A 57,671-nucleotide genomic window follows, 5' to 3' on the forward strand; every position below is an offset into this window, starting at 1 on the left:
ACTGCACGGATGGCAGCATTCATACCAGGGGCGTCTCCACCACTGGTCAAAACAGCAATACGTTTCATTTGGTTTTTGCTCCTTTTCCTTTTAACATTCTTACTGATTATACCACATTTAAATCGAAAATTCTTCTATTTTTCGTATTTTTAGCGATAAATCGTTTTCATGGTGATTTCCTTTAATTTCTCCTGTAAAGCTGGCTCTTTTTTTACAAAATGCCGTGTAGAAACAACTGTTTTTTGCTCCTCTTCATACCTGATAATGACAGGAATTGGACCTTTGTATTGTTCTAGGATATTTGAAATCTCTTTATCGTATTCATGATTTTTAACTTGAATCCAGAATCGTTCCGCTACTGCTTCTTTCAAATCTTGTGCAATCATTTGCAGACGACCATCTCGAGATTGAACTTTGCCATTGATGTAGTAAAATTTCCCTTCGGATAGGATGGGGGCGAATTTTCTATATTGATCTGAAAATACAGTCACATCCATCCGAGACTTACTATCATGAACCTGTAGAAAGGCCATGTTCTCGCCCTTCTTGGTTCGAATCACTTTTAGTTTTTGCACTTCAACTAGGAGAGTAGCTTGAGCTCCTTCAGTAAGATTAGCAATCGGCGTCGTTGGGTAAATGGCTTGTTTGGCAAGAGTTTGGAGAGGATGGGCACTGATACCTACCCCAATCAGTTCCTGCTCCTTGTAAAATCTCTCTGCCTCAGTAAAATCATCAGCTTCAGTCCAACTATAATTTGTATCCGCAAAGAGTCCACCTAACTCCTCAACAAAAACAAATAAGTTTGGTAGGTTCACTAAGATTTTCTGACGATTCTTGTCAAATTCATCAAAAAGCCCTAGTTCAACCAAAGGTGTCAAAAGCGAAAGTTTCTTGTAATTCTTGGGAAGACGTGTGACGAAATCTTCCACACTTGAAAAAGGACGATTTTCGATGATCCAGTAAGAAAAATCTCTTGGCATGCCCTTAATGGCTTTTAGACCAAGATATATTTTCTTCTGAGCAATTTTATCGTGATAGGGAATGCTATTGATTGCTAACGGGGCTACTTCAAAGCCCATCTGCAATGCATCCACAATGTAATCACTGCTAGAATAATTCAACATGACTTGGAAGAAAATAGCAGGATAGTGTATCTTGAAATAAGCAAGCTGGAAAGCCAGCGCTGAGTAGGCATAAGCGTGGGATCTGTTAAATCCATAGCCTGCAAACTTTTCCATCACTGCAAAAACTTGGTTGGCCTTTTCTTCTGTATGCCCAAGTTTCATAGCTCCTGTGATAAAATCTTCCTTCATCAAATGCATCTCTTTAGCATTTTTCTTCCCCATGGCTCGTCTGAGAATATCGGCTTTACCAAGACTGAAGCCTCCAAAGCGCTGAGCTACCTGCATGACCTGCTCTTGATAGAGCATGATACCGTAGGTTGATGAGAGAATATCCTCCAAGACAGGATCCAGCACCGTCACCTTTTCTTTACCGTGCTTACGAGCAACAAAATTATCAATATAATCACTAGCACCTGGTCTGTTGAGGGAGGTCGTGGCTACTACCTCTTCAAAGACTTGCGGCTGAACTCGTTTCAAGAGTCGAATGGCGCCAGGTTGTTCAAATTGGAAAATCCCCTTGGTATTTCCAGAAGCAAAGAGAGCCAGAGTTTCTTTGTCTTCCAGATCAATATCCTCTATTCTCAGATGAACACCTTCTGACTCAGCCAGTAATTCCTGCATTTTTTGGACAAAAGTTAAGTTACGCAGACCTAGGAAATCCATTTTTAGAAGTCCATTAGCTTCAACACCATGAGCATCATATTGGGTAATGAGCATATCCTCACCGTATTTGAGTGGAATATAGTCTGTCAGGTCTTGGTCACTCATGACGACTCCTGCAGCATGAATAGAGGTCTGACGAGGATACCCTTCAATCTTTCGAGCAATCTCAAAAGCTTTTTGGTATTCCATTTTGCTATTTATGACCTGCCTAAACTGTAAATTCTTTTCATAGGCCGTCGTTAGCGTATCTCGGAAACTGATTTTTTTCGTAATATTTGTTAATTCATACTCAGGAACACCATAGCGTTTGAAAACATCACGAATTGCCTGTTTTGCTCCAAAGGTCGAATAAGTGACAATCTGTGCCACATGTTGACTACCATAGCGATCACGAACATAGCGAATGAACTCTGGTCTATAAAGGTCAGGGATGTCAATATCGATATCAGGCATGGTGTAGCGCTCACGATTTAAAAAGCGTTCGAAAATCAAGTTCTTCTCAACCGGGTCAATTCCTGTAATATCCAGTGAGTAAGCTACTAGACTACCAACCGCAGAACCACGCCCCATTCCCATATAATATCCTTGGGAACGTCCAAAACGGAGCAAATCCCAAACTACAAGAAAATAGTCGTCAAAGCCCATATCATGAATCACAGCCAATTCCTCATTCAGTCGCTCATGATAAATAACTGAGGTTAGCCCCTTGTCACTCAAGCCTTGCTCAGCCCTCTCTCGAAGTTCTTCTACTGCAGGTCTTTCAGGATTAAAGCGAGGAAGTTTTAAACTTGGGTCGATTTGATAGCTTACATTCTCTATCAACCCCTGAAGACTGACAAGCGCCTGAGGGAAGCGATTCATAAAACGTGCTTCCAAGTCTGAGGCAGGTAAAAAAATCCCTTGTTGTGAATGTACATCCACTTCTCTTAGGCTGACATTGTCCTTGACTGCCGACAAGATTTGCAAAACTTGTATATCTTCTTTTTCAAAAGAGTTGACTTGATAGAGTGGAAGAATCGGTCTGGTAAAGACTTCTTGAGGAGTATCTGGACTGACACCGATAAAATAATCATGCCCCAAATCCAGTTGTTCGACCCCATTAAAATAGGGCACAATAATGGCCACATCTTCGAGGTGGGAGGTGAAGTCAGACCAATTTTTCCGTCCAGTCATTTTTAAAGTGGATAACTTCATCAACTCTTGATAGCCTTTAGTGGATAGGGCTAGAAAACGAAGAGAAATATTCTCCTCATCTTTGATCAAGGTCATTTCAAGACCAATTAAAGGTTGGATGCCATACTTACGAGTCACTTCTAGAAAATGATAGGCTCCATAGAGATTATCCACATCCATAATAGCAAGGTGAGAATAGCCATACTCTTTAGCCGTTTGAACGTATTTTTCAATCGAAACCACACTTTCCATAAAACTATAAACAGTCTTGGTGTCGAGCTGCGCAATCATTTCTTCTCCTCCTTGCTTTCGTTTTACTACTATTATACCATTTTAAGCTGGATATTGAAGAAACTCGGATGCTTTCTTTTTAACATCAGCATTTACAACCTCTCCGTCTTTCTTCCCTTTAATTTTTAATATTATAAGATGGATTTGAATGTCATTTTAGACATTTTTATACTAAGTAAAGTATAATAAAGCCGAACTCTATATGCAATTTCACATATAAAAAATTCTAAGAAAGGGCTTTTTATTATAGTATTTATTCATCATTTTATAATAACTTACTAAATAGGTATTCCGCTTCACGAAATTTCTTGCATTAAAGTTTATTTATTCCATTTTTCCTTATTTTTTGATATAATAAATTCAGTCTGTTTTCAAAGGAGAGAACCATGCGTTTTAATCAATTTAGCTATCTTCCGACCACTAGTTCTCAACAATTAGATGAATTAGCAAGTCTTGGTCTGAAATTGTCACCTCATCTGCCCTTAAAAAAGCAATTTGAAGACTTCATCCGTTGGAGTTTTTTCACTTATTCTAACACGGATTATGTCTTATCCACTTTGGCTGCGGATAACGAAACAGATCTATTAACTTTTTTCCAATCAGAGCGTGATTTAACTGCTGATGTTTTCTACACGGTAGTTTTTCAACTTTTAGGGTTTAACTATTTTGTTGACTTTGAGGACGCCGAACAATTCCGTAAAGAAACTGGATTTCCTATTGTTTATGGAGATCTCATCGAAAATCTTTATCAGTTACTCAATACGCGAACAAAAAAAGGAAATACGCTCATCGACCAACTTGTTAGTGACGGACTCATTTCAGAAGACAATCACTACCACTACTTTAACGGTAAGAGCTTGGCAACCTTCTCTAGTCATGATGTCATTCGTGAAGTTGTGTATGTCGAGAGTCGTGTGGATACTGATAAAGACAGTCTCCCTGACTTAGTCAAGGTCAGCATTATTCGCCCGCGTTATGATGGACAAATTCCTTCAGTTATGACTGCCAGCCCTTATCACCAAGGAACCAACGTCAAAGCTAGCGATAAAGCTCTCTACAAAATGGAAGGGGAACTTGAGGTCAAACCTGCCCACACCATTGAGCATGAGGAGCCTAAGCTGAATTTAGTCGAACCTCTCGGTCAAGCTGAACTCGTCTCTGAAGTTGAAGAAAAGTTAGCTCATATCAATAGCTCATACACTCTCAACGACTACTTCCTCCCACGAGGATTTGCCAATCTCTATGTATCGGGTGTTGGTACCAGGGATTCCCAAGGTCTCATGACCAATGGGGACTACCAGCAAATTGAAGCATATAAAAACGTGATTGATTGGCTCAATGGTCGTTGTCGTGCTTTCACGGATCACACGCGCAAACGTCAAGTCAAGGCTGATTGGTCAAACGGCAAAGTCGCAACAACAGGACTTTCTTATCTGGGTACCATGTCCAATGGGCTTGCGACCACTGGTGTTGATGGCTTAGAGGTCATTATCGCTGAAGCAGGTATTTCCTCTTGGTACAACTACTATCGAGAAAATGGTCTGGTGACTAGCCCAGGTGGTTATCCAGGTGAGGATTTTGACTCACTTGCTGAATTGACCTACTCCCGTAATCTCCTAGCTGGTGATTATATTCGTGGTAATGGAGCTCATCAGGCAGACCTAGAGAAGGTAAAAGAACAATTAGATCGCAAGACTGGTGACTACAATCAGTTTTGGCATGACCGCAACTATCTACTCAATGCTCACAAGGTTCAAGCTGAGGTCGTCTTTACGCATGGTTCTCAGGATTGGAATGTCAAACCTCTTCATGTTTACCAGATGTTTCATGCCCTTCCAACTCATATCAACAAGCACCTCTTTTTCCATCATGGTGCCCATGTCTATATGAACAACTGGCAGTCAATTGACTTCCGCGAGTCCATGAATGCCTTGTTAAGTAAAAAATTGTTAGGACTTGACTCAAACTATCAACTTCCTACTGTCATCTGGCAGGACAATACTGCACCGCAAACTTGGCAGAGCCTTGATAACTTTGGCAAACAGAATAAACTGCATACTTTCTCACTTGGAACTGAAGAAAAAGTGATTCAAAACCAGTATGATCAGAAAGACTTTGAGCGGTATGGCAAGACTTACCAGACCTTCAACACCGAACTTTACCAAGGAAAAGCCAATCAAATCACCATTGACCTTCCAGTAAGTCAAGGCATTCACTTAAATGGGCGAGTGGAGCTGGAACTTCGTGTCAAATCAAGTACAAACAAGGGCTTATTGTCTGCCCAAGTCCTCCAACTAGGACAACAGAAGTACCTTCAACCCTATCCAGCGGTTCAATCAGTCCGAACCATTGATAATGGTCGTTACCACATGTTAGAAAATCTCTGTGAACTGCCATTAAACCCAAGTGCCCAACGTGTCATCACCAAAGGCTACCTCAATCTTCAAAATCGAGATGATCTCTTGACAATCGAAGAAATTCAACCAAATGAATGGATGGACTTCAAGCTAGAGCTCCAACCAACTATCTACAAACTTAAAGAAGGAGACACTCTCCGCTTGGTTCTCTACACAACAGACTTTGAGATTACAATTCGAGATAATACAGACTATCAGTTGACTGTTGATTTAGCACAGTCTACTATCACTATTCCCTCATAAAAGGAGCTATTAACACTTATGAACAAATCTGAACACAGACACCAACTTATTCGTGCCCTCGTTTCAAAAAATAAAATCCATACCCAAGCGGAATTGCAAGCCTTGTTAGCCGAAAACGATATCCAGGTTACACAGGCTACCTTATCACGCGATATCAAAACCATGAACCTTTCAAAAGTACGAGAAGAAGACAATTCTTACTACGTGTTAAATACAGGCTCTATCTCCAAGTGGGAAAAACGTCTCGAAAATTATATGGAAGATGCTCTTGTTATGTTGCGTCCTGTCCAACACCAAGTTATTTTGAAAACCTTACCTGGTTTAGCCCAATCATTTGGATCTGTAATTGATTCCTTGGACTTTCCAGATGTCATTGCAACGCTTTGTGGAGATGATGTCTGCATGATTATCTGTGAAGATGCTACAAAAGCGCAAGCTTGTTTTGAAAGCCTTAAAAAATACGCACCACCATTTTTCTTTGGCGAATAACACAAATCCCGTGACCAAAAGATCACGGGAATTTTTTATTTCTTTGACTGTGTTTCTTCTTTCTTTGTACGTGCCAATCGAAGAGCACGTTTAGGATTGAGACGATTAAACAATTCTTCTAGTTTCTTTTCATTCCACACATCTGCTGCAGAAACAAAATTTCCATCTGCATCTCGGAATGATATCGGTTTATCTCCCATATCAATCTCCTAGTCTACAAATTCAAACTCAAATTTACCGATGCGGACCAAGTCGCCATCTTTGGCACCACGTGCACGAAGAGCTTCGTCAACTCCCATACCACGAAGCTGACGGGCAAACTTCATGACCGATTCGTCACGGTCAAAGTTGGTCATGTTAAAGAGTTTCATGAGTTTTTCACCAGAAAGTACCCATGTCGCATCATCATCACGACTAATCTCAAAGGCTTTTTCTTCCTCGTCAAAGCCGTAGTACGCCTCTTCTTCCATATCGGATTCATCATAAATCGGAAATTCTGGAGTCTTGTCCAACAATTCAGCTGTCGCATCCAAAAGAGTTGCCAAACCTTGCTTGGTCAATCCAGAAATAGGGAAGATGGCTGGAAGTTCCTCAAACTCGTCGTAGTTTGCTGCCAACTTTTCCCTGAAAGTTTTAAGATTTTCCTGACTTTCAGGCATATCCATCTTGTTGGCCACGATGATCTGCGGACGTTCCATGAGACGAAGGTTGTAGGATTCCAATTCTTTATTGATAGCAAGGTAATCCTCATAAGAATCACGACCTTCGCTAGCAGACATATCGATGACATGGAGGATGACTCGTGTACGTTCGATATGTCGAAGGAACTGGGTTCCAAGCCCAACACCTTGACTGGCACCTTCAATCAAACCTGGAAGGTCTGCTACTGCAAAAGATTCACCTGACTGCGTACGAACCATGCCCAAATTAGGGACAATCGTCGTAAAGTGGTAGGCACCGATTTTTGGTTTGGCTGAAGTGATGACACTGAGCAAAGTTGACTTTCCGACAGATGGGAAACCGACTAGACCAACATCTGCTAGAATCTTCAATTCCAGTTGTAACTCACGTTCTTGACCTGGTTCTCCATTCTCAGAGATTTCAGGCGCAGGATTTTTTGGTGTTGCAAAACGGATATTCCCACGACCGCCTCGACCGCCATGAGCCACGATAAATTCTTGACCATGTGCAATCAAGTCTGTAATGACTTTACCTGTTTCTGCATCACGTACAGTAGTTCCCTGTGGCACACGAACACGAAGGTCTTCTGCACCACGTCCATGCATTCCTTTGGTCATTCCTTTTTCACCGGAATCAGCCTTGAAATGACGGTTATAGCGGAAATCCATCAAGGTACGTAAGCCTTCGTCTACCACGAAAACAACGTTACCTCCACGTCCACCATCACCGCCCCAAGGACCGCCATTAGGGACATATTTTTCACGGCGAAAAGCAACCATGCCATCGCCACCATTACCAGCCTTGACCTTGATCTTAGCTGTATCTAAAAACATACTCATATTTTCTTCTCACTTTAAAAAGGCTGGGGAGAACCCAGTCATTAGTTATTGTTTCTATCCTCGTAGCTTGCTTAGAATCTACTAAAAGCTCCAAGCGCAGTTGCAAAGATACCAGCAAGGGTTACAAACAACATGATGAGCACGACAACAAGTGTCACTTTCTCAAACAATGTTTTTTTACGTTTTCCATTATCTCCAAAAGCCATAACTTCTCCTTTTCACTTTATAATTCTAAATTAATAGTCTGTCGAAACCGGTGCAACCACCCATAAAATGATGTAAGCAAGGATTCCTGCTCCATAACAAAATGCAAGAACACCCCAAACAACACGAACAATTGTTGGGTCAATATCAAAATAATGGGCAACTCCTGCACAGACTCCACCAATTATTTGGTTTTTTCCACTTCGCATTAATTTTTTCATAATATTTTCCTCTTATTCTATTATTTGAATTCATCTTTCCAATAATCTCTGATGCTGGATAATTGCTTCCGAGAAGCCCGTAAAATACGCTTAGACTCTTTTACTGGACTTGTAACAGCCTGTTGGGGTAGATATAAAATCGTTTTCAAAAAGCGCTGACTGGCAGGTTTCCCATCATGTAATTCATGTTCAAAGTTATTTGAGATAATGGCATCAAGGTAAAACTCATGTACTCGTTTTCCAAAGTTCTCAGCCGAAATTTCGTACAACTTATCCGCCAACTTTTGTTCAGACATATCAGGAGTAGCAATCAATGCTTCAAGGATAGCTCCTGCAAGCTCTCGTTCTCCATAATAGAGGGTTCCAAACATTTTGTCACTGATCAGGTTATCAAGATAGGGGTTGCCATGAGCGATAACAGGCGTTCCACTGGCTAGACTCTCTAGATAAGTCAATCCTTGGGTTTCACTAGTGGAAGCAGAAATAAAGAAATCTGCAGCCTTATAGTATAGGGCTGTCTCGCTTGGAGCAATCATACCTGTAAAAACCACATGTTTTTGCAGGTTTAATTTCACTGCTTGCTCTTTCAGACTGTCCAGATAAGGACCGTCTCCAGCAACGACCAGCTTCACTTTATCTTCTTCTTTCAATACTTCAGCAAAAGCATCTAGGACTGCTTGGATATTCTTCTCAAAGGAAATACGCGAAAGGCTCAGTAGCATTTTCTCGTCTTCCTGAATACCTAACTTCGAACGAAGTTCTTGCAAGTTTTCCTCTTTAATCTCAGGTCGTTCAAACTTAGCTAGCTCAATTCCGGTTGGAATGACACGTTTTTCAACCTTCACTTTGTATTTAGATAAAAGGTCCCGAACAATCTCGCTAGGGCAGATTACTCCATCTACATCACGAAGGAAACCACGTACCAGATATTTTACCATACTCGGACGAATTAGCATGCCCTTAGCAATATAATGCACATAGTCTTCGTACTGGGTATGGTAGGTATGGATAACAGGAATTCTCAATTCTCGTGCAATCCAAATTCCTAATAATCCAAGTGAGAATTCTGTCTGAGTGTGAATGATATCTAGCTGATACTGCTTGGCGATTTCAAGTGCCTTTGTAAAACCTCTATAGGCAAATCGTCGATCTTTAAATGCAAAGAAAGGAACACTCGGAATTCGAATAATTTGCCAATCCTCGTAGCGGTTCACATCTTTATCTGTTGTTGTAAAGATAAAAACTGCATGGCCTTGCTTCTCAAGCTCTATCTTCAAGGTTCGAATACTGGTCGCAACCCCGGAAACCTGAGGAAAATAGGTGTCTGTAAATAAACCAATTCGCATAGATTACCTCACTTTTTACCTAGAGCAGCCTGTTCCCGATAAAATTTTAACCAAATTCCCAGTAAACGCTCTTCTGAATACTGCTTGGATATCCTTTTCGCTTTTTCTTTCAATTCTTTCAACGCTTCAGGATTTTCTTTATATTCTAGGATTGCTTCTCTCATCTCAGAGACATCACTTGTAGCACGATAATCTCCCTCAAGAATGACCTTATACAGGTTCAAATCCCTTAACATAATAGGAGCCTCGCAACTAGCTGCCTCTAAGATGGTCATAGGGAATAGTTCATTATAGCTAGGTAGTAAGAACAAATCAGCTAAAGCATACAGTTCCCGCATCCTCTCCGGTGACACAATACCTGGGAAAATTAGATTTTTAGGTGGATTGTCCATAATCTTCTTATAGCGTTCATAACCATCTGTTATTCCACCAAATGAAAAACCACCCGCCCAGATAAAGGTAATTTCTGACAATTCTTCAGCAAGACGGATAAAATCATCAATCCCTTTTCGTTTCTGAACCTGGCCCGCACCGACCACGACAAACTGATCTTTTGCGAGATCCATTTCTTCACGAAGTTGTGCAACTTGTTCAGCTGGTAATGGATGCCATTTTTCTTTATTTACAAAATTGGGAATATAAGTTATTTTTTCTCGTGGAATACCCGCAGCAACTAGATCCTCGATAAACATGGGATTAACCACCACCAAGTGCTCCATCCGATTGTAAAAGGAAAAAACATAGCGTTTGACAATTCCTTTTAAGAAAAATGGAATTTTCAAACTCCCCTCGAGTGTCTCAGGCAAGAAATGCACATAGCCAACCTTTCTCCCAGAGCGTTTCTTTTGAAATGTGGATAAATAATAGGGGAAATCAATGGTATGAAAGTGAGTTACATCCGCTTCTACAGGGAGATTCTCTGTAACAATCAACTGGTCTTTTGCATCACGGTGAAGGAGACTCACCAATTCACGGTAGGCTCCTGACACTCCTTGACCAGCCACTTTTTCACTTGAACTTAGCATATTAATACGCAATTTTTTGTTTTCCATACTACTCATTATACCATTTTATTTCAAGAAAATCAGTAAAAGAAAGAAGAGACCAGAGGAAAATGGAGGAGCCCCTCTCTTTTCCAATCGTCTCTCGCAATTTTCCAATTGATTACTTAATTCCTAGGGCGATACGCGCATAGCGACTCATTTTTTCAACCGTCCAGGCTGGATACCAGACCAATTTGACTTCGATATTGGTTACCTCAGGCACCTCTGTCATCGCATCGTGTATCTGGTCTGTTAAGAGGTCAGCCAGTGGGCACCCCATAGTTGTCAAGGTCATATCAATTTCCGTGTGACCTGTTTCACCATCAAAACGAATCTCATAAATCAAACCTAAGTTGACAATATCAATTCCCAACTCAGGGTCGATGACCTCTTCCAAGGCAGTCAAAATACGAGTTTTAATCGTTTCAATTTGCTCTTCTGTATAAGCCATGTTATTCCTCACTCTTAGTCTTCAATAAAATCACGAAGGGGTTTGCTACGACTTGGTTGGCGCAATTTTCTCAAAGCCTTAGCCTCAATCTGACGGATACGCTCGCGAGTCACGTTAAAGACTTTACCAACATCTTCAAGAGTACGCATTTTCCCATCGTCCAAACCGAAGCGCAAGCGCAAGACGTTTTCTTCACGATCTGTAAGTGTATCCAAGACTTCATCCAACTGCTCACGCAAAACGATACGAGTTGTGTAGTCTACTGGATTTTCAATCACTTCGTCTTCGATAAAGTCCCCAAGATGGCTATCGTCCTCTTCACCAATCGGTGTTTCAAGTGATACTGGCTCTTGGGCGATTTTCAAGATTTCACGCACCTTGTCAGGTGTCATATCCATACGTTCAGCGATTTGTTCAGGAGTTGGATCTTGACCCAATTCTTGAAGGAGATTCCGCTGTTCACGGACAAGCTTGTTAATGGTTTCAACCATGTGAACAGGGATACGAATGGTACGGGCCTGATCAGCGATGGCACGGGTAATCGCCTGACGAATCCACCAGGTTGCATAAGTAGAAAACTTGAATCCTTTTGAGTAGTCAAACTTGTCCACGGCCTTCATCAAGCCCATGTTTCCTTCTTGAATCAAATCGAGAAACTGCATGCCACGACCTACGTAGCGCTTAGCGATAGAAACTACCAAACGAAGGTTGGCCTCTGCAAGACGTTGTTTGGCTTCGATATCACCAGCCTCAACTGCTAGTGCCAATTCTTTTTCCTCTTCGTTGGTCAAGAGAGGAACGACCCCGATTTCCTTCAAATACATACGGACTGGATCATTAACCTTGGCAGAAGTTGAGCCAATCAAGTCCTCATCACTGAGTTCTGGTTCTTCTTCTGTACTAAGGACACGTGCACTTGGATTCCCTTCGTTATCCGTGATAGAAATTCCAGCATCCTGAATCCGTTGCAAAAGGTCTTCAATGCCGTCTGCATCTAAAGTAAAAGGAATCACCAAACTTGAGTTGATTTCATCGTCTGTTGCTGTTCCCGTTTTTTTGTGGTTACGGATAAAGTCTGCTACTTGCACATCAAATGTGGTTACTTCTTTTTGTTTTGTTGCCATTATTACTCCATTCTTCTCTTTTGGGAAATCAATCGTTGCAATTCTTCCAAGGCTGTGTCTGTATCTCCTAGATGACTAGCTTCCTGCACTTTCTTTTTAATTCGTAAGTTGTCCTTGCTGAGGAGAGCACGGTTTCGAGTCGCTTCTACTTCTACTAGCTCCTGAGGAGACATCTCAGCTGGCAAATCTAAACCAAGAACATGGTACCAGGCATTTTCAACCTCAGGAGTCTGATGAGAAAGTTCCTCTGATCCAATTTCTCCCTCTACATTTAATAATTCGTAAAGAATCTGAAATTCTGGGGTATCAAATAAAAAATCTTCCCTTAATCGGTAGTCATTTAAAACAACTGGATTCTCTGCCATCCTATAAAGGAGATGAGCCTCTGCTCTCATAACTGCTGTCAGTTGACGCGTCACAGGTAAACTAATCGCTACTGGTGTAGGTTGCTCCTTGACCCTCTCCTGCCTTTGAACAATGCGACTTTCATTTACAATCTGTTCTACCTGCTGGTAATCAAAGGAAGGTAGATTATCCGCCAGAATGTGGATGTAAGAATTCTGGGCAGTGATCGACTTTTCTTTGGCGATTAAGGGCGCAATCTTTTCAATGAACTCGATTTGTGCTTGCAAATTATCACTATTCTCAGGTTTGAGTTGGTGAATATAGAACTCTATGGGACTGATACGTGTCTTGGTTAAGAGGTAGGCCAAATCTTCAGGAGAATTCTTTTGCAAATACTCATCTGGGTCCATGGCATCAGGTACTCGAACAACCTCCACTGAGAAATCTTTTAATTCTTCCAGAGCTTTGGCTGTCGCTGCCTGTCCTGCCTTGTCACCATCATAGCTGAGAACTATCTTTTTGGTGAAGCGTTTGAGGTGATCAACATGCTCCTTGCTTAAGGCTGTTCCCATGGAAGCTACAGCATTTTCTATACCAGCACGATAGGCTGCGATCACATCCATGAAGCCTTCCATCAGATAGAGCTCTGTAATCTTACCTGTTCCCTTTTTTGCCTTGTCCAAATGATACAATTCGTAACTCTTGTTAAAAATTGCAGTCGAGCGACTATTTTTATATTTGGCAGTCTGACTATCCATTTCTTGCCAAATACGACCTGAAAAGGCAATAACCTGCCCCTTGTCATTGGTCAAAGGAAAGATGATCCGTCCAAAAAAAGTATCATAAAATTGATTACCATCTGACAAATAAAACAAGCCCGAATCCAGTAAATCCTTTTCCTCAAACTTGCCAGATAAACGTTGGTAAAGATAGTTTCTCTCGGCTGGAGCTAGTCCAATCTGGAAGTGCTTCAGAACATCATCCGTCAATCCACGTTTGTAGAGATAAGCCCTTGCTTCTTCTCCCATTTTGGTCGTCATGAGGATTGCATGGTAAAAGCGTGCAGCTTCTTCATGCATTTCATATAGTGCTTGATAAGGCGAAGCTTGTTGAGGACGAGACTGGACAGGAATAGCTAGTTGAATACCGACGCGCTCACCTAAGAGCTGAACGGCTTCTATAAAGGACACACCTTGATATTCTTCGATGAACTTAAAGACATCTCCTGAGCGCCCACAGCCGAAGCAATGGTAAAACTGCTTGTCTTCCACAACGTTGAAAGAGGGGGTCTTTTCACCATGAAAAGGACAGAGCCCTAAATAGTTCCGTCCAGCCTTTTGTAAAGAAATCACGTCACCTATGACTTCCACAATGTTGGCATTGTTTTTGATTTCTTCAATGACTTGCTTGTCAATCATACACAATACCTCCATCTTATCATAGTTTCACGTAAACTAGTATAGCTTATTTCTGAAAAAAAGTAAACCATTTCATACGCTTTCCGTAATTCTCTTTGCCTTATTTTTCTAGATAGAAAGAGGAGATAAAAAACTCAGAAACACTTCCGTACTTCTAAGTTTTTCTTTACCATTTTTTATGAACAATTCTCTACTTTACTCAAATAATTGATAGTAGTCTGAGATTTTCATCTTAGCTTTTTCTTCTTTATTGAGGTCTTGGATGATACGGCCTTCCTTCATAACAATCAGACGATTTCCATACTTCAGCGCATCTTCCATATGGTGGGTAATCATCAAGGCTGTCAGATGATCTTTTCTGACAAAGTCATCTGTTAACTCCATCAATGCAACACTGGTCTTTGGGTCGAGAGCTGCTGTATGTTCATCCAACAAGAGCAACTCTGGTCGCTTTAAGGTTGCCATCAAGAGACTCAAGGCCTGACGTTGACCACCTGATAGAAATTCAATCGGAGTGTCCAGATGTTTTTCAAGGCCATTTCCCACTTTTTCAATGGTAGCCTGAAACTCATCCCTATGACTTGATAGTCTTCTAGGCAGGAGCCCTCTCTTCTCACCACGAAACTTGGCAATCAAAAGGTTTTCTGCAACGGTCATACGTGGAGCCGTACCCATTTTAGGATCCTGAAAGACACGAGACAAGTACTTAGCCCTCTTTTCAGGTGAAAAATGCGTCACGTCCTCGCCCATGATGCGGATACTTCCGCTTGTTAAAGGTAAGGTCCCTGCAATAGTGTTAAAAAGAGTTGACTTCCCAGCTCCATTTCCACCTAGGATGGTAATGAAATCATGTTCAAAAATTTCAAGAGAAACATCATTTAGAATGATTTTTTCCTCGTCAAAGCCATTCGTGATGACTTTGGTAGCATTTTTTAATTCTACAATTGCTGTCATTTGCTAAACTTGACTCCTTTCAGGTATTTGCTTTTGAAGGTTGGAATCATAAGGCAAACTGCCAAAATCAAGGCGCTATATAGTCGTAAATAGCTCGTGTTAAATCCAAGAGCAATCACTCCCCAAATGAGGAACTGATAAGCGATAGAGCCTACAACGATGGTCATGAGTCGCTCTGCCAAGGTCAAACTCTTGAACAAAACCTCACCAATAATCAAGCTAGCAAGCCCTACGACAATCACTCCAATTCCTCGAGAAACATCTGCATATCCTTCTTGTTGAGCAATTAAGGCTCCTGCAAGCGCGATAATTCCATTTGAAAGAACCAAACCCATGAGTTCCATACGACCAGTATGGATTCCAAAACTACGAGCCATATCGGGATTGTCACCTGTAGCGATGTAGGCCTGACCTAGTTTGGTATCAAGGAAAAAGAGCATAAGGCCAATAACAATAGCTACAAAGATTAATCCAGTCAGGAGTTGGTTAAGGTCTGAATCAAAAGGCAAGACATCCTGAATTTGCTTGGTTCCAAGAAGCCCCAGATTGGCACGTCCCATAATCATGAGCATGATGGAATGGCAAGAAGTCATTACTAAAATTCCTGATAAGAGGGTTGGAATGTTTCCTTTGGTATATAAGAGTCCCGTCGCCATTCCAGCTAGACAGCCCGCACCTACTGCAGCTAAGGTCGCCAAAAACGGATTGACTCCCTGCGTTATCAAGGTTACAGCTACTGCTCCTCCTAGAGGAAAAGAGCCTTCAGTAGTCATATCTGGAAAATTCAAAATTCGAAAAGTCATAAAGATTCCCAAACCTAGAATCGCCCAGACCATCCCCTGAGAAATAATGGATACTATCATAATCTTTCACTCATTTCTTTCTTTAGTAAAAATGGGAGGAGATGTCTCCAACTCCTCCTTTATCTTTATTCAATCACTTGTCCTGCTTCTTTTAGAACGGACTCAGGAATGGTGATACCAAGTTCCTGCGCTAGTTTTTTGTTAATCACTGACTTACCAGTTGAGAAGACATTAACTGGCGTATCAGCTGGTTTTTCGCCTTTCAAAACTTTGGCAATCATTTTACCAGTAGCCACTCCAAGATCGTGTTGGTCAACTACTACAGATGCTAATCCACCTGCTTCTACCATGGCAGTGGCACTTGGGTAGATTGGCTTTTTAGCTGTTTGGTTGCTTGAAACAACTGTTGAGAATGCGGATGCAATGGTGTTGTCAATTGGAACCCAAATCGCATCGACCTTGCTTGTCATGACATTAACTGTTGAAGCAATTTCGTTAGTCGATGGAACAGCAAATGTTTCGACTGTCAAACCTGCTTTTTCAGCATAAGCCTTGAATTCTTCTACCTGTGTTTTTGAGTTATCTTCGCTACTTGAGTAGAGAGCGCCGATTGTTTTGACATTTGGTGTGAGGGTTTTAATCAACTCTACTTGTTGTTCAGCTGGGTTGTGATCTGACACCCCTGTGATGTTGCCACCCGGTTTTTTCAAATCTTTAACCAAGTTAGCACCGATTGGGTCTGTAATAGCAGCCATGATAACTGGTAGATCTTTAGTAGCACTAGCGAGTCCTTGAGCTGCTGGTGTTGCAATCCCAACAACAACATCGTTTCCATTTGCCACCAATTGTTTACTCATGGTTGCAACCTTGCTCTGATCGCCTTCAGAGTTCATAAAGTCGATTTTTACCTGGTCGTCCTTATATCCTTCTTCAGCTAGTCCATCTTGAATCCCCTGATAAATCAAGTCCAAAGATGGGTGACTAACAAATTGAAGGACCCCAACCTTAGCAACCTTTTGATCTTCCTTAGCTGCAGGCTTGTTCATTGATGAATAAATCAAACTAGCCACCACCAATACTGCTAATCCAGCGATAATTCCAATCAAACGTTTATTTTTCATATTCTTTCTCCTTTTAAATCACTTGTATAATGCTCTTTTCAACAAAACAAGCGACGCCATCGTTTAAATTTCATAATCTTTCCTCCCATAGAAAAAGTCCTCACACAAAAAACTTGTGTGAGGACGTCGATGCGCGGTGCCACCTCAATTATAGGGAATATCCCTATCGCTCTTTCTCGCATTCACGAGTTGCACTGTAAGGTGTGCTCACCGAATTTTTATGATTTCAAATTCTTTATAACATTCAGCCCAATTTTCATCACTTTCATCTATCTGCTTTCACCAACCACAGACTCTCTTAAAAATGAGCATGATTACTTTCTGAATGTTTAAATTATATCATTTTTCATTTATTTGTCAAGACTATTTTTAGAATTTTTTAAACAATTCAAAAACTTCCCCTTGAAAAAAGAGGAAGTTTGTAGAATATCAGCCTGAATTACGCAAACCAGTTGCAATTCCGTTAATAGTTGTATGGATCAGTTTTTCTTCGTCAACTGACAATTCGCCGCGACGTTGACGTTTGATCAACTCCAACTGGATGTAGTTAAGGATGTTAAAGTAAGGCATACGATAGTTCAGGCTGTCTTTTAGGTAAGAGTTTTCTGCCAACAGTTCGTCATAGCCTTCGATAGCTAGAATAACGTCCTTAGTCAATTGCCATTCATCTAAAATAGTGTAGTAGATAGCCTGCACTTCTTCATCTTCACAGAGCTTAGCATATTCAAAAGCAATGTTCATGTTAGACTTAGATAAGACCATATCTACATTGGAAAGCAAAGATTGGAAGAAAGGCCAGTTTTGGTACATGTCTCGAAGAAACTCGATATTCTTTGGATCTTGATCTATAAACTCTTTAAAGCTGGATCCCACACCATACCATCCAGGGAACATGACACGACTTTGTGACCATGAGAAGACCCAAGGAATGGCACGTAGACCACCGATTTCAGTGATGGTCTTACGAGCTGCTGGACGCGAACCAATATTGAAACTTGAAATAGCCTTGATTGGGCTTGACTCGAAGAAATAGTCATAGAAATGTTCATTCCCAAAGACCAAATCACGGTAGATATCGTAGCTACGGTCCACCACTTGATCCATAACAGCTTCATAACGATTTGACGTGTTGGTATCGCTCTTCTTCTTGGTAATCATACGGTTAATGGCTGCAGAAACCAACATTTCAAGATTATAGTAGGCAGCGTCTTTGTTTCCGTATTTGTTTCCAATGACTTCTCCTTGCTCAGTCAGACGGATACGGTCCTTGATAGACTTGAGCGGTTGAGATGTGATGGCTTCATAAGTTGGACCACCACCACGACCTACAGTACCACCACGTCCATGGAAGAAGGTAACTTTAACGCCAAATTCATCCCCGATAGCAGTAAGTTGTTGTTGTGCTTTATAGAGAGTCCAACATGATGATAAATAACCACCGTCTTTATTACTATCGGAGTAGCCAAGCATGATTTCTTGGTAGTTGTCTTTTGAAGCAATCCATTTTTTAGCCAATGGAAGAGAGAAATATCTTCTCATGGTTTCTTCCGAGTGATCCAAATCTTCAATCGTTTCAAAGAGGGGAACAATCTGAACGCGCGCTTTTTGAGCATCTACCAAGCCGACTTCCTTGAGCATGATGGCTAATTCTAGCATATCAGATACACTTGTCGCGTGAGAGATGATGGTTTGGCGAATGACATTTTCACCCAGTTTATCCTTCAACTTACGAGCAGTTTTGAAGATAGACAATTCTTTCTCAAGCAGTTCTGACTTTTCAGCATGAGTAGCTGAGAGGATACGAGGATCTTCTTCCAACTCTTTTAAGAGGAGGGCGCATTTTTCATCTTCAGAGAGATCGCTATAATGGTCGTTGATGCCAGCAGATGCTAACAATTCAGCCACACAGGCTTCATGAACACTAGAGTCTTGGCGCATATCGATAGAAGCAAGGTAGAAGCCAAAGATTTCAACGGCTTGCATCAGTTCAACAAATTCTCCTGAAATCAGGTATTCTCCTTTGTTCTCAAGGAGAGAATCTCGAATGGCCAACAAGTCTTGATAGAATTCATCTGCAGTAGCATATCTAGGCTGAAGATCCTTATCTTCAATGAGATAAGCTTTAGTTGCCTGCATCTTAGCTTGGATATCAAAAAGAGCACGACGATAGAGTTCTTTTTCGCGATAAATGGAGTTATCTTGTGACTTAAGCGCCATCTCACGAACTTTATCACTGACATTCACGATACTGGTTGACAGTGAAAATTCACGATAAAGATTATAAATCTTTTCATCGTAGTAGTTCATGATGACTTCGCACTGAGTCAAGGCTGATTTATTGAGGGTTTCCGCTGTTACGAAAGGATTTCCATCACGGTCTCCTCCAATCCACATCCCCATAGTAATTGGTTTTGGATGTTGGAGCTCAATTCCTTGTTCTTTAGCTAGTTTCTTATATTCAGCCGTCAAACGCGGAACAGCATTCAGGAATGAACTTTGATAGTACTCCATCACGTTGGTGATTTCGTTAGTTACTTTCAACTTCTTCTCACGAATCATGTCTGTTTGCATGATAATTTCAATGTAACGACGGAGATCCATGTTCCATTTTTCTTTATTAATCAAGCCTAGTTTGACATCACGGTACTTACGCAAGAGCGTATGGATATGGTTGGTCAAGTCCAGCATACTCTTGCGTTGTACTTGCGTTGGATGGGCGGTCAAGACAGGAACGACATTTAACTTTTCTAAAATTTCAGCTGCATTTTCTTTTTCAGCTACCATCTTTATGGTTGTAGACAATTTCCCTAGATAGTCTTGGTCCACATTGTTCTGGTGGTTAATTTTATAGGCTAAGTCCACATCCTCAGATATATTAATCAAGAGTGGAAGGATAGAGAAATAACGAGAAATGTAAATCATTTCTTCATTGGAAAGGCTAGTCACCAGTTCATTGAGCCCTTGATAGTTTTCATTTGTTGATAATTCCTTCAACTGCATGATTTTTTCAAAGGTCTCTGGCGCTAGCATATTTTTTGTAATATCTTCTAGTAGCTCTGTCAAAATCAAGACTTCTTCTTGGATGACGGCTTTATTACTATAGTTTTCTAATTTCTGAAGAGACATATATTTTTCCTTTCCATATAATCCTTACAGACCTTCAACAGTTTGAGATTCGTATTCTCTAATGAGTTTAGCACGTTTCTCGCTGGCATCGATATTTAATACAAGGGCAATGGCTACGGATAATACCAGGAGACTGTTCCCACCTTGTGAAAGGAAGGGGAAGGTCACCCCTGTAGAAGGAATCAAACCAGAAATCCCACCGATATTGACAAAGATCTGAACAAGAATCATCCCTCCGACACCGATAGCAACCATGGAGTTAAAGGGATCCTTAGCTCGAATACCAACCAAGATGATTCGCAAAATTAAGAAGAAGAGTAAAGCCAAAATCATACTCGCTCCTACGAATCCAAACTCTTCGATAACAATCGAAAACACGAAATCCGTATGGGCTTCTGGCAGATAGCCACGTTTCTCGATCGAATTTCCCAATCCCAGTCCGAACCAGCCACCATTTACCATGGCATAGTAGGAATTTGCAAGCTGGTGTCCTGCACCTGCCAAGTCATTAAAGGGATTAAAGAAGGCACTAAAACGTTTAGCAACGTAACCAAATACCGGTATCTGAGAAAATTTTTCAACCCCAACGAGACGAATGACAGACAATACTAAAATTGAACTCCCTGCCAAGAGAGCTAGAATGGTCGAGAACCAACGATAGGCAATTCCACTAACGGTGTACATAATGAGCGCTACCAAAACCAAGATGGTCGCATTTCCCAAGTCGGGGAAAATCCCCAAGCTACCAATCAGAACCAGCAGAACAAAACGCCAATCGTTAAAAGCTCGAGGTAGCCATTGATTTTGGGTCAACACCTGGAAATCATAAACCGCAATCTCATCTTGCTGTTTTGAAAAACGATGTGCCAAGTACCAGATGATGATAATCTTAAGGTATTCAGCCGGCTGAATCGTTACAGGTCCTACAGAAATCCATCCGTATGCTCCATTGACAGGTGTTCCGACCAGACGCGCTAGGGCTAAAAGAACCATCTCCACAATCATCACGATAAAAATGAGACGTCCATTTCTCAGGAAACCTAATTTTAATTTATAGATTAAGGCAATCAAAACCAAACTAGCTACCCAGAAAATCCCCTGGTTACGTACCAATTGAAAAGCGCTTTTTCCTTCCTCAATTAGGGTTGCACTCGTTGTCGAGTAAACTACAATCAATCCCAAAATCGACAGAAGAAAATAAGGAATCAAAATGGAATAGTTTAGTAGGTGCCTTTTACTAATTTTCATATTTCACCACTCTAATAGGAACAGAGGTGGTTGTCCCTAATTCCGTTTTATTTTCTAGTTTTGATTGTTATTATACCACTTTTTCAGAAAGAAAAAAACTATTATCCTTTAATCCTTCGAATTTTACTTGTTTTTTGTCTTCAAGCATAAAAAATACAAACCTCAAATGAGATTTGTATTTTCATTGCTTAGTTAGATGAAGAGCTACTGCTTGAGCTTGAGTCACCACCACCGATGTATTGGGTGAAGATGTTTTGGAAGGCTTGATCTTTGACCTTGATGTTTGCTGCTTGCAATTCTTTACCAATTACTCCTTGAACAAAGGCAGAATCATTTTGTTTTTGAGTCAAAATGATGGTCTTCAATTTTTCTTTGTAGTCATCTAGGTTTGATGATTTTTCTGTCTTCTTCGTTACTTTAACGATGTAGAATTGATTGCTATAGGCTTGTGTTCCAGTAGCCGTAATCACATCAGAAACACCGTTCACATCCAAGGCAAAGGCTGCTTTTTTGACTTGTTCTGGAAGTTCTGTTGAAGCAGAGTCAAAAGTGATTTCTCCACCATTTTCTTTTGTCTTATCATCGTTAGAATTGTCTTTTGCCAACTGAGCAAAATCTGCACCTTCTGCTTTCGCTTTTTCAAGCACTTCTTTCGCCTTGTCTTCATTATCCATACGGATGATTTGAGCTGTTACATCTGGTGTATAAGACTCAAAAGCCTTTTGGTAAGCCTCATCTGTCAATTCACTCTCTGCAGCTTTCTTAACTGCCAATTCAACCAATTTGCTAGTACGAATTTGAGCTTTGCGAGTTTCAGCAGTCATACCTGCCCGTTGAAGTACACTGTTGTAGCTATCGCCGTATTTCTTTTGTTCCTCAGCAACGGCGTCATCCACATCTTTGTCAGTCACTTCTGACCCATATTGTTTTTCAAATACTTTTTGGATGGTCATATTAAGCAAGACTTGTTGCGCAGTTGAATTATTCTTTACTTCTTCAAAGAATTGATGCTCCGTAATCACATCACCCTTCATGCTGATCAAATCTTTTCCTTCAGAACTATTTGAACAAGCTGCAAGTGTTGCTACTGATAAAAGTGTGATGGCTCCTGCCATAATTTTTTTCTTCATGTTTACTCCTTTTACGGTAAGTGTTACTTTATCTATTTTACTATAATTTCTTAAATTTTTCTGAAAATCATTTATCATCAGGTAGCTGTATATCTGCTACGTTCTTTCGTAGCATGAGAATGCCATCACCAAGAGGAACTAGAGTTGCTGTTAGACCTGGATTATCCAAAGTTGCGTCGAAAAGTTTTTGCAAACCACGATAAATCGTTCGCTGCCCTCGTCGAACTTCCATGATGTCCTTGGCAACATCACCTCCTTGAAAAATATCATCCAAGACAACCACTCCACCAACTTCAAGTCGTTTAAGGATTTCAGGCAGAAAGACGATGTACTTGGACTTAGCCGAATCCATAAAGACAAAGTCATAAGTTTCTGTCAAGCTAGACAAAACATCGACGGCATCTCCCTCTAAGAGGGTGATTTGCTTACGACTGTCAAACTGGGCAAAGTTTTCCTTGGCAAAGCCTATCATCTCAGGATTACGGTCAATGGTTGTAATCTTAGCATCTGGCGCATGCTCTGCCATCAAGAGTGCTGAAAAACCGATAGCTGTCCCAATTTCCAAAATGTTCTTGGGCTGTATGGTCTCCATGAGAAATCGAAAGTAGGTAACTGTTTCATGAGGAATGATTGGGATATTTTCCTTGCGAGCGAAGGTCTCCAATTCTTTCAAGGAGCCTGTCACCTGTTTTTGACGCTGGCGCATGAGTTCTACGATTTCTTCCTTGACAACAGGGCGACGCATGTTATGGTTGGCATTTTTACTATACGATTCAACCATCTTATGCCAATCCCAATTTTTCAACAAGGGCTTCAAACTCGTTCAAGCGACGTTCAAAGACTGCAAAGGCGTCGTTGAGATAGTCTTCTTTTTCCATATCAACACCCGCTTTTCTCATAACATTGAGCGGATAGTCAGACTTACCTGCTTTGAGATAGTCGATATAGCGGTCACGATCTTCTGGACTACCATGGACAATCTTTTCAGCCAAGGCTGAAGCAGCTGCAAAACCAGTTGAATATTGATAAACATAGTAATTATAGTAGAAGTGTGGGATTCGCGCCCACTCGTATTGGATCTGAGGATTGTCTTCCTTGCTGAGTCCATAGTACTCTTGGTTCAAGTCAGCATAGAGCTTATTGAGGAAATCACTTGTCAAGACTTCTCCATTTTGGTCTGCTTGGTGGATAGCATGTTCAAACTCAGCGAATTGAGTTTGACGGAAGACTGTTCCACGGAATCCGTCCAAGAAGTTATTAAGGATAGCAAAGCGTGTTGCGTCGTCTTCTACTTCTTCCAACAATTTCTCCGTCAAGATATTTTCGTTGGTCGTTGAGGCAATCTCAGCCAAGAAGATAGAGTAATCTCCGTAAACATAAGGTTGGGTTTCACGAGTATAGCTAGAGTGCATACTGTGACCTGTTTCATGGACAAGGGTAAAGAGATTGTCTAGATTGTCCTGCCAGTTTAGAAGCATAAAGGCATTTGTATCATAAGAACCACCAGAGTAGGCACCAGAACGCTTGCCTTGGTTTTCATAGACATCAATCCAACGCTCACTGAAGGCACGTTTAACACGTCTCAAGTAGTCGTCACCCAAGACCGCCAAGGCTTCTTCTGCCTTTTTCAAGGCTTCTTCGTAGGTAAAGCTGTATTCTACTGACGAAAGCGGTGTGTAAACATCGTACATCTTGAGATTAGAAATCCCCAAGATTTTAGAACGAAGTTCTAGGTAACGATGCAAGAGTGGCAAATGCTTGCGAACTGCTGCAACTAGATTGTCATAGACACTTTCTGGAACAAAGTTGGCAGCGAGGGCTGCATGACGAGCACTCTTATAGTTACGAACTTTTGCTCGGTAGTTTTGCACCTTAACATTTGTCTGCAAAGTCTTAGCGTAAGTGTGTTGGAATTGCTCATAAGTCGCATAGAGGGCTTCATAGGCACCTCGACGCACTTCACGGTTTTTAGACTCCATCAAACGAATGTAAGTACCGTGTGAGAGTTGCACTTCCTTGCCTTCGTCATCAAGCACGTATGGGAAGCTAATATCCGCATTGTCCAAAATAGCGAAGGTTTCACTAGCAGCGCCAAAGATTTCTCCTGCTCCAGCAAGCAATTCTTCCTCACGTTGCGAAAGAACGTGGTCTTTCTTCTGTAAGAGCTTATCAAAAAAGTGTTTGTATACTTGGAGTTTTGGTTGAGCTTCTAGGAAGGCCACATACTGCTCTTCGCTAATCTCCATAAACTCAGGTTCATAGAATGAAAAGGCTTGTTCTAACTGACTGTATAGGGTCATTGCCTTAGCATAGTACTCTTGATACTTGGCTTCACGCGTGTCCTGATCGTTTTTCATATGTGCATAGACATAAAGCTTTTCAACTTGGCGTTCCAAGTCAAGTGAGAATTCTGTGATCTCAAGCAAACTGTCTGCGCTGTCCAAGAGATGTCCCTCATACTGGGCTGCTGTTTGTACTTTTTCAGTTAAATCTTTCAAGGCTTCTTCCCAAGCCTGGTCTGTTGGGTAGATTGTCGAAAGATCCCATGTATCTTTTTCATTTATTTCATGTCGTTGTAATACCATAAGATTCCTCCATCCTTTCTATTTTACCACATTTTTTGAGAAATATAAGTGATAAAAGGCTGGTGGATAGAGCTTTTGGCGATTATTTTTCGGATTTTTTTGATAGTATGTCTGAAAATTTCTATAATAGCTAGCCAAATCCGTTTCAATCTGCAAAAAATCACCTGACTCTATCGGTCTGACCTGGGGATACCAGTCGTCCAGTTGATGGTTTAATAGATTTTCTCCTTGATAATAAGCTTCCTCCTGCTTCTTCATCCAGTAAGGCGTTTGGTAGTACAACTGCTGGCGAATGTAGTGACAGATAGTGGAATCTTGCACAACTGCAAAACGAGGCAGTTTTTGTTTTTGATAAGGAAATCGTAAGATTTCCAAGAGATTTCCTTGGCCATAGGGAAATTCCTTGACCTGAAAATGAAGTTTGCCACGTAGGTCCTGATGTAAAAGGTATTTAAGTCTCAAAACTTGCTTTTTGAGATCTAGTTCCCAAACATAGAAACCCATATTTTGACTAAAATAGAGAAATCCCCTTTGTAATTGTGTTAATCGCTCTTTTAACCAGAGTTTTTCTCCCAGTAGCCAGATAACTTGGTATCCCTGACTGCGGTAGCCTTGACTTCTATCGCCTAAAAGCTTTTGAGACAAGGAACTGCACTGGATCTCCAGAGCTAGTTTCTCATTGACTAGAACATCCGCTATCTGCTGAATCTCGGGCAAACTATATTCTAAGGCGACCTGACTATCTTTCTTGGCCCAGTGATAAAGGGCCTCTTTATTTCCCAAGTGTTCTGGACTTTCATTTTCAAAAATGGCCATACAATCTCTTAAACTTTCATGGGCAAAGTGCGTTCGAATGCTCTGCCCTTGGCGTAATCGTAGCCCGCCTCCACAGGCTGGACAAGTATAGGGTTGCTTGGTCACATCTTTTTCGAGGGCATTCACCAATTTTCCCTTGGCATCTCTAGCTACAAACATGGTCTACCTCCTTTTCTCATTTATTCGAAAAAGAACTAAAAAAGACTGGAATTCCAGCCTTTCATGATATTATTTCTTATCTTTTTTGTCTCTTAGAATATTTTTTTAGCATGGGAATGAGATTGGGAATCTGCTCACTTCTAATGACCAGCACGCCGTATTCCTGGCAGCGATTGGCATAAACAGGATTGATTTTCCCCGTACAGACAATTAACTTGAGGCAACTCTCCCCAGCAAAATGATTGGCATAGACTTCTAGCTCATTGATGGCTTCGACTGATAAATCTGTCATCTTGCAAGAGATAAAGGTAATCGAGCGCCCCTTTCTCAGAATGACATCAATCTCATTTTGAACATTGTCTGCCTCTGGAAAGATACCATTCCAATCAATCTCACCGCCTATCATGCACTCATCAAACAGCTGAGATTCGAGCGCCAAGAGATAGAGATATACCTCTAAAATATGCCCCTTGTTGCGGCAAAAGACTTGAGCTTCTTGACTTGGAAAGCTGTATGCTACTCGTTTCTTGTCTTCGCTTTCAATACAAAGCATCCCCGCTTCCACAAGTAAAGAAATAAGGGATTCTGGGTAGTGATAATACTTGCCATTGTTTTCCAATATCTTTTCAGTTTCAGCATATAGATCATTGGTCTTTGCTAGAGAGAAAAATTGGGTCACTTGGTACCAGTGGGCTGGATTGGTAATAGCTGAGCTGGCTAATTTTTTGATGGCTGAACTTTGCTGAGCTGAGTGGATAGGGCGTTTGGATTTGAGTATTTTTCCACCACGCAAGGCTATCAACTGTTGGATGCTTAGGGTAGGAATGTCCAAATCTTCTTTTTCCAACTGACCAGCTACCCACTTGTATTGTTTTCCTCGTTCAACATCCATTGCAACGATGGGGAAGTGGCGATCCAAGCCGTATTGATAGAGGGATAAGGCTAGTAGCGAATCCCCACCAAAAACATCAAGAATAATCTGGTCATAGCCTGCTAGACAATAATCTAACTGATCTGCTAGTTGTTCTAAGGATAACTGACGAAAGATCACTCGTTGGATATGGGGGACTTCATCCAGGATAAAATGGCGCAGTGAAAGTTTATCGTTATTGCTTATTTTCGTCAAAGATAGAAAAAGAATCTCGTCACAATCACTGACAAAAGCTTGGTAGACATTCTTTTCCAATACATACCGATCATACAGCTCCACCAAAAGACTCGTCATTCGATCACCTCCATCATCTACAACATCTTGCGCTGAGAGCGACAGCAATACAGCTCTACTGCTCAGATTTCCTACTTCTAGTATAGCATAAAATCCTGCTCGCCCCAATCACCCAACGCAAACAAAAAGAATAGAAACCTTGCAAAGTGATTTCTATTCGCTGGGTTAAGTTTGATTTACTTGATTTTTTGGCTAACATAGTCGCAAAGCGTAGTTGAATCCGATTGCCATTTTCATCACGACGGTGCAGATGTCCTGGATTTTCATTGTACTTGACCAATTCCCAATCCTTGTAGTAGTCCGCCAACTCCCCTTCTTTAAAGGTGAATGGGAAGTTGACTGAGCAAGGATAATCCTCCGTATCCATGGCACAGACGATGATATTGTAGCCTCCAACAGTAGTTTGCTCCTGCATATTTTGGATAATAGCTGGAATGCGGTCTGCTTGTAGAAACATTAAAACAACTGTTGAAACGATAAAATCATAGGCTTGCCCAATGCTGGCTGAATTGATATCATAAAGTCCTACAGGCATGTCTAGATCCTCTTGCTCTACGATGCTTTGCAAGATTTCAAGGGACAATTCATTTTGATCCACAGCTGTCACATCAAAACCATTCTGTGCAAGAAAGAGAGAGTTACGGCCTTGACCACAACCCAAATCTAAAGCCCTTCCTGGTTTTACCGTTTGCATGGCCTCTAGGACCTCTGAATGGACTGGATTGGTATTGTATTTCTTAGGGAAATAATCCTCAGGTTTACAATAAAATTCCAAATACCACTCTACATCGTCTGTTGCAGCCTCTACTCTGTTCCAGGCTTGCGGTTGCGCCATAGGGTTGTCTGCTCCTGCCTCAAAGAGGTGCTCAGCTAGAACCTCACCATCTTCAGTCAACTCAATAAACTTGAGGGCTCCTTTTAGAACTGTAATCTTCCCCCAAGTACCGACCTTGGTATTGTGCTTTTGCTGAACCGCCTCTGGCATGGTCTGTCTATTCCACAAGGGCATGCGTTTATAGGCAATTAGTTTTTCCATTTTCATTTCCTCTTTTTATCGCTGGTTAACAGCTTTCATGACCCGCGCGATGTCACGGTTCTGTTCACGTCGCTTGATCGACTCTCGTTTATCATAGTCATGTTTCCCTTTTGCTAAACCTAAAAGGAGCTTGGCATAACCATCTTTGATGTAGACCTTGAGGGGAACAAGAGTCATCCCTGTCCCTTTGGTTTCTTGTTCCAATTTTTGAATTTGCTTCTTATGGAGTAGGAGTTTGCGACGACGTTCAGGTTCCTGGTTCCAGATATTGCCCTCTTCGTAAGGAGCGATATGGACATTGCTCAACCAGACTTCCCCATTTTTTACCTGAGCAAAACCGTCCTTGAGATTGATTCGAGCAGCTCGAACGCTCTTGATTTCAGTTCCTGTCAGGACCATTCCTGCCTCTAGCGTATCTACGATTGTATAATCGTGGTGCGCCTTTTTATTTTGTGCGACGACCTTTCCCTCGCCCTTTGCCATGTTTGGCTCCTTTCTTAGCTACTTCTTTGTAAAAGGGTTTCTTTCCTTTTTTCTTTTTATCTTTTTGTGAACGCTTGCGCTTATCATTTGAGCGCCCTGATTTTCTCTTGTCTTCCTTCTTATCTGAACGGCGACTTGAACCACGACCCCTGTCTCTGCGACCAGCTTGTTTCAAGCCTTTTTCAATGACATCAAACTCACTAGGTACGAAAGAGAAATCAATCTCTCCTGTCATCTTATCGGCTCTTTCAACTCGAATGCGAATCTGTTGTCCTACACGGAAGGTTATTCCTGATTTCTCTCCACGAAGAGTCAAATCACGCTCATTGAAATGATAAAACTCAGGCAAATTAGTGATGTGGATTAAACCTTCAACTGTATTTGGCAATTCGACAAAAAGACCAAACTTAACAATGCTGGATACAACCGCATCATACTCTTCACCCACGTATTCTTCCATGTACTCAGCTTTTTTCATGGCTTCGACTTCACGCTCTGCCTCAATAGCGCGACGCTCACGGTTGGAAGACTGGGTCGCAATCTCTGGAATCACTTGTTCAAAATGCTCGGCTATTTCCTTAGAACGCCCATAGTCCCGAATCATGCGGTGAACAAGGAGGTCTGGATAACGACGAATGGGGCTGGTAAAGTGAGTATAATAGTTAGCAGCAAGACCATAGTGACCGTGATTGTGCTCTGAATAGCGAGCCTGCTGCATAGAACGGAGAAGCATCATGGATAATACATCCGCATAGGGTTCTCCCTCAACCGCACGCATGATATCTTGAAGCGCCTCCTGGCTAATCTCACTGGCAGTTCCATAAATTCGCAAACCAAAGCTCGAAGCATAATCAATAAACTTCTGAACCTTTTCAGCCTTGGGCTCCTCGTGAATCCGATAGATGAAAGGAAGGTCCAGTTTACTAAAGTGTTCCGCAACCGTTTCATTAGCAATCAACATGAAGGACTCGATCATCCGCTCGGCAACACCACGCTGACGAAGAACGATATCAACAGGCTTACCTTTTTTATCCACTAAGATCTTAGCTTCGCTGGTATCAAAGTTAAGGGCGCCACGCTTCTCACGCATGCTTTCTAGCCTTTCATGAAGCTTGGCCATAAGCTCGATACTAGGAACAATTTTCTTAAAGTCCTGTCTTTTTTCCTCGTCACCTGCTAAGATATCATTAACAGCGCTATAGGTCAGACGAAAACTAGTCTTGATAACTGTTTGTGTAATGGTGTAATTAACCACACGACCGTGTTTATCAATTTCCATAATAGCAGACTGGGTCAAGCGGTCTACTTGAGGATTGAGAGAGCAGATGCCATTTGATAGCCGTTCTGGTAGCATAGGAACTACACGGTCTGTCACATAGACAGAAGTCGCGCGGTTAAGGGCTTCCTTATCAAGTGCAGAACCCTCAGTCACATAGTAGGAAACATCCGCGATGTGAACTCCGAGTTCGATATTGCCATTTTTCAAAGGCTTGATGTGAACTGCGTCGTCCAAGTCCTTGGCATCCGCGCCGTCAATGGTAAAGGTGATTTCATCTCTCAGGTCCAGACGACCTTCCATATCCTTTGGAGACGGAGCTTCTGGCACACTTTCTGCCTCCTTGAGAACAGCTTCTGGAAATTCTGAGACAATATCCATGGATTCCAAGACTTCAAGTACATCAATTCCAGCATCAGTCGAGTGTCCGACCACATCGAGAACACTAGCGACAAAGAAATCATGTTTCTTACTTGGGTATTTGTCGATAAAAACCTTGAGAACCTCTGTACCTTCCAACTTGATAGCCGGTTTCTTCACATAAATCGGTTGGCTGATTTTTTGATTTTTGGAACGAATATAGCCAGCATACTTGGGCTTTTCCTGATCTAGAACGATTTGGCCGACAACGGTTGTCAGGCTGTGTTCTAGGATATCAATAATTTTGGCTTCTGCTGCCGTTCCCTTATTACGGTCAGCAACTTTCTTAATGACTACCTCTACGGTATCACCATCAATGGCATAGTTGACATCGTTTTTTCCTACAAAAAGGTCGTCCTCGTCCCCTTCTAGACTAACAAAGCCAAAGCCGTTTTTATGGGCATGAAAAATCCCTTTGAGGGTAATTTCATGTTTCTTCTTTTGGTCCAGACATAAGCTACCATCATCTTCAAAACGAATCTGGTGCTTTCTTTCCATCAGAGACAGGGTTTTAATCAACTCACGAAAATCCTTAGACCCATCCTTTCCGAAAGCCTGAGCTAGATCATTTACCGTCACTCGCCCCTTCTCTTGCAAATATTCTTTAATTTTATCTTTCATGTTTTCTTTCTAGATTTTTATAATTTCTTTTTGAGTGATAACTTTAGTAAACATCATTCAAAATAAAAATAGGCTAAGACCTAGTCTCGCCCATTTCTTATCTACTTGATAATACCGTCAATGCTAAGGCAATGGCTAGCCAGAAAAAGACTAAAACACCTGTCAAACGTTGCATCACAGCTTCAAAACCACGCGCCTTACTACGTTCAAACAAATCACCTGAGCTGGCATCAAATACATTGCTGGATTGGTTCTTAGTTGGTTGCATGAAAATCGCAATCACAATCACAACAGATAATACTAATAAAATGGTTAACAATAGGTTATACATATCAAACTCCTTAAAATCCCTATTATTTTACCATAAAATCTACTTAGATTCAAGATGTAGGGTTACTTTTCTTTCCTTGGGACAATACTTTAAAACCTCAATCTTGTCAGGATGAGTTTTGGAGTTCTTACTGGTTAGATAATTCATGCTGCCACAAGAGGAGCACTTGAGATTGATTTTTACTCGCACTAGATTTCCTTTACTTTTAATAACGATCTAAATTGCACTAAGTTACATAAACAACTAAAAGCCACACAGGCTGCTGTCGCATAAAAGACAGCATGGTAGCCCAAATATCCTGCAACTGCGGATCCCGCCATAGGTCCGATCACTCCACCAAGGTAAAAAAAGACTTGGTTGAAGGCGAAAATCCTTGAAATACCTGATTTTGGAGTCATTTTGCTGAGAAGGGCATTGACTCCCGGTATGAGAGCTCCCGTTCCCAAACCAAAGAGAAAACGATACAAGCCAAGTTGAAGGGGGCTGGTTGCATGGGCACAAAGAAGGTAAATGATGACGGAATAAATCTGCGCCGCGACCAACAATCTATGATTCCCTACCTTATCGCCAAGTTTTCCTAGAATTCCAGCACTCATCATGCTAGAAAATCCCATGCTGGATACGATTAATCCTGATACAAGGAGGAGATTTTCGGACTGCCCTAAGTCCCGCACATAGAGAGCTAGAATGGGACCAATTGATTGAGCTGAAAATTGAATGACAAAGCTCGTCAAAAATAGATTCACTAAAAGCCTAGGATACTTGAAAGAAGAAAATACTTCTTTCGTTGGGATAGCCTTCTCCTTAGCCACTGGCTGAAAATCTTCCTTGATAAAGAAAATGGTTAGGATTGCAGCTAAAAATAAGAAAGCACCTACCAATAAAAAGACATTACGAATGCCAAAAATTTCAGCAATAAAGCCTCCAACAAAGGGACCCGTCAGTGTTCCTGCAACAACACCTGTAGATAGAGTTCCCAGAGCCGCTCCCGACTTATCTTTAGGTACCTGACTGGCAATCAAGGCCGTTGCATTGGGGACAAAACCAGTAAATACACCATTGAGCAAGCGCAGAAAGAGTAGCCAATAGATATTCGGAACAAAGGCCAAACCTCCCATGGTAATGGTCATGGCAAGACCTGCTCGAATCATCATGGGTTTTCGACCATATTTGTCAGCAAGAATACCCCAGATAGGAGAAACTAGAGCTGCTGAAACAGCCGAAACTGAGATGGCTAATCCAGCATAAAAAGCAACTTGATCCCCTTCAATTCCCAACTGCTCTACAAAGATAGGCATGAAAGGGACGACCAAGGAGATACTGGCTCCCGTTAGAAAACTACCGAACCAGGCGACACGAAGATTCTCTTTCCAACTAATCTCTTGCACAGCTATCGCCTCCTTCAAGTAACTTCACTACTTGAGTCACAAGCTGATCACGACTGCCATTATTATCTAATATATGGCTCGCCAATTTTTTCTTTTCTTCTAAAGACCACTGGGTTGCCAGACGGGACTCTGCTACTTCCTTAGAAAGATAATCCCGTTTCATGAAACGTTCCACCTGAACATCACGGTTCACATAGACCAGCCATGTTTCATCAAACCAGGCACTGTAGTCCTGTTCAAAAAGTAGGGGAATATCCATGAAAAAAATCGCTTCTGTCTGAGTCAACTGGTCTCGCAATGCAGCCAATTCCTCACGAATAATCTCTCCTTGAGTTATCCTAGACCATTCACGTTCTTCAGGATTTGAAAAAATGAGACTAGCTAGGAGAGGGCGATTGAGTTCTCTATTTTCAAGGATGATTTCCTGCCCAAAGTGCTGAACTAAGAGCTGATAAAGACGACCACCAGGTTTTTGTAGTTGGTGAACGACTGCGTCAGCATCCACCACTTGAAAGCCTTGTTCTCTTAGGAAATTTGTCACAGTTGACTTACCAGAAGCAATTCCTCCTGTGATTCCGATGATTTTTCCCATCAGCTCCTCCTTTGACACTGAGGACAAAAATGAGTTCCCCGTCCACCGAGCTGGAATTTCTCAATCACTGTCCCACAGCGCGAACATGCTTGTCCAGTCTTATCATAGACCTGATGGAAGTCCTGCATGGTTCCGTCTTCCCCAAAGGCATTGGTATAGGTCCGAATGGTGGAACCGCCCTTTTCGACTGCCTGTCCCAAAACAGCAATGGTCTGGTCATGAATAGCTGACGCTTCTTCTGCCGTCAAAGTCTGGGAAGGTCCTGCTGGATGAATCTGAGCTCGCCAGAGAACCTCATCCACATAGATATTGCCAAGGCCGGCTACCAAGGTCTGGTCTAGGAGATGAGATTTGATAGGCTTTTTAGACTTGGATAGAGCAGCTTGAAAGACCTGCAAATCAAAGTCCTGCTCTCTTGGCTCAGGCCCTAGTTTTTTAGATACAAAGTAGGCATCCAAAAGGTCGGGTGCCAAGAGTTCCATGGTGCCAAACTTGCGTACATCCTCGTAAACAAGCGTACCACCATCCTCAAACTGGAAGAGAATATGAGCATGCTTGCGTTCAGGAACCTGATCCGGATAGTAAAAATACTTGCCCTCCATCCGCAGATGGGAAATCAAGACTTTGTCTGTTAGGTAAAAAAGTAGATATTTTCCACGGCGTCCCATGGACTCAATTACTTGACCAGGCATTTTCTTTTGAAACTCTTCCAAATCTGTCTTAATCATCTTGGAATAACGAATCTCTACACTCGAAATCTTCTTTCCCAAGATCAATTTTTCTAAGCCACGACGAACCGTTTCAACCTCTGGTAATTCAGGCATAAATCCTCCTTCTGTAAAAACAAGAAGCAGGCATGAGCCCACCTCTACTTAGTATTCTTTTTCATTATAGCCAAAGTCAGCCAAATCTAGCTTTTTATCCCGCCAGTTTTTCTTGACCTTGACCCAAGTTTCTAGGAAAACCTTGTCCCCTAGCATGAGTTCGATATCACGACGAGCCATGGTCCCAATTTTCTTGAGCATAGCGCCACCTTTTCCGATGATAATCCCTTTTTGACTATCGCGCTCCACCATGATGGTTGCGCGAATGTGAACCTTGTCTGTCTCCTCGTCACGCTTCATAGAGTCAACTACTACGGCAACTGAGTGAGGAATCTCTTCACGCGTCAAATGAAGAACTTTCTCACGAATCATTTCAGAAACCAAGAAACGCTCAGGATGATCTGTGATTTGATCAGATGGGAAATACTGGAAACCTTCCTCCAGATTTTCACTAAGAATATCGATTAGTCGAGAAACGTTATTTCCCTGAAGGGCTGAGATAGGAACAATCTCCTTAAAATCCATCTGGTTACGGAAATCATCAATCTGAGCCAAGAGCTGATCTGGGTGCACCTTGTCAATCTTATTCACCACCAGAATCACAGGAACCTTGGCAGCCTTGAGACGCTCGATAATCATATCGTCCCCCTTACCACGTGGCTCATCAGCTGGCACCATGAAGAGAACAGTGTCTACTTCACGAAGGGTGCTGTAGGCTGATTCCACCATGAAATCCCCAAGAGCTGTTTTAGGCTTGTGAATTCCTGGTGTGTCAATAAAGACGATTTGCTCCTTATCCGTGGTGTAAATCCCCATGATTTTATTGCGCGTTGTCTGCGCCTTGTCACTCATAATGGCAATCTTTTGCCCCATGACGTGATTCAAAAAGGTTGACTTCCCAACATTGGGACGTCCTAAAATGGCTACAAAGCCTGATTTAAATGTCATAATTTCCTCTTAGTGTTTAAAATAGCATATCCCAAATACGTGGGATAAAGATAAGTGCACCTGTCACCGCAGCAAAAAGAGAGACCACTAGCACGGCACCTGCTGCCATGTCCTTGGCTTTCTTTGCCAACATAGAAAAGTGATAGTGACTGGCTAAATCCACCACATTTTCAATAGCAGAGTTCATAATCTCAAACGCTACTACCAAGAAAATGCTCATTAGGAGAAAGAGCCATTCAATTCGTGACACCTGAAAAACAAAACCTGCAAGGATGACTACTAGAGCCGTCACTGCATGTTTTCGCATATTGCGTTCTTCCTTGAAAGCAGTCAGAATTCCTGTCAGGGCAAATTCTAAACTAGATACCAGGTCACGATTTTTCCATTTTCGTTTATTATCTTGTGAGTCCATAGGCTGTCAAAATTTCTTCTTGTAAATCGAACATCTCCGCTTCTTCTTCCGGAGTGTAGTGATCGTAGCCGTTAATGTGTAAAAAGCCGTGTACTGCCAAGAAGCCCATTTCACGCTCAAAGCTGTGACCGTATTCCTCAGCCTGCTCATGCGCTTTATCGATAGAGATAAAAAGCTCCCCAATGTAGGCATCAAACTCAGACATCATTTCTGCCAATTCAGGATTTTCAAGCAAATCCTCTTCGTCAAAGGCAATGTCCAACTCTGGCTTATACTCAAGGCTGATAACATCTGTCGGACGATCGGTATCACGGTACTCCAGATTGAGTTCGTGGCTACGCTCGTTGGTCACAAAAGTGACTGCCATCTCCTTGTCTTCTTTTCCTATTTTTTGGGCTGCAAATTCCAAAATTTCTTGGGTTTGTTGCAAGATTTCTTGTGAAACTTGACCAGTTTCATCTACCATTTCAATATACATGTACTTCTCGATTCTCTTTACTTGGCTTTATTATACCACATTTCCATGATTTTATTCTACCTTTTTGATATAATACTATGGAATACAATCACAAGGAGAGAACGATGTCATTTGACGGATTTTTTTTACATCACATGGTTGAGGAATTGAGAAGCGAGTTAGTCAATGGTCGCATCCAAAAAATCAATCAACCTTTTGAACAAGAGTTGATCTTGCAAATCCGCAGCAATCGCCAAAGCCATCGCCTGCTCCTTTCTGCCCATCCCGTTTTTGGACGCATTCAGCTGACTCAAACGACTTTTGAAAATCCAGCCCAACCTTCTACTTTTATCATGGTTTTGAGAAAGTATTTGCAGGGTGCCCTGATTGAGTCAATTGAGCAAGTGGAAAACGACCGTATTGTGGAAATTACCGTTTCCAATAAAAACGAGATTGGGGACCATATCCAGGCTACCTTGATTATCGAGATCATGGGAAAACACAGCAATATTCTCCTCGTAGATAAAAGTAGTCATAAAATCCTCGAAGTTATCAAACACGTTGGCTTTTCACAAAATAGCTACCGCACCTTACTTCCAGGTTCGACCTATATCGCTCCGCCAAGTACCGAATCTCTCAATCCTTATACTGTCAAGGATGAAAAGCTCTTTGAAATTCTGCAAACCCAAGAACTAACAGCAAAAAATCTTCAAAGCCTCTTTCAAGGTTTAGGACGCGATACAGCAAATGAATTGGAAAACATTCTTGTCAGTGATAAACTGTCTACTTTCCGTAACTTTTTCAGTCAAAAAACCAAGCCATGCTTAACAGAGACTTCCTTCAGTCCAGTTCCTTTTGCGAATCGTGTAGGAGAGCCTTTTGCCAGTCTTTCGGATCTCTTAGATACCTATTATAAGGATAAAGCCGAGCGCGACCGCGTTAAACAGCAAGCCAGTGAACTCATTCGTCGTGTTGAAAATGAGCTTCAAAAAAATCGCCATAAGCTTAAAAAACAAGAAAAAGAGTTACTAGCGACAGACAATGCTGAGGAATTTCGCCAAAAAGGGGAATTGTTAACAACCTTCCTTCATCAAGTACCTAATGACCAAGATCAGGTTACCTTGGACAACTACTACACCAATCAACCTATCACCATTGCTCTTGATAAGGCCTTGACTCCCAGTCAGAATGCCCAACGCTACTTTAAACGTTACCAGAAACTCAAAGAAGCTGTCAAATACCTGACTGAGCTGATTGAAGAAACCAAGGCAACTATTCTTTATCTAGAAAGTGTAGATACCGTCCTCAACCAAGCTGGGCTGGAGGAAATCGCTGAAATTCGTGAAGAATTGATCCAAACAGGCTTTATCCGAAGAAGACAGCGAGAGAAAATTCACAAACGCAAAAAACCAGAACAGTATCTGGCTAGTGACGGCAAAACCATCATCTATGTCGGTCGAAACAACCTGCAAAATGAGGAGTTGACTTTTAAAATGGCCCGCAAGGAAGAACTTTGGTTCCACGCCAAGGACATCCCTGGAAGCCACGTCGTCATCTCAGGAAATCTTAACCCTTCTGACGAAGTTAAGACAGACGCGGCAGAACTGGCTGCCTACTTCTCCAAAGGGCGCCTGTCTAATCTAGTTCAAGTAGATATGATTGAGGTTAAAAAACTCAACAAACCAACTGGTGGAAAACCTGGCTTTGTAACCTACACAGGACAAAAGACCCTCCGAGTTACACCGGACCCAGAAAAAATCGCATCTATGAAAAAATCCTGATTTTACTTGAAATCAGGATTTTCTTTTATTTTTTACTCTGCAATCAAAGTTTCCAAACCAACCTTCATCATATCGGTGAAGGTGTTTTGACGTTCTTCTGCAGTGGTGTCCTCATCTGGATTGACCAAGCTATCAGAAATGGTCATGATAGCAAGTGCATCAACGTGGTGTTGGGCAGCCAAGTAGTAAAGAGCTGCTGCTTCCATTTCCACAGCTTTAACTCCCCATTTACCAAGTTCGATGTTCTTTTCAAAGTAGTTTGAGTAAAAGACATCAGATGACAAAACGTTCCCAACGTGGGTGATCATACCGAGATCTTTGGCGATATGGTAGGCCTTGTCTAGCAAGTCAAAACTAGCGATTTGTGGGAAATCATACTGTGGCCAGTCGTTGCGAATGATGTTTGAGTTGGTTGCAGCTGCTTGCGCCAAGACCAATTCACGGACGTGGACATCTTCATTCAAAGAACCCGCAGTTCCCACACGGATTAATTTTTTCACACCGTAGTCCACAATCAACTCACGCGCGTAGATAGAAATCGATGGCATTCCCATCCCAGTTCCCATGACAGATACACGGTGGCCCTTGTAAGTACCAGTGTAGCCAAACATGTTACGCACTTCGTTAAAACAAACAGCATCTTCAAGGAAATTCTCCGCAATAAACTTAGCACGAAGAGGATCCCCCGGAAGAAGAATTTTATCAGCAATTTCACCCTGCTTAGCAGCAATATGGATAGACATAATATAAGATACCAAACCCGTCAAAAAGCGAAGGGAAAATAGGAGTTGGGCGCAGTGAGCGATGCTCGCTAGACCAACTATCTTTTTCCCACTGCTTTTAGGGTGGGTTCAATTCCTTTCTTTCTTAATTTTGATGATAAATAGGAGAATAGCTCGGGTTCAATTCAGAACACCTCACTCTACCTTTCTTTTTTGTATATTTAGGATAGCGACAGAGAACAAAGTAAAAATAGGAAACTGACGAGGCATCCCAGATGCTAGACAGTTTATCTTTTTTACACAGTTCTCCGCCCGTATTCAGTTTAGCAAATACGGTTTACCCATCCTTTCTTTCTTGATTTTAAATTTAAATATTTCGCAGAACAGTTAGCCAGAGTTTGACTATAACTCAGATACTCTGCCTTTCTGTAGTTCCTAGTTTACCAATGAATCTAAAAATGCATACAGTTTTGCATTCATTTCGGAGTAATGATTTTCACGTAATTCTTCTGGTGTTTGAACGAAAGTGAACTTTTCACTTTGCTCTCTTAATTGCTCCTCACCATCCGCAGTAATTAAAAGTTCTACTGCTTCGGGATCAAATTCCAAATGAGCCTGAAAGGCATAATGTTTTGGACTGAAGCGAATAATTTGGCGTGGACAACCTTGACTGGTCGCCAGGACGACAGCATCCTCTGTCAGCCCTGGCATATCACCGTGCCAGTGGCCGGTTTCTAAGGTTTTTCCGAACAAGCTGACATGAGGATCTGTTAGACCTTGCATCGTCAATGTCACAGGATAAACGCCGATCTCGCGCTCTGGACTATGTTCATACTTCGCACCATAGGCAACAGATAGGAGTTGCGCACCAAGACAGACACCAACAATATAAATATCTGCAGCAATCGCTTCTTTCATAAAAGCAAGCTCAGCCTTTGGATCATAGTATGGGAAGTTTTCTCTATCCTCATCAGGTGATTGAGGACCACCCATGACAATCAGAAAATCAATTCCGTCAATTGTTTCAGGAAGAGGTTCTTTTTCATAAACCTTTGTTGATGTAATGTGATGACCTCGTTCCAGAGCCCAATTTAGATAAGCACCTGGAACCTCAAAGGTCTCATGTAAAATAAAGTGAACTCTCATGCCACTACAATTCACCAAGAATAGCTTTAAGCAAGCCTTTGAAGTCACCTTTGACACGCTCTGTCACTTCTACAACCTCTTCGTGGTTAAGTTCTTCTTGGAATCCTGCAGCATGGTTAGTAATACATGAAATACCGAGAACTTTCAAGCCTGAGTGAGCGGCCACAATAACTTCAGGAACAGTGGACATACCAACTGCATCTGCTCCCAATGTCTTATAGGCACGAATTTCTGCAGGTGTTTCATAAGTCGGACCAGTTACACCGATATAGACACCTTCATCAAGCTTGATACCGAGTTTCTTAGCCACTTCATGGGCAGTAGCACGGTATTCTGGTGTGTAGGCTTTAGACATATCAGGGAAACGTGGACCAAAGTCATCCAAGTTTTCACCCATCAATGGATTTTGACCCGTCATGTTGATATGGTCTGAGATAGCCATCAAGGTACCAGGTCCATAGCCAATACCACCAGCTGCATTGGTTACAATGACACCTTCACATCCGAGAACTTTCATCACACGTACTGGGAAAGTCACGACTTCCAGAGGATTGCCTTCGTAGAAATGAAAGCGACCTTGAAGAGCCAAGACCTTGCGACCTGAAAGTTCTCCATATACCAATTTACCAGCGTGACCGACTACTGTTGAACGGCCCCAGTTTGGAATATCTGCATAGTCTACTACAACTGGATTCTCGATTTCTTCTGCCAATTCTCCAAGACCTGATCCAAGAATTAGACCAAACTCAGGTGCTTGGATTCCCTTGTCTTTCAGGAAAGCAGCTGTTTCCTTGATCTTATCTAAAAATGTCATTATACATCTCCTTTATTATTTTTTAGCATTTGACCGATTTTGTCAAAGGTTTTGGCATTGCGAATGGTGATGCTGCGATAGAAAGGCATCTTGAGCAAGTACTTGTGATAGGCAGTCTTAGAGTAGGTTTCTTCAGAGAATTTCCCCCAGAAAATCCCAAGTCTTCCAAAATGAACCACTTCATCTTTCAGTTCCAAATTTTCAACTGTCTCAATGACTTGCGCCACATCCAAGCCCTCAGTGTAAAAGAGGACATCTTTTCGAGCTAGGTCTTTGGTCCACCAATCTGGCAGATTCTTCAGCTCTGCTTCATAGTCTTCATGACTCAGCAAAGAAAAGCTCTGAATAAATGGATAATGGACTGCAAAGAAATCCTCTAACTTTTCAACCAATTGGGCTTTGGCATCTGTCGAAGTAAAGAAAATATTGCCACTATTGATGTAGGTATCAACTTTTTCCACTCCCAACTCTGTCAATTCTTGACGAAGTTGCGCCATGACAACCTTATTTTTTCCACCAACATTGATACCTCTCACAAGTAAAGCATATAGCGTCATCTTATACCAATTTATCTAAGAAACTTTCACCAATCATGGCAGTTTCAACACCAAAGTTATCCGCAACAGTCGCTGAGATATCTGCAAAATGTCCAACTGGAATGACACCATTCCCCTTAAAGCTAGGACTGTATGCCAAAAGTGGAATGTATTCACGAGTGTGGTCTGTTCCTGCATAAGTCGGGTCATTTCCATGGTCCGCAGTAATCAAAAGAAGATCATTCTCTCTCATGGCTGCGATAATTTCAGGCAAACGTTCATCAAACTCATGCAAGCAATCACGATAGCCATGAGCATTGCGGCGGTGGCCATAAAGGGCATCAAAGTCCACCAAGTTTGTGAAGGAGAATCCTTTTTCAAACTCAGCAAGTCCCATGGTCTTCAATAGTGTATCAATTCCGTGGCTGTTTGACTTGTTGTGGCCCATGTCATGGTTGATACCCGCACCGTTAAAGATGTCGTTGATTTTACCGACAGCATAAGTATCGATGCCAGCCTCATTCAATTTATCCAAAACAGTTGGGGCAAATGGAGATACTGCCAAGTCACGACGATTTGCCGTACGAGTGAAGTTACCTGGCTCACCCACATAAGGACGGGCAATGATACGGCCAAGAAGAGCAGGGCGCTCAAGGGTAATCGAACGAGCGTATTCACAGATACGGTACAATTCATCCAAAGGAATGATATCTTCGTGGGCAGCAATTTGCAAAACAGGGTCAGCTGAAGTGTAGATAATCAACTCCCCAGTTTCCATTTGACGTGGTCCAAAATCATCGATAACAGCTGTTCCTGAGTATGGTTTATTGGCTTCACGAATGACCTTGCGCCCTGAAAATTCTTCGATTTTTGTCAAGATTTCTTCTGGGAATCCGTTCCAGAAAGTATCAAAAGGCTCGGTAATGTTGAGTCCCATGATTTCCCAGTGTCCAGTCATGGTATCCTTACCAAGGGAAACTTCTTCCAATTTCGTTACATAACCTGTTGGGTTGCTTTCAGATGGCACAGTCTTCAGTGGCGTTTCGCGAGGAATATTTCCTAGACCGATTTTAGTCATGTTTGGCACATTCAAACCAACTGTTTTAGAAATATGTCCCAGCGTGTCAGAAGCACCGTCTGGAACCCCTGCATTGACAAAGTTATTGGCATCTGGTGCAGCACCGATTCCCACGGAATCCAGTACCACCAAGTGAATACGATTAAATTTTGACATAGTCTGTCTCCTTATTATTTTAGTTATCTTGCTTTTGTTGAAGTTAAAATCTGAACACCATCTCGTCCCGCTATGATGACCTTATCCACCATTTGGTTGAACAAGCCATGCTCTACGACACCAACGACATGGTCCAATTCTTGCCCAAAGGTAATGGGATCCTCGATGACATCCAAGGCAAGGTCAATGATAAAGTTCTGCATATCGGTCACAAAACGTTGACCGTCTTTTTCACGGAAACTTGGTTTGTAGCCAGCTCGCTCAAACCGACGAAAAACCTGTTCTGCGCCATACTGAACCACTTCCACAGGCAATTTAAAAGCACCTAGTTTATCAACCAGTTTGCTTTCATCCACCACCCAAATATATTCTTTTGAGGGCGTTGCGACAACCTTCTCCATCAGAAGGGCACCACCACCACCTTTGATCCCGTTGAACTGGCTATCTACTTCATCCGCCCCATCAACCGTCACATCGACAAAGTCTACTTGATCAATCGACTTGAGCGGGATGTTTAGTCCTTCAGCCTGTTTACTAGTCACACTGGAAGTTGTCACAGCAGTAATCTGCAAACCTTCTTCCTTGATCCGACGACCTACTTCCTCTACGAAATAGTAGGCAGTTGATCCAGTTCCGAGTCCAACAACCATACCATCCTTGACAAACTCAGCAGCCTTGATACCTGCCATTTTCTTCAGATTTTCCACTCAAACACCTCCATTAAAGAGCTATTTTTATTATAACATGTATCCGTTTTTATTTCATGGATACACTGGAAAAACCCGAACATTTTTATTTCGGGTTTTAGTGTCCTATTTAACCATATCAGGATCGTAATCATAGAATCCCGTATCGAGGAAACGGTTTTTAGGGTGTAACTTGCGCACTTCCTCATCTAATAAGAAGGCTTGGTCATGGCTGAAATTCCCCTCTTGAATCAAGCTGCGTGCTTGGACAAAGAGTTTGGCAATTTCTACAAAGTTCTGACCGGGTGTGTAGAGCCCCTCTAGCTTCCAGTGAGTAAAACCATGCTCTACCAATTCTGTCAATTTAGTCATCAAATCAAGGTCGTTATTTGCAAAAATGTGGGTACCATGATTGTCCTCAAAAATTGAGTAATGACTCTCTGGATCACTTGGTTCTGCCAAGAAGAGGTCACGTTTACGCGTCTTTTCGTCATCGATATGCGTGAAGTTATAGTAGTTTTGTAAGAGCGGACGCTTAGAATGATGGATGACGCTAGCTCCGTAAACCAAGACTTCAGCAGGAATTTCCAAAATCTCTGGCATTTTGAAGAGTTCAGCAGATGGAATTTCACGCGCCAAAACCGCCTCAGATGCGCCAGCCTTTTGGCCCCAGAAGTTAATCTGACGACTGCTTGTCACCATAGTTGAAGCATCGTAGATAGTCTTGAAGGAATAACCATCACGGTTGACCACATAAAAGACGCCTGCATCTCCTACTGTAATATAGTCTGTCTTGATTTCTTCCAAGAAGTCTAGGAAGGGCTTGATACGGTCCATCATATCTTGGTGCATGAGGGCGTTGACTGCAACGATTAATTCCTTACCCGCATCATGAACGAGCTTAGCGATGGTGCGCAACTCTTCATAACTAAAGGTTGTTGGCAGACGAAGGCCAAAATCTTTCTCACCGACATAGATACGGTCTACGCCAGCTTCGAGTAACTGTTCAACTTGTTCAATACTTTCAGCAGTTGCTGTAATAATAATCTTTTCCATAAGAAAAATTATACCACATTTCTCAAAAATCAGCTATGAATACTAGTAGTTTTATAAAAAGTCAAAATCATTTTTTAAAGGTTGCAATCAAAAAAGTGAACAGTAACTTGTACCATTCACTCTATTTTATGCATGTGTTTCTTCAACTAGGTGGCCATCGTTCATGACATAAATACGGTCAACCTTATCAAGAAGGCGAGTATCATGCGTAATCATAACAACTCCTCTACCTTGTTCATGAGCAATGGCAGCCAGCATCTCCGTTACTTGGTAGGCACGCTGGGTGTCTAGACTGGCTGTCGGCTCATCTGCAAGAACGATGCTCGGATTGTTATAGAGCGCTCTAGCAATCGCGGCACGTTGACGTTCACCACCAGATAGAGCTTTGGGATACTGATCTTGTACCTTTTCTAAATCCAACAAGTCAAACAGCTCTTTTCGATCACTTTTACTATTTTTTCCCTTATCTAGTCTGTCAATCAAATCCAGTTGTTCCTTGACCGTTAGAAAAGGAATTAAGTTTGAAGCCTGGAGAATGAAACCAAACTCTCTAAAACGGAGATCTGTTTTCTCCTTCTCCGTCAAACTGCCTGTTTCCTTCCCCTTGACTAGAATCTTTCCACTCGAAGCTTCCTGAAGTTGTCCTAGAGTTGTTAGAAAGGTCGTCTTTCCAGATCCTGAAGGCCCAACGATAGCCACGAACTCTCCCGCATTTAGCCGAAAATTCGTCTCATGCAGGGCTACGACTCTCATCTTTCCTTCCCCGTATGTTTTTGTCACTTGATTCATTTCAATCAATGCTGTCATACTATTCTCCTTATCATTCTGCAATCGCAGTAATCGGGTCCACCTTTAGCAAGCGTGGAAGTGAAATGACACCACCTAGAAGGGCCATCAAGGAAATTACCAAGCTTAGGACAGAGTAGGCTATCCAACTTGGATAGAAAAAGAAGGTAGCTGGTAAGACTAAAATTACACCTCCGATTGCCAGCAAGGCTAAAGCAATCCCCATACCAGCTAGGAGGAAGATTTGACAGAATAGAGACCATACAATGGTTTTGATCTGTATTCCTTGAGCTCGCATTATGCCATAAAGAGCTAGTTTTTGGATGGTAATGATATAAACAAAAATACCCACAATCAAGCCTGTGATAACAATCATAGCAAGAATCATTCCTGAAAATACATTAACCTGAGGTGTGTAACCAGGAATTTTCGATATCATTTTTGGAATGGAAATCTGTTTCAGTCCATCCCCGACCACCTCTATATCATTTTTCAATACCAAGGCAGAGATGGCACGATTGGCTTTCAAGGTTCCTTGTAAGGTCCAATAAGTTGTCAGACTCGTAAAGACAACAGGCTCGGTGAAAAATTTATTTCCTTGAGTCAGGCCTACAATCTTGTAACTTGACTCGCTTCCATTGAGCTGAATGGCATCACCTAGCTTCATCCCATAGTTCTCAAAAGACTGATCCACGACAACCTCATCATCTCCTTCAGGATAACGACCCTCCGTCAAACTAGGAGAGATAAAAGAGTCCCACTCTTGAGCAAAAATGGAAACATTGACCTTTTCACTACCATCGACTAGATTGGTTACAGCAAACATATAGCCCAATGGAGCGGCCTCTTCAGAACTCTTGTCCTTGTAGTCCTTTTCAGGAATAAAAGATGCCGTCAAATTATCATTAGCGTAGTCGGATAAAACGACACCCGTCGCCTGCCAATTATCAATAGCGGCTCGGTTGTTTCGCACAAGACCAAGAGCTAAACTAGTCATAAAAAAGACCATAAAAGCGATAAGAAAAATGGTAGTTAGAATCAAACTATATCGAAGTTTGTTTCGTAATATTTCTTTGATAGCAAGATACATGCTTATCTCCTTTTACTTTCCCCAAAGGTAGCAAGAAAGCCACCCAGTCCAATAGACAGAATCTCTGTCCTTCCATCCATTCAAAACAACTCCTACCAATACTCTTCAAAAGTATCCAGGTAGCAACTCAACAAATCATCTTAAGAAATAGCCTCAGCTTGCTATCAATTTATATAAGTTATCCCTTCCCTATCTTTTATATTAGAAAAGGTTGGGTCATCTGTTTCAAGTGTAACGTCCATGCTATCATTTTCCCTAGTGGGTGTCAAGAAGAGTGACTTAGAAGATGATAAGAGACTTTAGTAGTTTTGTAACCATTTTGTAACAATTCTCTGCATAAAAAATGATAAAATAGTCAAGTACTGTTAAGGAGAGAATCATGCCCGCAAGAAAATTAGAAGCTTATGAGTTTGAACAAACTCCCGAATCGAATCAAACTCCGCTTTATCAAGACTATACACTGGAAGCTCCTGTTAGCTCCAATTTAAAAGAGATTTTATTTTTTGTAAATATTGCTTGTTTTTGTATTTTTATGGTGTTTTTTAGTTTTATCTTTTTAGCCTTAAAATTGAACACAGCTTTATCATTTGTTGCTGCTATGGGGGCAAGCTTGACACTCCTCCAACTCCAACGAAAGATTATTAAACGAAAAATTTCAAAATCAAAATAAAGGTTGGTAGTGGTACCAACTTCTTTTCTAGTTATCAAAAAAGACAGTTTTAAAACTGTCTTTTTATTTATTCTTACGTTTGGGAGGAGATTGAATAGCAATCTTAACTTCAAAAATTGTTCCTCTAGGCTTGTTATCTTTAACGGTAATCGTTCCTCGTAAGGCATCAACGATTTGCTTGGCTAAAGATAGTCCTAGACCAAAACCGCCTTTCTGACGGGTTCTCGCCTTGTCTACACGATAAAAGCGGTCAAAGATTTTCTTCTTATCGGCAGCTGAGATCCCAATTCCGTTATCCGTTACGGATAGATAGAGGTGGCGATCCGTAGCATGGACCACAAACTCAATTTTCCCATCTTCTTCGGTATACTTAATGGCATTATCAAATAAAATGGTCATGAGCTGTTTTAGAAGCAACTGATCGGTCATGAAAGGACGATAAATCCGATTTTCATAGTCAAAAACACGATCATTTTCAGAAGCAATCAACTCATAGTTAGCAAAGGTAGTCTTAAAGAACTGTGGTGATACTTCTGCTATTTCTGGTTTGATTCCATCATCTCGACGTGCAAGGTTGAGAAGATTGGTCGTGAGGAAACGCATGTTGCGAACTTCTTCAAGACTAGAAGCGATACTTTCGCTGGATTCCATAATCGTTGCTTCTGGTTTTCGAAAGAGAGTCTCTAAACGATTTTGTAAAACGGCCAAAGGCGTTCTCAGTTCGTGGCTCGCATTTTCAACAAAGGACTTCTGCTTTTGCATACTTTCCAGCAGAGGTTTGACACTGACACGTGCAAGATAAACACTGGCAATTAAAGATAGGAGCCAGAAACTAGCCATAACTACAACAATTAAATGCTCGTGGTTTTGGCTGATTTGCTCAAGCTGGCTGGTATTGATTAAAACTGCCGCATATTTGACATTGCTTGAAACAGTGGACGAATTTGTTTCCATCAAGATCATCCGGTAGGTTTCTTCTTGACCGTAGCTATTGACAACTTGGATTTGACGAATGTGGTTCAACTCTTTCTTGTCCAGCTTGATCTTGTCCAAACCTAAAAAGCGATTGCCCAGTAAGAGTTGGTTAAAATCCTTGTCAAAGAGCAAGACTTCCGTATTGGAGCTGACATTAGGCTTGATTTCAGCCTTGCTGGCATCCGCAGTTGCGGGTTCGATATCCTTGACTTCCTCAGTTGCCCGATTAAGGGCTAACTGGATGACAGCTTGAGGACTACCACTAAGGGCTTGGAGTTTTTCATCTACAGAAGTGTAGAGACTCGAGTGCATGACCTGGAGGATAATCAAGGTCATAGCAGAGAAGATTAGTGTAAACACTCCAAAGTTTCGAATGAAATAGCTGAAATCATCTGCATACCATGTTTTTTTTAGTTTATTGAACATCTTTTAAAATATACCCGACACTACGCAAGGTTTGAAGATTTTCAGCAAAGGCTGTTCCCTTCAATTTCTTACGAACTTTTGAGACATAGACTTCTACAACGGAAATAGTCGTATCACTATCAAATCCCCATAGGCGGTCAAAAATTTGCGTCTTGGGAAGAATAACATTTTGATTTTGAAGGAAGTAAACCAATAACTCAAACTCTTTCCCAAGCAGTTCTACAGGAGTATCTTCCACTTTCACTTCATTCGTTGAAAGGTTGACGACAATATCCCCATAGGTCAAGGTGTTTTCATTAAACTTGCCTGAACGTTTGAGAAGGGCTTGGATCCGCATTTTGAGTTCTTCTAGATAGAAAGGTTTGGTGAGGTAGTCATCTGCCCCCAACTCAAAACCATGTCCCTTGTCATCCAAACTTTCCTTAGCAGTCATGATTAGGACTGGTGTGGAGATCCCTTTTTCGCGCAACTCTTTCAAGACTTGGAAGCCATTTTTTTCCGGTAACATCAGATCAAGTAAAATCAAGTCATAGACGCCACTTTCAGCTTCGTAGAGACCTTCTTCTCCATCAAAGACCTGCATAACATCTGCAAAATCATCTAAAAAGTCAAATACTGAGTTTGACAGGCCTAGGTCATCTTCCACTAATAGGATTTTTATCATCAGAAACTCCTCCTTGTTATGATTATTATACCAAAATTGCCTTAAAAAAAACTCAACTCTCTCTTCTTTTAAGATAGAAAGTTGAGTTTTTGTTTACATTTTGAACGAATTAAGCTTTGGCATATTGAGCTACAACAGTTTCTACTGCTGCTTTCTCACGCTTAATCAAGTCAACACGCGCTGCGATATCCTTGATACCCATACGAATGTTACGGCTAAGCGCAAGGTCAGAAAGTTGTGGCTCAAAGAATTCTTTATACTCTGCCAAGCGTTGCTCAGTTTTAAAGATGTGTGATGGGAAGATGACGAAGCTATCAAAACTCATGTCGCCACCGAGGGCTGCCTTGATCCAATCCCAGTTTTCACGCGCCCATCCCCAAACAGTTTCTTGAGTCGCTTGGTGTCCGAGGAATTGGAGGTACCATGAAGAAAGGTCTTGTGGTTTCACCACAAATTTATCCTTCCATGAACTAATCAAGGTTTGGATATTGTCAGCATCTGTACTGTAGGCAAGAGCCGCAGCCAACTGGCGTTTAAAGACCGCATCTGTCGCATGAGTGTAGAGGTCCAGATAAGCTGCAACCAAGTCCTTGGTCTCATGGTGTTTCATCTCATTGATGAGAACTTGAGCACGGATGGCTGCTGGAAGTCCTGCAAGGTTTTCCTTATGAGCTGCAAAGATTTGGCTAGCAACTTGACTAGCTTCTGCATCATTGGAGCGAATCATCATGGAAATTGTCAACTGACGAACCAATTCATCTTCATCTGATTCCCCGTCTTTGGCTTCAAAACCAAGACGGTCATAATTGTGACGAGCCAATTTAGCAACTAGTGCTTTGAAGGCTGCTTCAGTTTCGGTTCCTTCATCAATAAAGCGCTCAAGGGCAGAAATCACTTGAGAAACAGCTGAAACGACAAGGTAAGATTCTTCCTTAGCAAGTTTATCAAGGACTGGGAGCAAGTCTGCATAAGAAATGTGCCCTGCTTCAGCAAGTAAACGACGTTCTTGAACGATTTGCAATTTGCTTGTATTATCAAGTGTCTCTAGCTCAGCAAGAACAGCATCTAGCAAGTCTCCTTGATAGTCTGTAATATAGTGGGCTGTATTTTCAGTATTGAGACGAAGGGCTCCTTTATTTTCAGCAAGAAGAGCTGCGTAGCCAGGAATTTCAATACTTTCAGTTTCGAGTGTATCTGGCAACCCTTTCCAGTTACTGTTGAGTGGCACAACCCAGAGGCGGTTCTTGTCTTCGTGCTCACCGATAAAGAATTGTTTTTGCGAAATCTTCAAGACATCATTTTCAACTTTGACAGTGAGAACTGGATAACCCGGTTGTTCCAACCAAGAGTCCATGAAGGCTGCAACATCACGCCCTGATGCTTGTCCGAGAGCATTCCAAAGGTCACGACCAATGGTGTTGCTGTACTGGTGTTTTTCAAAGTAGGCATGCAAACCTTTAGCGAAATCTGCATCACCTAGCCAACGGCGAAGCATGTGCATGAGACGGCTTCCTTTGGCATAAACGATAGCTCCATCAAAGAGCGTATTGATTTCATCTGGGTGTTTGACTTCGACATGGACAGACTGAACGCCATCCGTCGCATCGCGTTTAAGCGCAGCTGGAACACCACCTGTTTGGAAGTCTTCAAAGATATTCCAACTTGGCTCGATAGCATCCACACAGACGTATTCCATCATGTTGGCGAAGCTTTCATTGAGCCAGAGGTCATCCCACCATTTCATAGTCACGAGGTTTCCAAACCATTGGTGGGCAAGCTCGTGGGCGATAACAAGAGCTACTTGTTGACGGCTAGCAAAGGTTGAGTTCTCATCCACAACCAAGTAAACTTCACGGTAAGTGACAAGACCCCAGTTTTCCATAGCGCCAGCTGAGAAGTCAGGAAGGGCGATGTGAAGTGATTGAGGGATTGGATACTTAACTCCGTAGTAATCTTCGTAGAACTCAATTGAGCGAACAGCGATGTCCAGTGAGAAATCAAGGTTAGATAGTGGGTGGGCTTTCGTTGAGTAGACACCTACAAGGGTACCATTTTTAGTTTTAGCTGTTACTCCTTGCAAATCACCTGCAACAAAGGCCAACAAGTAAGAAGACATGCGAGGTGTTGTTTCAAACTTCCAGATGCCTGTTTCCTTACGGTTTTCCAAATCAATCTCAGGCATGTTTGACAAGGCAACTTCACCTTCTGCTTGGTCAAAACGTAGAGAAAGGTCAAAAGTTGCTTTGGCTTCAGGCTCATCCACACATGGGAAGGCTTCGCGCGCGAAATGACTCTCGAACTGAGTAGACAAGACCTCCTTCTTGACTCCATCAACAGTGTAGTAAGAAGGGTAAATCCCTGTCATGTTATCTGTGATTTTTCCTGAAAAAGCAAGAACTAATTCAACTTGACCAGCTTCAGTCAATTCGATATGAAGGGCTTCATTTTCATGATCAACTGTAAATGGACGAGCCTGACCTGCAACTTCTACAGAAGCAATTTCCAAGTCTTTTTGGTGAAGGGAAATACGGTCACTCTGTGCTTGACCAGTAATGGTCACCTTCCCAGAAAACGTCTTGGTCTCACGACTCAAGTCTAAAAATAAATCATAATGTTCAGGAACAAATTGCTTAATAAAATGTTCAACTGCTTGCATAGTTTTCTCCTATTCTAAGTTTAAGAGCTGCTACTCTTCTTCAAACAAACTTATTATATCATGTTTTGCTTTAGAAAAAAGGATTGGACGGTAATTTTCAAAACTTTCTTCCTTCTACAATCTACAGTGGGTAGACCTTGCGAAATTCTTCCAAAACGACCTTGCTGTCAGATGTAAAAGTCAGTCCAGCCTCCCTCATCCACTCGGTGAAACAGTCCTCATGAACCTGGCGCCAATAGGCTAAAGATTTGTCTCCCTCACCTTCCTTGTAGGCATGGTCTGCAGAAACTTGATTGAAAGGCTGAACGGAAACCTTGGTAATTTCGACAATGCAGACAGCCTGACCTTGACTGTCTAAAATGAAATTGAAGGTTCCTTCTTGTGGAAGAGATTCGTCTTCTAGTGCGTAGAGGTCGTAAGCTGATGCTGTTGCAGTTTTTTCGCCTCTTAGAACCAAGTCGGCCAAGAGATCAGCTTCCACTCCAAAAGCCCAGGCATCTATCTCATCTCCAATCGAGGGGTTAATTTGCTTATAGGCATTCCACATTTCTTGCGGTGTCATGGGTTGCTCCTTTTCATTTACTTTTTTATTTAAAGGGATAGAGTTGCTTAAATCCATTTATTAAAATATAGTCACGAAGAATTAAAATCGTGCTTTGAATCTCATTATTAACTAAATCCCGATCGATTTCCAATTCATTGGAAAAAGCTTTTAAATACAATAAATGAAATAAGATTCCCATTCTTTTATTCATTTGTGAAACTTCATCCTTGGCTTTCTCTAATTCTGTTTGAAGAGAGTTTAATCTAAAACCTGTCAAAAAACGTTTGTGTACCTTTCTTTTCCCAAATACACTCACTTCATCACCATAATTTAATGCATAGAGAATCCTATCTCTTACTTGTGTTAGATATTTTTCTTCATCTATCAGAATAGCCAGTAAAGCAGAATTTTGCACAGGTTCCCAATAGCGATAATCACCGTCAAAGTCAACTTGAACCATTTTATCAATCATTGACTGAGCTAAAGCAGTATTATCGGACAGATACAAGATATAACTTAAGCGATTGAGAACATGCATAGCATCCATCTGAGTTTTCTTATTCTTTTTGGGGACCAGGTTTAAATACGATACTAACTCAGCATCATTTTCAACCTCTTCGATTAGTTCTTTAACATTCATGTATCTACTCCTTTTAATACTTACAATAAGCCTTTACTCTATCCCATCATCTTTATTATATTCTATCATGCAGTTGACTGCATATTCTACCCATTCCCAAAAGTCATTAAACTCTTCCCGTTGCTCCCAGCCTTCTGCAGCAAAGTCATGAATGAGTTGAACTTTATTGCCTTTACCAATTTCAAAACAAGCTGTATCATCACAATCTCCTCTTTTAGCGAATGGAATCAACTTTCTTGTTGGGTACCTTTCCTGCAAGCCCTTGTACAGAGATAACGCCCATTCTGAATCTAAAAAATACCAAATATCAAAATCAACTAAATTGAGTTCTACCATTTTTTAAATGATTCAGGATACTGAAATATACTTTCATCCACTGAATAATTTTTCATCTCTCACCTTCCAATTCATGTAGGAAGTCTTGTCCAGTTCTGGAAATCCTAATAATTCAGACTTAGCCTTCAAGACTAATGGCGATGCATTTTCTTCTGTGATTTTTTGAATATCCATCCAAATATATCCGAGTGAATCATTCGCATCATCAGACACAGCATCCGAAATAGTAACTTGAGGTGCAATCTCATTCATTTCAACATCATACAAGGCCATGATATGGTGAACAGTAAAATTTGTTAACTCTTCCCTGACGAAAACATCGTAGATTCGAGGATTGGAGTAGCTTCTAACAGTGAATCCTGTCTCTTCCATAACTTCTCTAATCAGCGTTTCCGTCAGTCCTTCACCAAGTTGCTGACTGCCTCCAGGTAGATCATAACGATGTTGATAAGGGCCTCTCGTTTTTTCAATGCAGAGTAACTTCCCGTTTTCAAAGCAAACAGCATAGACTCCAAAGTGTTTTTTGATTTCCATCTATCTCCTCCTACTTCAAAGACCAGCCACCATCTATTGTCAAAATTTGCCCTTGCATGGCGCTCGCCTTTCCACTTGCTAAGAAAAGACTGAGCTCTGCTACTTCCTCTGGCTCAATCCAGCGCTTGATTGGCGTTTCACTAGCCACCCAGTCAGCCAATCCACCTAGTTCAAAGTCGGCAGCAGTCATGGCTGTCTTGACTGCTCCTGGAGCAATCCCAAAAACCTGAATACCAGCTTCAGCATAGTCTAGAGCCAACTGCTTGGTAAAGCCAGCTAAGGCATGCTTAGACGAGGTATAGGCGTGACCACCTCCGCCAGCTAGACTTGAGGCAATCGAACACATATTGATGATAATTCCCTTTTTATTTTCCAGCATTTGCGTCAAATAATAGCGAGTCAACTCAACAGGAGTCACGTAGTTGATTTCAAAAATCTCTTGAATTTCCTGGTCTGATTGTTCCAATAAGGGTTTGTAATCATCCAAAACTCCTGCAGTATTGCACAAAACATCCACATAAGGACACCAGTCAAAAATTGGCTCCAAGTCCAAGGTCAAATCTCTCTGTAAAAAGTGGAAATCACCGTTTAAGACTGGCTTTTCACCTTGGTCAACTCCATAAACTTGATAACCCTTCTCTAAAAAGAGTCGAGCTTGAGCCAGACCAATCCCTGAACTCACTCCCGTAATCAATACACATCTAGTCATGCACTTCTACCCAATCTGTTGCCAAAACATCACAAGGTGTCGGGCTCCACATGGAAAAACCTTCTCCCTCCCCAGACACGTTGATTAGGAAATAGGGCGTCACTTCAAGTGCAATCCCGTTTTGTTCGATAGTGTCAAAGAGTTGGACATAGTTTTCAGCCCCTCCCCAACCAGTTCGTACATATTTTTTCTTGGCCTTTAACCCAGGCAGGATTTCTTCAAAAGTCATGATGTTCTCCTTTAATTCTACATTCTTCATTTAATTATAACAAAAAACCGTTTCCCAACGGCTTTTTGACTGTATATCTACTAAATTCCTCCTACCACTGCAATCCAGCTTCTCTGATTTCTTTCTTAGAAGCAAATTTACCATTTGGTCTGTGCCATCTCCCTTTTCTATCTCTAAAGTAGCCACCTGAATTTGTTGATTGCGAGTTTGATTCTCGGCTTTCTTCCTTTTCTTGTGCGGCTTGGCGAGCTTTTTCCTGCTCTTCTTCTTTTGCTTTCTTTTCAGCTGCTTCTTTTTCTTCAGCCTCTTTCTTGGCTTTTTCCTCAGCTTCCTTCTTAGCTTTTTCTTCTTTGTTTTCGACTGTATTTTTAGCCGTACCATCTAAGTAATTGATTTCCGCATTAGCTGAAACATTGTCTAAAACAACATGCGTCACTGAATACTGATCAACCTTTTCCTTACTACCACCCAATTTGATTTCCAAGAGTTTGCCATTTTCATCAATTCCCACATACTGCAATTCAATCTGTCTCGGAATCAATTCATCTTTCTGATAGATTGGAGTCACCTTGTAGTCAAGATAGTAGTTCGGGTGATTGGCCAACCAAGAGTCCAATCGATTTTCATAATAAAGCATACTTTCTTGATTTGTATTGTCTGTACCATAATATGTTCCAGCGTTGAGCCAGTTAGTCATAGGAACCAAGTTTTTCTTTTCATCGTTTAATCCACTAAACTGGTAACCAATCAAGTGACCTCGATTCATCAACCAAGCCTTTTTAGAGCCATCTCCATAATAAAAATTATAGTTGTGCCAACCAACCGGGTTATAACTTATCTTAGGCTCTCTCTTCTCTGTTGGCTCATCACTGTCCTTAAGTTGAATATGAGCACCCGTTGCGCGTGATTTAGAATCCAATTTCCCAAGTTCTAGTTGCTTTTCATTTTTAAAAGGCAAGAGTCCAGCTTCTTTAAACAACTTTTCATCGAACTTGACTTGCTTCTGCTCGACTTTTTCTTCTGGAACCTTTGATTCTACCTTATGTCCAGAACACGCAACTAGTGTTGTGATTGAAAGCAAGGCAATTGAGAAGGATAGTAGCTTTTTCATAAAAATCCCCTTTATTTTTATATAGTGATTAGATTAATATCTCCTCTTTCATTCTACTATCATTTTGTTAATTATTCAAGACTAAAGAGACTGTTATCATACTATTTTCCCTCCAATGTCCAAAACAAAAACGATAACCACTTTTCAGTAGTTACCGTTGAGTTCTTTTGATTAGTCTTTCCCACCAAGTTTGCTATTGATGGTCATCATGATACTGGCAATTTTCTCTCCCCAGTATGGGTCAGAAGCATAGCGTACATTCATACCAGAAGCTTTGTTCCCAAGGTGGTCTCTTCCACGGTCAATATAGTTCTCACGAATCCACTTAGCCGCACCGAGAATCCCCTTGTCCACATCATCAAATTTTTTGGCTGAGGCATATGGGCTCGAATCATAAGCTGCAATTCCAAAGAAGTTATTCTTATCCTTGGCAATCTGGCTCCGACCCCAAGCGCTCTCGAGTGCACTATGCGCCATCAAGTAAAGGGCATTTATACCATAGCGTTTCTCAGCTTCCTTAAAAATAGCACCCTTACCAGCGAGGCGACTATTCCTAATGTTCATCAAAGAATAAACTTTATCCAATTCGGCTGCACTGTAATTACTTGGTTTAGTCAAATTTCTAAAGAGGAAGGGATTTTCAATGGTAAAGCCATCAAAATGAATCCCATCAGTTGAATAATATTTCTTACCAATAGTCATAGCTGAGCTATGTGGCGCAACACGGAGACTTACATAAGGTGATAACTCATGGTAAAAATACTTGCCATCACTTGTATAATGAGGGACAAATTCACTGTCCTTATCAATAGCTTCTAAATCACTTTTATTCATGAAGCCTGATAAACCAGAAATATTGACTGGTATTTGACTATCTTTTTTAGATTGTGCATCTCCAAGTGAGACGATAGTTCCCTTTGATACATAACTCAATCTTTCACCAGAAGCACTATAAACATAAGCAGTAATTGGCTTCACTTTGTAATATTTTGCCTCTGAGATCCACTTCCCGTTATTCTGGAAGGAATACTCTTTACCTTTGATCGTAAAAGTACCTGTTACATATCGGCCATCATCTTTTAGATAGTACCAAGCATCGTAATCTTTGTCAAAAATCCATTCATTTTTGGCCATATAGCCACCAGATTTAAGGTAGTATGATCCAATCCATTCACGGGAAGCGTAGGCCCCACCTGATTTCAAGTAGAACCAGCTATTGTAGGATTTATCAAAAATCCACTCTTTTTCCGCCATAGCGCCACTATCTTTCAGATAGTAATCACTTTTCCACTGGCTACTTGCCATCACACCATCGCTATTAAAATAGTACCATGTTCCTTTGATTTTTTCCCATTTATTGCGGGAAATCTTGCCTGAAGCTGTTGCATGGTACCACTTGTCAGAAATTTTTACCCAATCATTTTCTGCCATGGCACCACTACCTTGGAAAAGATAGTCATTATAGATGGTACGGCTAAGCATGACACCATCTTTATCAAAGTAATACCAGACGCCTTCAATCTTTTCCCACTTATTGCGAGAAATCTTTCCCGAAGCTGTTGCATAGTACCACTTGTCAGATATTTTCACCCAATCGTTTTCTGCCATGGCACCACTACCTTGGAAGAGATAGTCATTATAGATGGTGCGACTAAGCATGACACCATCTTTATCAAAGTAATACCAGATGCCTTCAATCTTTTCCCATTTGTCGCGAGAAATCTTGCCTGAAGCTGTTGCATGGTACCACTTGTCAGATATTTTAACCCAATCGTTTTCTGCCATGGCACCACTACCCTGGAAGAGATAGTCATTATAGATGGTGCGACTAAGCATGACACCATCTTTATCAAAGTAATACCAGACGCCACCAATTTTTTTCCAGTTTACGACAGACTGGTTATTTTCATAAAAACGCCAGTTTCCTTGCTCTTTTTTCCAACCTTCCTTGATAACTTCCTCGTTTTTTTCCTTTTTGGATGAGTCATCTGATGAGTCATCTTTAGAAGAATTTTCCTCTTTTACAACCGGCTCTTTCTTGGGCTCCACTTGGGGAACTTCTTTCTTGGCAGTAGCTTCTTCTTTTTTCTCGACTACATCTGTGGTCTGAGTTTTTTTCGTAATCTGAGATTCTTCAGCATATACAGATGTCTTTGCAAATCCTGCCATAGAAAGAACGACAGTACTTGCAAGTAGTATCTTCTTCATTTTATTCTCCTCAGTAAAAAACTATCTACACTATTACTATTTTATGGAACCTATTGTAACATAGTTAACTAACGGAAATATTACAAATTGA

The 57,671-nt window shown here is 41.5% G+C and carries 55 protein-coding genes, 1 pseudogene and 1 other annotated feature (1 of these 57 only partly in view); of the genes and pseudogenes, 4 read left to right on the top strand and 52 right to left on the bottom strand.

What is annotated here, in order from left to right; genetic code table 11:
- Together pfkA and ACVX3R_RS05470 are read right to left on the bottom strand one after the other, a co-directional pair.
- Positions 1-68, bottom strand: partial view of a 6-phosphofructokinase gene (gene pfkA, locus ACVX3R_RS05465; protein ID WP_000820880.1) — the 5' portion only. 940 nt of this gene lie to the left of the window's left edge; only the first 68 of its 1,008 coding nucleotides appear in the window; its start codon is at positions 66-68; the stop codon falls past the left edge of the window.
- An 81-nt stretch (positions 69-149) separates the two neighbouring features.
- Positions 150-3,251, bottom strand: coding sequence for a DNA polymerase III subunit alpha (locus tag ACVX3R_RS05470; RefSeq protein ID WP_458794487.1), 3,102 nt, complete (start codon positions 3,249-3,251; stop codon positions 150-152).
- Between the two features lie 386 nt (positions 3,252-3,637).
- On the opposite strand from ACVX3R_RS05470, the gene ACVX3R_RS05475 reads away from it, so the two are divergent.
- Together ACVX3R_RS05475 and ACVX3R_RS05480 are read left to right on the top strand one after the other, a co-directional pair.
- Positions 3,638-5,911: a Xaa-Pro dipeptidyl-peptidase gene (locus ACVX3R_RS05475; protein WP_458794488.1), complete on the top strand. Its 2,274-nt coding sequence runs from the start codon at positions 3,638-3,640 to the stop codon at positions 5,909-5,911.
- An 18-nt stretch (positions 5,912-5,929) separates the two neighbouring features.
- Complete coding sequence (locus ACVX3R_RS05480; protein WP_007519472.1) at positions 5,930-6,400, top strand: arginine repressor; 471 nt, start codon at positions 5,930-5,932, stop codon at positions 6,398-6,400.
- 35 nt (positions 6,401-6,435) lie between these two features.
- Here the strand turns inward: ACVX3R_RS05480 and ACVX3R_RS05485 are convergent, their stop codons facing one another.
- From ACVX3R_RS05485 to ybeY, 30 genes and pseudogenes are all read right to left on the bottom strand, one after another.
- Positions 6,436-6,600, bottom strand: coding sequence for a hypothetical protein (locus ACVX3R_RS05485; protein WP_000502578.1), 165 nt, complete (start codon positions 6,598-6,600; stop codon positions 6,436-6,438).
- A 9-nt stretch (positions 6,601-6,609) separates the two neighbouring features.
- The gene (gene obgE / locus ACVX3R_RS05490) at positions 6,610-7,920 is read right to left on the bottom strand and encodes a GTPase ObgE (RefSeq protein WP_458794489.1); all 1,311 of its coding nucleotides are present in this window, start codon (positions 7,918-7,920) and stop codon (positions 6,610-6,612) included.
- Positions 7,921-7,991: 71 nt separating this feature from the next.
- A complete protein-coding gene (locus tag ACVX3R_RS05495; RefSeq protein ID WP_000863851.1) occupies positions 7,992-8,126 on the bottom strand; it encodes a DUF4044 domain-containing protein in 135 nt (44 codons plus the stop codon).
- A gap of 30 nt (positions 8,127-8,156) precedes the next feature.
- Positions 8,157-8,345, bottom strand: a complete 189-nt coding sequence (locus ACVX3R_RS05500) for a PspC domain-containing protein (RefSeq protein WP_000735791.1) — start codon at positions 8,343-8,345, stop codon at positions 8,157-8,159.
- A 20-nt stretch (positions 8,346-8,365) separates the two neighbouring features.
- The gene (locus ACVX3R_RS05505; protein WP_458794490.1) at positions 8,366-9,691 is read right to left on the bottom strand and encodes a glycosyltransferase family 4 protein; all 1,326 of its coding nucleotides are present in this window, start codon (positions 9,689-9,691) and stop codon (positions 8,366-8,368) included.
- Between the two features lie 8 nt (positions 9,692-9,699).
- Entirely contained in the window at positions 9,700-10,743 is a 1,044-nt protein-coding gene (locus ACVX3R_RS05510) for a glycosyltransferase family 4 protein (RefSeq protein ID WP_458794491.1), read from the bottom strand.
- A gap of 112 nt (positions 10,744-10,855) precedes the next feature.
- Complete coding sequence (locus ACVX3R_RS05515; protein WP_000331934.1) at positions 10,856-11,185, bottom strand: metal-sulfur cluster assembly factor; 330 nt, start codon at positions 11,183-11,185, stop codon at positions 10,856-10,858.
- 14 nt (positions 11,186-11,199) lie between these two features.
- Entirely contained in the window at positions 11,200-12,309 is a 1,110-nt protein-coding gene (gene rpoD / locus ACVX3R_RS05520) for an RNA polymerase sigma factor RpoD (protein WP_000201893.1), read from the bottom strand.
- Between the two features lie 2 nt (positions 12,310-12,311).
- Positions 12,312-14,072 (bottom strand): DNA primase, encoded by a 1,761-nt coding sequence (gene dnaG / locus ACVX3R_RS05525; protein ID WP_458794492.1) that lies wholly within the window; start codon positions 14,070-14,072, stop codon positions 12,312-12,314.
- Between the two features lie 195 nt (positions 14,073-14,267).
- Positions 14,268-15,026 (bottom strand): ABC transporter ATP-binding protein, encoded by a 759-nt coding sequence (locus ACVX3R_RS05530; protein WP_458794493.1) that lies wholly within the window; start codon positions 15,024-15,026, stop codon positions 14,268-14,270.
- Entirely contained in the window at positions 15,023-15,889 is an 867-nt protein-coding gene (locus tag ACVX3R_RS05535; protein ID WP_458794494.1) for an ABC transporter permease, read from the bottom strand. The genes ACVX3R_RS05530 and ACVX3R_RS05535 overlap by 4 nt, the downstream gene beginning before the upstream one ends.
- Positions 15,890-15,954: 65 nt before the next feature.
- Positions 15,955-16,950 carry a tryptophan ABC transporter substrate-binding protein gene (gene trpX / locus ACVX3R_RS05540; RefSeq protein WP_220106940.1) on the bottom strand — a complete coding sequence of 332 codons (996 nt, stop codon included), beginning with the start codon at positions 16,948-16,950 and terminating at the stop codon, positions 15,955-15,957.
- 116 nt (positions 16,951-17,066) lie between these two features.
- Positions 17,067-17,283 (bottom strand) — a binding site (T-box leader).
- Between the two features lie 96 nt (positions 17,284-17,379).
- Positions 17,380-20,076 carry a phosphoenolpyruvate carboxylase gene (gene ppc, locus ACVX3R_RS05545; protein WP_084851880.1) on the bottom strand — a complete coding sequence of 899 codons (2,697 nt, stop codon included), beginning with the start codon at positions 20,074-20,076 and terminating at the stop codon, positions 17,380-17,382.
- A gap of 24 nt (positions 20,077-20,100) precedes the next feature.
- On the bottom strand, positions 20,101-21,324 hold the full coding sequence (gene ftsW / locus ACVX3R_RS05550) for a cell division peptidoglycan polymerase FtsW (RefSeq protein WP_000703349.1): 1,224 nt from the start codon (positions 21,322-21,324) through the stop codon (positions 20,101-20,103).
- Positions 21,325-21,512: 188 nt separating this feature from the next.
- Positions 21,513-22,454 carry a peptidylprolyl isomerase PrsA gene (prsA, locus tag ACVX3R_RS05555; RefSeq protein WP_458794495.1) on the bottom strand — a complete coding sequence of 314 codons (942 nt, stop codon included), beginning with the start codon at positions 22,452-22,454 and terminating at the stop codon, positions 21,513-21,515.
- A 67-nt stretch (positions 22,455-22,521) separates the two neighbouring features.
- Positions 22,522-23,235 carry an O-methyltransferase gene (locus ACVX3R_RS05560; RefSeq protein ID WP_458794496.1) on the bottom strand — a complete coding sequence of 238 codons (714 nt, stop codon included), beginning with the start codon at positions 23,233-23,235 and terminating at the stop codon, positions 22,522-22,524.
- A 1-nt stretch (position 23,236) separates the two neighbouring features.
- Positions 23,237-25,039 carry an oligoendopeptidase F gene (pepF, locus tag ACVX3R_RS05565; protein ID WP_458794497.1) on the bottom strand — a complete coding sequence of 601 codons (1,803 nt, stop codon included), beginning with the start codon at positions 25,037-25,039 and terminating at the stop codon, positions 23,237-23,239.
- A gap of 18 nt (positions 25,040-25,057) precedes the next feature.
- Positions 25,058-26,014 (bottom strand): competence protein CoiA, encoded by a 957-nt coding sequence (locus ACVX3R_RS05570; RefSeq protein ID WP_458794498.1) that lies wholly within the window; start codon positions 26,012-26,014, stop codon positions 25,058-25,060.
- Positions 26,015-26,090: 76 nt separating this feature from the next.
- Entirely contained in the window at positions 26,091-27,239 is a 1,149-nt protein-coding gene (locus tag ACVX3R_RS05575) for a PDDEXK family nuclease (protein WP_458794499.1), read from the bottom strand.
- A gap of 184 nt (positions 27,240-27,423) precedes the next feature.
- Positions 27,424-28,275: pseudogene (gene tehB / locus ACVX3R_RS05580) on the bottom strand (SAM-dependent methyltransferase TehB); the annotation flags it as partial.
- Between the two features lie 15 nt (positions 28,276-28,290).
- The gene (smpB, locus tag ACVX3R_RS05585; protein ID WP_001051742.1) at positions 28,291-28,758 is read right to left on the bottom strand and encodes an SsrA-binding protein SmpB; all 468 of its coding nucleotides are present in this window, start codon (positions 28,756-28,758) and stop codon (positions 28,291-28,293) included.
- Positions 28,721-31,075, bottom strand: a complete 2,355-nt coding sequence (gene rnr, locus ACVX3R_RS05590) for a ribonuclease R (protein ID WP_458794500.1) — start codon at positions 31,073-31,075, stop codon at positions 28,721-28,723. Before rnr ends, smpB begins: the two co-directional genes overlap by 38 nt.
- A 97-nt stretch (positions 31,076-31,172) precedes the next feature.
- The gene (gene secG, locus ACVX3R_RS05595) at positions 31,173-31,406 is read right to left on the bottom strand and encodes a preprotein translocase subunit SecG (RefSeq protein WP_007519515.1); all 234 of its coding nucleotides are present in this window, start codon (positions 31,404-31,406) and stop codon (positions 31,173-31,175) included.
- Positions 31,407-31,445: 39 nt separating this feature from the next.
- The gene (gene rpmG / locus ACVX3R_RS05600; RefSeq protein WP_007519517.1) at positions 31,446-31,595 is read right to left on the bottom strand and encodes a 50S ribosomal protein L33; all 150 of its coding nucleotides are present in this window, start codon (positions 31,593-31,595) and stop codon (positions 31,446-31,448) included.
- Entirely contained in the window at positions 31,595-32,794 is a 1,200-nt protein-coding gene (locus tag ACVX3R_RS05605) for a multidrug efflux MFS transporter (protein WP_458794501.1), read from the bottom strand. Before ACVX3R_RS05605 ends, rpmG begins: the two co-directional genes overlap by 1 nt.
- Positions 32,781-33,386: a dephospho-CoA kinase gene (gene coaE / locus ACVX3R_RS05610; RefSeq protein ID WP_458794502.1), complete on the bottom strand. Its 606-nt coding sequence runs from the start codon at positions 33,384-33,386 to the stop codon at positions 32,781-32,783. Before coaE ends, ACVX3R_RS05605 begins: the two co-directional genes overlap by 14 nt.
- Positions 33,386-34,210 (bottom strand): DNA-formamidopyrimidine glycosylase, encoded by an 825-nt coding sequence (gene mutM / locus ACVX3R_RS05615; protein WP_458794503.1) that lies wholly within the window; start codon positions 34,208-34,210, stop codon positions 33,386-33,388. The genes coaE and mutM overlap by 1 nt, the downstream gene beginning before the upstream one ends.
- 48 nt (positions 34,211-34,258) lie before the next feature.
- Positions 34,259-35,158, bottom strand: coding sequence for a GTPase Era (gene era / locus ACVX3R_RS05620; protein ID WP_000143275.1), 900 nt, complete (start codon positions 35,156-35,158; stop codon positions 34,259-34,261).
- Between the two features lie 16 nt (positions 35,159-35,174).
- On the bottom strand, positions 35,175-35,570 hold the full coding sequence (locus ACVX3R_RS05625) for a diacylglycerol kinase family protein (RefSeq protein ID WP_458794504.1): 396 nt from the start codon (positions 35,568-35,570) through the stop codon (positions 35,175-35,177).
- Positions 35,554-36,048, bottom strand: coding sequence for an rRNA maturation RNase YbeY (ybeY, locus tag ACVX3R_RS05630; protein WP_458794505.1), 495 nt, complete (start codon positions 36,046-36,048; stop codon positions 35,554-35,556). The genes ACVX3R_RS05625 and ybeY overlap by 17 nt, the downstream gene beginning before the upstream one ends.
- Before the next feature lie 104 nt (positions 36,049-36,152).
- Here ybeY and pavA point away from each other — a divergent pair, with 104 nt between their 5' ends.
- Complete coding sequence (pavA, locus tag ACVX3R_RS05635; RefSeq protein ID WP_458794506.1) at positions 36,153-37,808, top strand: Rqc2 family fibronectin-binding protein PavA; 1,656 nt, start codon at positions 36,153-36,155, stop codon at positions 37,806-37,808.
- A 32-nt stretch (positions 37,809-37,840) separates the two neighbouring features.
- Here the strand turns inward: pavA and deoD are convergent, their stop codons facing one another.
- From deoD to ACVX3R_RS05680, 9 genes are all read right to left on the bottom strand, one after another.
- Entirely contained in the window at positions 37,841-38,551 is a 711-nt protein-coding gene (gene deoD, locus ACVX3R_RS05640) for a purine-nucleoside phosphorylase (RefSeq protein WP_458794507.1), read from the bottom strand.
- 414 nt (positions 38,552-38,965) lie between these two features.
- Positions 38,966-39,676 (bottom strand): type 1 glutamine amidotransferase, encoded by a 711-nt coding sequence (locus ACVX3R_RS05645; RefSeq protein WP_458794508.1) that lies wholly within the window; start codon positions 39,674-39,676, stop codon positions 38,966-38,968.
- Positions 39,677-39,680: 4 nt separating this feature from the next.
- Positions 39,681-40,490 (bottom strand): purine-nucleoside phosphorylase, encoded by an 810-nt coding sequence (locus ACVX3R_RS05650; protein WP_458794509.1) that lies wholly within the window; start codon positions 40,488-40,490, stop codon positions 39,681-39,683.
- Positions 40,490-41,047, bottom strand: a complete 558-nt coding sequence (locus tag ACVX3R_RS05655; RefSeq protein ID WP_458794510.1) for a DUF1697 domain-containing protein — start codon at positions 41,045-41,047, stop codon at positions 40,490-40,492. The genes ACVX3R_RS05650 and ACVX3R_RS05655 overlap by 1 nt, the downstream gene beginning before the upstream one ends.
- Position 41,048: 1 nt before the next feature.
- Positions 41,049-42,260, bottom strand: a complete 1,212-nt coding sequence (locus tag ACVX3R_RS05660; RefSeq protein ID WP_458794511.1) for a phosphopentomutase — start codon at positions 42,258-42,260, stop codon at positions 41,049-41,051.
- Positions 42,261-42,283: 23 nt separating this feature from the next.
- Positions 42,284-42,967 carry a ribose-5-phosphate isomerase RpiA gene (rpiA, locus tag ACVX3R_RS05665; protein ID WP_458794512.1) on the bottom strand — a complete coding sequence of 228 codons (684 nt, stop codon included), beginning with the start codon at positions 42,965-42,967 and terminating at the stop codon, positions 42,284-42,286.
- Positions 42,968-43,072: 105 nt separating this feature from the next.
- Positions 43,073-44,002: a peptidase U32 family protein gene (locus ACVX3R_RS05670; protein ID WP_217970691.1), complete on the bottom strand. Its 930-nt coding sequence runs from the start codon at positions 44,000-44,002 to the stop codon at positions 43,073-43,075.
- Positions 44,003-44,128: 126 nt separating this feature from the next.
- Positions 44,129-44,809, bottom strand: a complete 681-nt coding sequence (locus ACVX3R_RS05675; protein ID WP_458794513.1) for an ABC transporter ATP-binding protein — start codon at positions 44,807-44,809, stop codon at positions 44,129-44,131.
- Positions 44,810-44,822: 13 nt separating this feature from the next.
- Positions 44,823-45,878, bottom strand: a complete 1,056-nt coding sequence (locus ACVX3R_RS05680) for an ABC transporter permease (protein WP_458794514.1) — start codon at positions 45,876-45,878, stop codon at positions 44,823-44,825.
- 379 nt (positions 45,879-46,257) lie between these two features.
- On the opposite strand from ACVX3R_RS05680, the gene ACVX3R_RS05685 reads away from it, so the two are divergent.
- Positions 46,258-46,548 carry a DUF3270 domain-containing protein gene (locus ACVX3R_RS05685; protein ID WP_458794515.1) on the top strand — a complete coding sequence of 97 codons (291 nt, stop codon included), beginning with the start codon at positions 46,258-46,260 and terminating at the stop codon, positions 46,546-46,548.
- Positions 46,549-46,611: 63 nt separating this feature from the next.
- On the opposite strand, the gene ACVX3R_RS05690 is transcribed toward ACVX3R_RS05685, so the two are convergent.
- The 11 genes from ACVX3R_RS05690 to ACVX3R_RS05740 form a co-directional block, all read right to left on the bottom strand.
- Positions 46,612-47,949 carry a sensor histidine kinase gene (locus tag ACVX3R_RS05690; protein ID WP_458794516.1) on the bottom strand — a complete coding sequence of 446 codons (1,338 nt, stop codon included), beginning with the start codon at positions 47,947-47,949 and terminating at the stop codon, positions 46,612-46,614.
- Positions 47,939-48,613 carry a two-component system response regulator CiaR gene (gene ciaR / locus ACVX3R_RS05695; RefSeq protein ID WP_061416663.1) on the bottom strand — a complete coding sequence of 225 codons (675 nt, stop codon included), beginning with the start codon at positions 48,611-48,613 and terminating at the stop codon, positions 47,939-47,941. The genes ACVX3R_RS05690 and ciaR overlap by 11 nt, the downstream gene beginning before the upstream one ends.
- Positions 48,614-48,722: 109 nt before the next feature.
- The gene (locus ACVX3R_RS05700; protein WP_458794517.1) at positions 48,723-51,269 is read right to left on the bottom strand and encodes a M1 family metallopeptidase; all 2,547 of its coding nucleotides are present in this window, start codon (positions 51,267-51,269) and stop codon (positions 48,723-48,725) included.
- A gap of 121 nt (positions 51,270-51,390) precedes the next feature.
- Complete coding sequence (locus ACVX3R_RS05705) at positions 51,391-51,831, bottom strand: ASCH domain-containing protein (protein WP_458794518.1); 441 nt, start codon at positions 51,829-51,831, stop codon at positions 51,391-51,393.
- Positions 51,832-51,856: 25 nt separating this feature from the next.
- A complete protein-coding gene (locus ACVX3R_RS05710) occupies positions 51,857-52,453 on the bottom strand; it encodes a DUF6707 family protein (RefSeq protein WP_084933310.1) in 597 nt (198 codons plus the stop codon).
- A 33-nt stretch (positions 52,454-52,486) separates the two neighbouring features.
- Entirely contained in the window at positions 52,487-52,789 is a 303-nt protein-coding gene (locus tag ACVX3R_RS05715; RefSeq protein WP_458794519.1) for a hypothetical protein, read from the bottom strand.
- A 33-nt stretch (positions 52,790-52,822) separates the two neighbouring features.
- A complete protein-coding gene (locus ACVX3R_RS05720; RefSeq protein WP_458794520.1) occupies positions 52,823-53,323 on the bottom strand; it encodes an NUDIX hydrolase in 501 nt (166 codons plus the stop codon).
- A gap of 10 nt (positions 53,324-53,333) precedes the next feature.
- A complete protein-coding gene (locus ACVX3R_RS05725; RefSeq protein ID WP_458794521.1) occupies positions 53,334-54,032 on the bottom strand; it encodes a 3-oxoacyl-ACP reductase in 699 nt (232 codons plus the stop codon).
- Complete coding sequence (locus ACVX3R_RS05730; RefSeq protein ID WP_049479736.1) at positions 54,025-54,261, bottom strand: DUF2829 domain-containing protein; 237 nt, start codon at positions 54,259-54,261, stop codon at positions 54,025-54,027. Before ACVX3R_RS05730 ends, ACVX3R_RS05725 begins: the two co-directional genes overlap by 8 nt.
- Before the next feature lie 91 nt (positions 54,262-54,352).
- On the bottom strand, positions 54,353-55,372 hold the full coding sequence (locus ACVX3R_RS05735; RefSeq protein WP_458794522.1) for a DNA/RNA non-specific endonuclease: 1,020 nt from the start codon (positions 55,370-55,372) through the stop codon (positions 54,353-54,355).
- A 171-nt stretch (positions 55,373-55,543) separates the two neighbouring features.
- Positions 55,544-57,580: a glucosaminidase domain-containing protein gene (locus ACVX3R_RS05740; RefSeq protein WP_458794523.1), complete on the bottom strand. Its 2,037-nt coding sequence runs from the start codon at positions 57,578-57,580 to the stop codon at positions 55,544-55,546.
- Positions 57,581-57,671 lie beyond the last annotated feature (91 nt).

It is taken from the genome of Streptococcus sp. 517s (assembly GCF_054445985.1).

What these genes read in the sequence shown, in the direction of transcription:
- ACVX3R_RS05675 (WP_458794513.1), bottom strand. Translation starts at nt 44,809, where the DNA reads ATGACAGCATTGATTGAAATGAATCAAGTGACAAAAACATACGGGGAA.
- ACVX3R_RS05715 (WP_458794519.1), bottom strand. Translation starts at nt 52,789, where the DNA reads ATGGTAGAACTCAATTTAGTTGATTTTGATATTTGGTATTTTTTAGAT.
- ACVX3R_RS05680 (WP_458794514.1), bottom strand. Translation starts at nt 45,878, where the DNA reads ATGTATCTTGCTATCAAAGAAATATTACGAAACAAACTTCGATATAGT.
- obgE (WP_458794489.1), bottom strand. Translation starts at nt 7,920, where the DNA reads ATGAGTATGTTTTTAGATACAGCTAAGATCAAGGTCAAGGCTGGTAAT.
- ACVX3R_RS05720 (WP_458794520.1), bottom strand. Translation starts at nt 53,323, where the DNA reads ATGGAAATCAAAAAACACTTTGGAGTCTATGCTGTTTGCTTTGAAAAC.
- ACVX3R_RS05470 (WP_458794487.1), bottom strand. Translation starts at nt 3,251, where the DNA reads ATGATTGCGCAGCTCGACACCAAGACTGTTTATAGTTTTATGGAAAGT.
- deoD (WP_458794507.1), bottom strand. Translation starts at nt 38,551, where the DNA reads ATGTCTATCCATATTGCTGCTAAGCAGGGTGAAATTGCTGATAAAATT.
- ACVX3R_RS05560 (WP_458794496.1), bottom strand. Translation starts at nt 23,235, where the DNA reads ATGGTTGAATCGTATAGTAAAAATGCCAACCATAACATGCGTCGCCCT.
- era (WP_000143275.1), bottom strand. Translation starts at nt 35,158, where the DNA reads ATGACATTTAAATCAGGCTTTGTAGCCATTTTAGGACGTCCCAATGTT.
- ACVX3R_RS05535 (WP_458794494.1), bottom strand. Translation starts at nt 15,889, where the DNA reads ATGATAGTATCCATTATTTCTCAGGGGATGGTCTGGGCGATTCTAGGT.
- ciaR (WP_061416663.1), bottom strand. Translation starts at nt 48,613, where the DNA reads ATGATAAAAATCCTATTAGTGGAAGATGACCTAGGCCTGTCAAACTCA.
- ACVX3R_RS05500 (WP_000735791.1), bottom strand. Translation starts at nt 8,345, where the DNA reads ATGAAAAAATTAATGCGAAGTGGAAAAAACCAAATAATTGGTGGAGTC.
- ACVX3R_RS05735 (WP_458794522.1), bottom strand. Translation starts at nt 55,372, where the DNA reads ATGAAAAAGCTACTATCCTTCTCAATTGCCTTGCTTTCAATCACAACA.
- ACVX3R_RS05730 (WP_049479736.1), bottom strand. Translation starts at nt 54,261, where the DNA reads ATGACTTTTGAAGAAATCCTGCCTGGGTTAAAGGCCAAGAAAAAATAT.
- ACVX3R_RS05650 (WP_458794509.1), bottom strand. Translation starts at nt 40,490, where the DNA reads ATGACATTTTTAGATAAGATCAAGGAAACAGCTGCTTTCCTGAAAGAC.
- ACVX3R_RS05570 (WP_458794498.1), bottom strand. Translation starts at nt 26,014, where the DNA reads ATGTTTGTAGCTAGAGATGCCAAGGGAAAATTGGTGAATGCCCTCGAA.
- ACVX3R_RS05740 (WP_458794523.1), bottom strand. Translation starts at nt 57,580, where the DNA reads ATGAAGAAGATACTACTTGCAAGTACTGTCGTTCTTTCTATGGCAGGA.
- ACVX3R_RS05685 (WP_458794515.1), top strand. Translation starts at nt 46,258, where the DNA reads ATGCCCGCAAGAAAATTAGAAGCTTATGAGTTTGAACAAACTCCCGAA.
- ACVX3R_RS05645 (WP_458794508.1), bottom strand. Translation starts at nt 39,676, where the DNA reads ATGAGAGTTCACTTTATTTTACATGAGACCTTTGAGGTTCCAGGTGCT.
- ACVX3R_RS05495 (WP_000863851.1), bottom strand. Translation starts at nt 8,126, where the DNA reads ATGGCTTTTGGAGATAATGGAAAACGTAAAAAAACATTGTTTGAGAAA.
- ACVX3R_RS05660 (WP_458794511.1), bottom strand. Translation starts at nt 42,260, where the DNA reads ATGTCAAAATTTAATCGTATTCACTTGGTGGTACTGGATTCCGTGGGA.
- ACVX3R_RS05575 (WP_458794499.1), bottom strand. Translation starts at nt 27,239, where the DNA reads ATGACGAGTCTTTTGGTGGAGCTGTATGATCGGTATGTATTGGAAAAG.
- secG (WP_007519515.1), bottom strand. Translation starts at nt 31,406, where the DNA reads ATGTATAACCTATTGTTAACCATTTTATTAGTATTATCTGTTGTGATT.
- mutM (WP_458794503.1), bottom strand. Translation starts at nt 34,210, where the DNA reads ATGCCTGAATTACCAGAGGTTGAAACGGTTCGTCGTGGCTTAGAAAAA.
- ACVX3R_RS05705 (WP_458794518.1), bottom strand. Translation starts at nt 51,831, where the DNA reads ATGACACCGCAAGAAATGTGGAATGCCTATAAGCAAATTAACCCCTCG.
- rnr (WP_458794500.1), bottom strand. Translation starts at nt 31,075, where the DNA reads ATGAAAGATAAAATTAAAGAATATTTGCAAGAGAAGGGGCGAGTGACG.
- ACVX3R_RS05670 (WP_217970691.1), bottom strand. Translation starts at nt 44,002, where the DNA reads ATGGAAAAGATTATTATTACAGCAACTGCTGAAAGTATTGAACAAGTT.
- ACVX3R_RS05510 (WP_458794491.1), bottom strand. Translation starts at nt 10,743, where the DNA reads ATGGAAAACAAAAAATTGCGTATTAATATGCTAAGTTCAAGTGAAAAA.
- ACVX3R_RS05625 (WP_458794504.1), bottom strand. Translation starts at nt 35,570, where the DNA reads ATGGACTCACAAGATAATAAACGAAAATGGAAAAATCGTGACCTGGTA.
- rpoD (WP_000201893.1), bottom strand. Translation starts at nt 12,309, where the DNA reads ATGGCAACAAAACAAAAAGAAGTAACCACATTTGATGTGCAAGTAGCA.
- pavA (WP_458794506.1), top strand. Translation starts at nt 36,153, where the DNA reads ATGTCATTTGACGGATTTTTTTTACATCACATGGTTGAGGAATTGAGA.
- ACVX3R_RS05505 (WP_458794490.1), bottom strand. Translation starts at nt 9,691, where the DNA reads ATGCGAATTGGTTTATTTACAGACACCTATTTTCCTCAGGTTTCCGGG.
- ACVX3R_RS05655 (WP_458794510.1), bottom strand. Translation starts at nt 41,047, where the DNA reads ATGACGCTATATGCTTTACTTGTGAGAGGTATCAATGTTGGTGGAAAA.
- ACVX3R_RS05710 (WP_084933310.1), bottom strand. Translation starts at nt 52,453, where the DNA reads ATGAATGTTAAAGAACTAATCGAAGAGGTTGAAAATGATGCTGAGTTA.
- ACVX3R_RS05700 (WP_458794517.1), bottom strand. Translation starts at nt 51,269, where the DNA reads ATGCAAGCAGTTGAACATTTTATTAAGCAATTTGTTCCTGAACATTAT.
- ACVX3R_RS05530 (WP_458794493.1), bottom strand. Translation starts at nt 15,026, where the DNA reads ATGACAGCAATTGTAGAATTAAAAAATGCTACCAAAGTCATCACGAAT.
- ACVX3R_RS05725 (WP_458794521.1), bottom strand. Translation starts at nt 54,032, where the DNA reads ATGACTAGATGTGTATTGATTACGGGAGTGAGTTCAGGGATTGGTCTG.
- prsA (WP_458794495.1), bottom strand. Translation starts at nt 22,454, where the DNA reads ATGAAGAAAAAAATTATGGCAGGAGCCATCACACTTTTATCAGTAGCA.
- ybeY (WP_458794505.1), bottom strand. Translation starts at nt 36,048, where the DNA reads ATGTATATTGAAATGGTAGATGAAACTGGTCAAGTTTCACAAGAAATC.
- ppc (WP_084851880.1), bottom strand. Translation starts at nt 20,076, where the DNA reads ATGTCTCTTCAGAAATTAGAAAACTATAGTAATAAAGCCGTCATCCAA.
- ACVX3R_RS05475 (WP_458794488.1), top strand. Translation starts at nt 3,638, where the DNA reads ATGCGTTTTAATCAATTTAGCTATCTTCCGACCACTAGTTCTCAACAA.
- ACVX3R_RS05515 (WP_000331934.1), bottom strand. Translation starts at nt 11,185, where the DNA reads ATGGCTTATACAGAAGAGCAAATTGAAACGATTAAAACTCGTATTTTG.
- smpB (WP_001051742.1), bottom strand. Translation starts at nt 28,758, where the DNA reads ATGGCAAAGGGCGAGGGAAAGGTCGTCGCACAAAATAAAAAGGCGCAC.
- ftsW (WP_000703349.1), bottom strand. Translation starts at nt 21,324, where the DNA reads ATGAAAATTAGTAAAAGGCACCTACTAAACTATTCCATTTTGATTCCT.
- coaE (WP_458794502.1), bottom strand. Translation starts at nt 33,386, where the DNA reads ATGGGAAAAATCATCGGAATCACAGGAGGAATTGCTTCTGGTAAGTCA.
- pepF (WP_458794497.1), bottom strand. Translation starts at nt 25,039, where the DNA reads ATGGTATTACAACGACATGAAATAAATGAAAAAGATACATGGGATCTT.
- ACVX3R_RS05480 (WP_007519472.1), top strand. Translation starts at nt 5,930, where the DNA reads ATGAACAAATCTGAACACAGACACCAACTTATTCGTGCCCTCGTTTCA.
- trpX (WP_220106940.1), bottom strand. Translation starts at nt 16,950, where the DNA reads ATGAAAAATAAACGTTTGATTGGAATTATCGCTGGATTAGCAGTATTG.
- dnaG (WP_458794492.1), bottom strand. Translation starts at nt 14,072, where the DNA reads ATGATTGACAAGCAAGTCATTGAAGAAATCAAAAACAATGCCAACATT.
- ACVX3R_RS05485 (WP_000502578.1), bottom strand. Translation starts at nt 6,600, where the DNA reads ATGGGAGATAAACCGATATCATTCCGAGATGCAGATGGAAATTTTGTT.
- ACVX3R_RS05690 (WP_458794516.1), bottom strand. Translation starts at nt 47,949, where the DNA reads ATGTTCAATAAACTAAAAAAAACATGGTATGCAGATGATTTCAGCTAT.